This is a genomic window from Micromonospora zamorensis, assembly GCF_900090275.1.
GTDB lineage: Bacteria > Actinomycetota > Actinomycetes > Mycobacteriales > Micromonosporaceae > Micromonospora > Micromonospora zamorensis.
In genome coordinates this window covers 5,125,426-5,183,096 of sequence record NZ_LT607755.1, presented here as the reverse complement: position 1 = coordinate 5,183,096, position 57,671 = coordinate 5,125,426, and the positions used below count along the sequence as shown (strand labels likewise).

48 protein-coding genes and 1 tRNA gene (2 of these 49 only partly in view) are annotated in these 57,671 nt (G+C 71.5%); 31 read left to right on the top strand and 18 right to left on the bottom strand.

Annotated features, from left to right (window positions below; genetic code table 11):
- A protein-coding gene (locus GA0070619_RS22920) for a carboxylate-amine ligase (RefSeq protein WP_172862100.1) crosses the window boundary here: on the bottom strand, window positions 1-920 show its 5' portion. 217 nt of this gene lie to the left of the window's left edge; only the first 920 of its 1,137 coding nucleotides appear in the window; it begins with the start codon at window positions 918-920; its stop codon lies beyond the left edge, outside the window.
- Window positions 921-1,093: 173 nt separating this feature from the next.
- Between GA0070619_RS22920 and GA0070619_RS22915 the strand changes: the two genes are divergently transcribed.
- From GA0070619_RS22915 to GA0070619_RS22900, 4 genes are all read left to right on the top strand, one after another.
- Entirely contained in the window at window positions 1,094-1,387 is a 294-nt protein-coding gene (locus GA0070619_RS22915) for a DUF6412 domain-containing protein (RefSeq protein WP_231927131.1), read from the top strand.
- A 103-nt stretch (window positions 1,388-1,490) separates the two neighbouring features.
- A complete protein-coding gene (locus GA0070619_RS22910) occupies window positions 1,491-2,246 on the top strand; it encodes a YidC/Oxa1 family membrane protein insertase (RefSeq protein WP_088949959.1) in 756 nt (251 codons plus the stop codon).
- A gap of 71 nt (window positions 2,247-2,317) precedes the next feature.
- A complete protein-coding gene (locus GA0070619_RS22905; protein WP_088951989.1) occupies window positions 2,318-3,724 on the top strand; it encodes a carbohydrate-binding protein in 1,407 nt (468 codons plus the stop codon).
- A gap of 150 nt (window positions 3,725-3,874) precedes the next feature.
- Entirely contained in the window at window positions 3,875-5,275 is a 1,401-nt protein-coding gene (locus tag GA0070619_RS22900; protein WP_088949958.1) for a chitinase, read from the top strand.
- Window positions 5,276-5,326: 51 nt separating this feature from the next.
- Here GA0070619_RS22900 and GA0070619_RS22895 read toward each other — a convergent pair whose 3' ends face one another.
- Both GA0070619_RS22895 and GA0070619_RS22890 read right to left on the bottom strand, forming a co-directional pair.
- Entirely contained in the window at window positions 5,327-5,998 is a 672-nt protein-coding gene (locus tag GA0070619_RS22895) for a DedA family protein (protein WP_088949957.1), read from the bottom strand.
- A 69-nt stretch (window positions 5,999-6,067) separates the two neighbouring features.
- Complete coding sequence (locus tag GA0070619_RS22890) at window positions 6,068-6,682, bottom strand: DUF1349 domain-containing protein (RefSeq protein ID WP_088949956.1); 615 nt, start codon at window positions 6,680-6,682, stop codon at window positions 6,068-6,070.
- A gap of 80 nt (window positions 6,683-6,762) precedes the next feature.
- Between GA0070619_RS22890 and GA0070619_RS22885 the strand changes: the two genes are divergently transcribed.
- Together GA0070619_RS22885 and fabG are read left to right on the top strand one after the other, a co-directional pair.
- A complete protein-coding gene (locus GA0070619_RS22885) occupies window positions 6,763-8,415 on the top strand; it encodes an alpha-amylase family protein (RefSeq protein ID WP_088949955.1) in 1,653 nt (550 codons plus the stop codon).
- 43 nt (window positions 8,416-8,458) lie between these two features.
- Complete coding sequence (gene fabG / locus GA0070619_RS22880; protein WP_088949954.1) at window positions 8,459-9,217, top strand: 3-oxoacyl-ACP reductase FabG; 759 nt, start codon at window positions 8,459-8,461, stop codon at window positions 9,215-9,217.
- A 54-nt stretch (window positions 9,218-9,271) separates the two neighbouring features.
- On the opposite strand, the gene GA0070619_RS22875 is transcribed toward fabG, so the two are convergent.
- Together GA0070619_RS22875 and GA0070619_RS22870 are read right to left on the bottom strand one after the other, a co-directional pair.
- Entirely contained in the window at window positions 9,272-9,688 is a 417-nt protein-coding gene (locus tag GA0070619_RS22875; protein ID WP_088949953.1) for a hypothetical protein, read from the bottom strand.
- Window positions 9,681-10,073 carry a hypothetical protein gene (locus GA0070619_RS22870; protein ID WP_088949952.1) on the bottom strand — a complete coding sequence of 131 codons (393 nt, stop codon included), beginning with the start codon at window positions 10,071-10,073 and terminating at the stop codon, window positions 9,681-9,683. The genes GA0070619_RS22875 and GA0070619_RS22870 overlap by 8 nt, the downstream gene beginning before the upstream one ends.
- A 416-nt stretch (window positions 10,074-10,489) precedes the next feature.
- Here GA0070619_RS22870 and GA0070619_RS22865 point away from each other — a divergent pair, with 416 nt between their 5' ends.
- Window positions 10,490-11,392, top strand: a complete 903-nt coding sequence (locus GA0070619_RS22865) for a Gfo/Idh/MocA family protein (RefSeq protein ID WP_172862099.1) — start codon at window positions 10,490-10,492, stop codon at window positions 11,390-11,392.
- Between the two features lie 28 nt (window positions 11,393-11,420).
- Here GA0070619_RS22865 and GA0070619_RS22860 read toward each other — a convergent pair whose 3' ends face one another.
- Window positions 11,421-11,612: a DUF2795 domain-containing protein gene (locus GA0070619_RS22860; protein ID WP_088949951.1), complete on the bottom strand. Its 192-nt coding sequence runs from the start codon at window positions 11,610-11,612 to the stop codon at window positions 11,421-11,423.
- 127 nt (window positions 11,613-11,739) lie between these two features.
- On the opposite strand from GA0070619_RS22860, the gene GA0070619_RS22855 reads away from it, so the two are divergent.
- Entirely contained in the window at window positions 11,740-12,996 is a 1,257-nt protein-coding gene (locus tag GA0070619_RS22855; RefSeq protein ID WP_088951987.1) for an erythromycin esterase family protein, read from the top strand.
- Between the two features lie 97 nt (window positions 12,997-13,093).
- Here the strand turns inward: GA0070619_RS22855 and GA0070619_RS22850 are convergent, their stop codons facing one another.
- The 3 genes from GA0070619_RS22850 to GA0070619_RS22840 all read right to left on the bottom strand — a co-directional run bounded on the left by GA0070619_RS22850 (window position 13,094) and on the right by GA0070619_RS22840 (window position 16,369).
- Window positions 13,094-15,295 (bottom strand): MMPL family transporter, encoded by a 2,202-nt coding sequence (locus tag GA0070619_RS22850; RefSeq protein WP_088949950.1) that lies wholly within the window; start codon window positions 15,293-15,295, stop codon window positions 13,094-13,096.
- Window positions 15,295-15,882 (bottom strand): TetR/AcrR family transcriptional regulator, encoded by a 588-nt coding sequence (locus GA0070619_RS22845; RefSeq protein WP_088949949.1) that lies wholly within the window; start codon window positions 15,880-15,882, stop codon window positions 15,295-15,297. Before GA0070619_RS22845 ends, GA0070619_RS22850 begins: the two co-directional genes overlap by 1 nt.
- Window positions 15,883-15,982: 100 nt before the next feature.
- Window positions 15,983-16,369, bottom strand: a complete 387-nt coding sequence (locus GA0070619_RS22840) for a winged helix-turn-helix transcriptional regulator (RefSeq protein ID WP_088951986.1) — start codon at window positions 16,367-16,369, stop codon at window positions 15,983-15,985.
- 123 nt (window positions 16,370-16,492) lie between these two features.
- Between GA0070619_RS22840 and GA0070619_RS22835 the strand changes: the two genes are divergently transcribed.
- Complete coding sequence (locus tag GA0070619_RS22835; RefSeq protein WP_088949948.1) at window positions 16,493-17,977, top strand: MFS transporter; 1,485 nt, start codon at window positions 16,493-16,495, stop codon at window positions 17,975-17,977.
- Between the two features lie 166 nt (window positions 17,978-18,143).
- Here the strand turns inward: GA0070619_RS22835 and GA0070619_RS22830 are convergent, their stop codons facing one another.
- Complete coding sequence (locus GA0070619_RS22830) at window positions 18,144-19,082, bottom strand: GNAT family N-acetyltransferase (RefSeq protein ID WP_088949947.1); 939 nt, start codon at window positions 19,080-19,082, stop codon at window positions 18,144-18,146.
- 216 nt (window positions 19,083-19,298) lie between these two features.
- On the opposite strand from GA0070619_RS22830, the gene GA0070619_RS22825 reads away from it, so the two are divergent.
- From GA0070619_RS22825 to GA0070619_RS22810, 4 genes are all read left to right on the top strand, one after another.
- Window positions 19,299-20,258: a DNA polymerase domain-containing protein gene (locus GA0070619_RS22825; RefSeq protein ID WP_088949946.1), complete on the top strand. Its 960-nt coding sequence runs from the start codon at window positions 19,299-19,301 to the stop codon at window positions 20,256-20,258.
- Window positions 20,259-20,329: 71 nt separating this feature from the next.
- Window positions 20,330-20,779 carry a helix-turn-helix transcriptional regulator gene (locus GA0070619_RS22820; protein ID WP_088949945.1) on the top strand — a complete coding sequence of 150 codons (450 nt, stop codon included), beginning with the start codon at window positions 20,330-20,332 and terminating at the stop codon, window positions 20,777-20,779.
- Window positions 20,780-20,784: 5 nt separating this feature from the next.
- Window positions 20,785-21,195, top strand: a complete 411-nt coding sequence (locus GA0070619_RS22815; protein WP_088951985.1) for a VOC family protein — start codon at window positions 20,785-20,787, stop codon at window positions 21,193-21,195.
- A gap of 28 nt (window positions 21,196-21,223) precedes the next feature.
- Window positions 21,224-23,605, top strand: coding sequence for an ATP-binding cassette domain-containing protein (locus GA0070619_RS22810; RefSeq protein ID WP_088949944.1), 2,382 nt, complete (start codon window positions 21,224-21,226; stop codon window positions 23,603-23,605).
- An 8-nt stretch (window positions 23,606-23,613) separates the two neighbouring features.
- Here GA0070619_RS22810 and GA0070619_RS22805 read toward each other — a convergent pair whose 3' ends face one another.
- Complete coding sequence (locus GA0070619_RS22805; RefSeq protein WP_088949943.1) at window positions 23,614-24,240, bottom strand: TetR/AcrR family transcriptional regulator; 627 nt, start codon at window positions 24,238-24,240, stop codon at window positions 23,614-23,616.
- Between the two features lie 123 nt (window positions 24,241-24,363).
- On the opposite strand from GA0070619_RS22805, the gene GA0070619_RS22800 reads away from it, so the two are divergent.
- Window positions 24,364-26,499 carry an ABC transporter permease gene (locus tag GA0070619_RS22800; protein WP_157744073.1) on the top strand — a complete coding sequence of 712 codons (2,136 nt, stop codon included), beginning with the start codon at window positions 24,364-24,366 and terminating at the stop codon, window positions 26,497-26,499.
- A gap of 56 nt (window positions 26,500-26,555) precedes the next feature.
- On the opposite strand, the gene GA0070619_RS22795 is transcribed toward GA0070619_RS22800, so the two are convergent.
- Window positions 26,556-26,981 carry a VOC family protein gene (locus GA0070619_RS22795; RefSeq protein WP_088949942.1) on the bottom strand — a complete coding sequence of 142 codons (426 nt, stop codon included), beginning with the start codon at window positions 26,979-26,981 and terminating at the stop codon, window positions 26,556-26,558.
- A 107-nt stretch (window positions 26,982-27,088) separates the two neighbouring features.
- Here GA0070619_RS22795 and GA0070619_RS22790 point away from each other — a divergent pair, with 107 nt between their 5' ends.
- Window positions 27,089-28,057 (top strand): helix-turn-helix transcriptional regulator, encoded by a 969-nt coding sequence (locus tag GA0070619_RS22790; RefSeq protein ID WP_088949941.1) that lies wholly within the window; start codon window positions 27,089-27,091, stop codon window positions 28,055-28,057.
- Window positions 28,058-28,155: 98 nt separating this feature from the next.
- Here the strand turns inward: GA0070619_RS22790 and GA0070619_RS22785 are convergent.
- The 4 genes from GA0070619_RS22785 to GA0070619_RS22770 form a co-directional block, all read right to left on the bottom strand.
- Window positions 28,156-28,230 (bottom strand) — tRNA-Arg (locus GA0070619_RS22785).
- Between the two features lie 92 nt (window positions 28,231-28,322).
- Window positions 28,323-29,018, bottom strand: coding sequence for a winged helix-turn-helix domain-containing protein (locus GA0070619_RS22780; RefSeq protein WP_088949940.1), 696 nt, complete (start codon window positions 29,016-29,018; stop codon window positions 28,323-28,325).
- A gap of 344 nt (window positions 29,019-29,362) precedes the next feature.
- The gene (locus tag GA0070619_RS22775) at window positions 29,363-30,031 is read right to left on the bottom strand and encodes a DUF305 domain-containing protein (RefSeq protein WP_088949939.1); all 669 of its coding nucleotides are present in this window, start codon (window positions 30,029-30,031) and stop codon (window positions 29,363-29,365) included.
- Window positions 30,032-30,039: 8 nt separating this feature from the next.
- Window positions 30,040-30,837, bottom strand: coding sequence for a DUF3105 domain-containing protein (locus GA0070619_RS22770; RefSeq protein WP_088949938.1), 798 nt, complete (start codon window positions 30,835-30,837; stop codon window positions 30,040-30,042).
- 97 nt (window positions 30,838-30,934) lie between these two features.
- Between GA0070619_RS22770 and argS the strand changes: the two genes are divergently transcribed.
- The 10 genes from argS (at window position 30,935) to GA0070619_RS22720 (ending at window position 49,425) form a co-directional block, all read left to right on the top strand.
- A complete protein-coding gene (gene argS, locus GA0070619_RS22765; RefSeq protein ID WP_088949937.1) occupies window positions 30,935-32,602 on the top strand; it encodes an arginine--tRNA ligase in 1,668 nt (555 codons plus the stop codon).
- A gap of 1 nt (window position 32,603) precedes the next feature.
- Entirely contained in the window at window positions 32,604-33,989 is a 1,386-nt protein-coding gene (gene lysA, locus GA0070619_RS22760; protein WP_088949936.1) for a diaminopimelate decarboxylase, read from the top strand.
- An 8-nt stretch (window positions 33,990-33,997) separates the two neighbouring features.
- Complete coding sequence (locus GA0070619_RS22755) at window positions 33,998-35,308, top strand: homoserine dehydrogenase (RefSeq protein ID WP_172862230.1); 1,311 nt, start codon at window positions 33,998-34,000, stop codon at window positions 35,306-35,308.
- A 138-nt stretch (window positions 35,309-35,446) separates the two neighbouring features.
- Window positions 35,447-36,496, top strand: a complete 1,050-nt coding sequence (gene thrC / locus GA0070619_RS22750) for a threonine synthase (protein ID WP_088949934.1) — start codon at window positions 35,447-35,449, stop codon at window positions 36,494-36,496.
- A 142-nt stretch (window positions 36,497-36,638) separates the two neighbouring features.
- Window positions 36,639-39,914 carry an efflux RND transporter permease subunit gene (locus tag GA0070619_RS22745; protein ID WP_088949933.1) on the top strand — a complete coding sequence of 1,092 codons (3,276 nt, stop codon included), beginning with the start codon at window positions 36,639-36,641 and terminating at the stop codon, window positions 39,912-39,914.
- Window positions 39,915-40,071: 157 nt separating this feature from the next.
- A complete protein-coding gene (locus GA0070619_RS22740; RefSeq protein ID WP_088949932.1) occupies window positions 40,072-40,890 on the top strand; it encodes a polysaccharide deacetylase family protein in 819 nt (272 codons plus the stop codon).
- 11 nt (window positions 40,891-40,901) lie between these two features.
- The gene (locus tag GA0070619_RS22735; RefSeq protein WP_088949931.1) at window positions 40,902-42,134 is read left to right on the top strand and encodes an MFS transporter; all 1,233 of its coding nucleotides are present in this window, start codon (window positions 40,902-40,904) and stop codon (window positions 42,132-42,134) included.
- Between the two features lie 229 nt (window positions 42,135-42,363).
- Window positions 42,364-43,308: a homoserine kinase gene (gene thrB / locus GA0070619_RS22730; protein ID WP_088949930.1), complete on the top strand. Its 945-nt coding sequence runs from the start codon at window positions 42,364-42,366 to the stop codon at window positions 43,306-43,308.
- Between the two features lie 296 nt (window positions 43,309-43,604).
- Window positions 43,605-45,788 carry a transcription termination factor Rho gene (gene rho / locus GA0070619_RS22725; protein ID WP_088949929.1) on the top strand — a complete coding sequence of 728 codons (2,184 nt, stop codon included), beginning with the start codon at window positions 43,605-43,607 and terminating at the stop codon, window positions 45,786-45,788.
- Between the two features lie 142 nt (window positions 45,789-45,930).
- A complete protein-coding gene (locus tag GA0070619_RS22720; protein WP_088949928.1) occupies window positions 45,931-49,425 on the top strand; it encodes a phosphodiester glycosidase family protein in 3,495 nt (1,164 codons plus the stop codon).
- Window positions 49,426-49,468: 43 nt separating this feature from the next.
- Here the strand turns inward: GA0070619_RS22720 and GA0070619_RS22715 are convergent, their stop codons facing one another.
- A complete protein-coding gene (locus tag GA0070619_RS22715; protein WP_088949927.1) occupies window positions 49,469-50,365 on the bottom strand; it encodes a phosphatase domain-containing protein in 897 nt (298 codons plus the stop codon).
- A gap of 276 nt (window positions 50,366-50,641) precedes the next feature.
- On the opposite strand from GA0070619_RS22715, the gene rpmE reads away from it, so the two are divergent.
- Both rpmE and prfA read left to right on the top strand, forming a co-directional pair.
- Window positions 50,642-50,866 carry a 50S ribosomal protein L31 gene (gene rpmE / locus GA0070619_RS22710; RefSeq protein ID WP_030333150.1) on the top strand — a complete coding sequence of 75 codons (225 nt, stop codon included), beginning with the start codon at window positions 50,642-50,644 and terminating at the stop codon, window positions 50,864-50,866.
- Between the two features lie 127 nt (window positions 50,867-50,993).
- The gene (prfA, locus tag GA0070619_RS22705; RefSeq protein ID WP_088949926.1) at window positions 50,994-52,082 is read left to right on the top strand and encodes a peptide chain release factor 1; all 1,089 of its coding nucleotides are present in this window, start codon (window positions 50,994-50,996) and stop codon (window positions 52,080-52,082) included.
- Between the two features lie 117 nt (window positions 52,083-52,199).
- Here the strand turns inward: prfA and GA0070619_RS22700 are convergent, their stop codons facing one another.
- A complete protein-coding gene (locus tag GA0070619_RS22700) occupies window positions 52,200-53,747 on the bottom strand; it encodes a GGDEF domain-containing protein (RefSeq protein WP_088949925.1) in 1,548 nt (515 codons plus the stop codon).
- Between the two features lie 71 nt (window positions 53,748-53,818).
- Between GA0070619_RS22700 and prmC the strand changes: the two genes are divergently transcribed.
- From prmC to GA0070619_RS22680, 4 genes are all read left to right on the top strand, one after another.
- Window positions 53,819-54,766 carry a peptide chain release factor N(5)-glutamine methyltransferase gene (gene prmC, locus GA0070619_RS22695; RefSeq protein WP_088949924.1) on the top strand — a complete coding sequence of 316 codons (948 nt, stop codon included), beginning with the start codon at window positions 53,819-53,821 and terminating at the stop codon, window positions 54,764-54,766.
- Entirely contained in the window at window positions 54,766-55,413 is a 648-nt protein-coding gene (locus GA0070619_RS22690; RefSeq protein ID WP_088949923.1) for an L-threonylcarbamoyladenylate synthase, read from the top strand. The genes prmC and GA0070619_RS22690 overlap by 1 nt, the downstream gene beginning before the upstream one ends.
- Window positions 55,414-56,025 (top strand): arsenate reductase/protein-tyrosine-phosphatase family protein, encoded by a 612-nt coding sequence (locus tag GA0070619_RS22685; protein ID WP_088949922.1) that lies wholly within the window; start codon window positions 55,414-55,416, stop codon window positions 56,023-56,025.
- A 107-nt stretch (window positions 56,026-56,132) separates the two neighbouring features.
- A protein-coding gene (locus GA0070619_RS22680; RefSeq protein ID WP_088949921.1) for a transglycosylase domain-containing protein crosses the window boundary here: on the top strand, window positions 56,133-57,671 show its 5' portion. Its footprint extends 576 nt past the window's final position; 1,539 of the gene's 2,115 nt are visible here — the first part of the coding sequence; its start codon is at window positions 56,133-56,135; its stop codon lies beyond the right edge, outside the window.

Genomic DNA, 57,671 nt, shown 5'->3' with positions numbered 1-57,671 from the left:
GTGACGTCGACGGCCTCGCCTTCCAGGCCGTCGTGGGCCGCTCGCCAGTGGGCGCCGACCAGCAGGTGGTGGTCGGTCTGCAACGCCGGGCGGTCGGCCTCGACATCCGCCATGGCGGTGGCCACCAGGGCCCGGACCAGCGCGGCGACCAGCACCGCGTCGTCCACCGACGGGCAGACGTCGCCGATCCGCAGCTCCACCGTCGGATACTTCGCCGACAGCCGGGCGTACCAGTAGAGCATCCCCTCGTCGAGCATCACCCCACTGGAGATCAACTGGCGGATCAGCCGCTGGTAGTGCTCGTGCGACTCCAGAAACGGCGTCGGCGCGACCGACGGCCAGCGCTCCCACTCCACGGATCGCCAGCTGGCGTAGCCGGTGTCCTCGCCGCGGGCGAACGGGGAGTTGGTGGTGATCGCGTGCAGCATCGGCAGCCACGGTCGTACGTGGTTGAGCACCTGCACGCCGGTGTCCGGGTCGGGTACGCCCACGTGCACGTGCATGCCGTTGTTGCCGGGGCCGGGGACGAGCAGTCGGAACCGCTCGATCATCCGGTCGAAGCGGGGCTTGTCCACCACCGGCGGCACCGGGCCGTCCACCGGGCCGGTGCCGATGGCGAGCAGGGTCACACCGGCCCGCTCGGCGGCTTCGGCGAGCGCCCGACGCAGTACGCCGAGGGAGTGCCGGATCGACGAGAGCTCCAGGCCGGGCGGGCTGCCGATCTCGATCTGACTGGTCTGGAACTCCCGTTCCACCTGCCCGCGCAGCTCAGCCGGCACCTGTTCCATGACCAGATCGACGGCCGGGACCGCGGCTCCGGTGTGCGGATCGACGAGCAGGAACTCCTCCTCGACACCCACGGTGAGCAATCCGGTCGCCGCAGCCTCTTCGCTGAGCGCCTCCGCCACCTGACCGGTCATCGACACCACCGCCCGTTTCTGCCGAATCGCGGTCCATCCGCGTCGGTCCGTCGTCTGGTTACCCAACGTGGTGATGCCGGGAAACGTGGCGGTGGCGCGTCGTCCTCGGCGTGCCGGCACCCGGGGGTCGCGATTCGCCCGGACGGCGTGACACCGGGTCCTATGCTGAGCCCGTGCCGGTGCCGCTGGGTTTCGTCGGGTTCGCGTGGCTGTACGCGTTCGCCCAGCTCACCCTGCTCGCGGGCCGGCCGGCCGACCTGCTCGCGGGCGCCGCGCTGACCGCCCTGGTGCTGCTCGCCGTGGTGCTGGCGGCTCGGGTGCACGACCGCGCGGGTACGCCCGGCGCCGGCCCCCGGTGGGCCGGGTTGCGCGCCCGTTCCCGTGGTCGACGGGTGCCCCGGCAGATCGACCCGGACGCCGCCGGCCGACCTCGTCCCCGCGCTCCCGGACACCCCTCGGCCGCGTAGCGCCACGCCGCCGCGCGGCCGATCCCGCCGTCACCGGTCCCCCCTGTCGAGCGGACACCGCCCCGGGGGAGGGCCCCACCGGAATCGGACCGAGGGGTTTTCCATGCTTGCCTTCGCACCACTGCACGACGTCGTCGGCGCTGCCGGCACGGCACTGTCCTGGCTCACCGACCTGCTCGAACCACTGGCCGGCGGGATGGCGACCGCCGCCGCCATCGTGCTCTTCACCGTCGCCGTCCGACTGCTGATCTCGCCGCTCACCGTCGCGCAGGTCCGCGGCGAGCGGCGCCGCGCGGCGCTCGCCCCACAGGTGCGTGACCTACAGCGACGGTACGCGGACGACCCGGCGGCGCTTCAGCGCGAGGTGTTCGCGTTGTACCGGGAGGCTGGGGCGAACCCGATCGCCGGCTGCCTGCCGTTGCTGCTCCAGGCTCCCTTCCTGCTGGTCCTGTACCGGCTGTTCACCACGAGCGAGGGTGGCACCGGGCTGCTCGACGAGCGGCTCGCCGGGGTGCCGCTGGGTCACCATCTCAGCGACGGGTTGGGCGGGGCGGCCGGCCCGCTCTTCGCCGTCCTGCTGGCGGTGCTGCTGGTGGTCGCGTGGTGGTCGTCGCGGCGGGCGCGGCGGGCGTCGGCGGCGGTCGGCACGGTGGCCGGTACGCCCACCGAGGGGCCCGGGGCGGCCGTGCTCGGGCGGCTGCTGCCCCTGCTGCCGTTCACGACGGTGCTGGTGGCGCTGGTGCTGCCGCTCGCCGCGGTGATCTACCTGGTCACCACGAGTGTGTGGTCGGCGGCCGAGCAGGCGGTGCTGCGCAGACCGCAGGCACCTCCGGCGTCCGCCGAAACAGATCGACGTTGACAACTGTGTGGACGGGACGTACAACTCTGAGAGAGCGCTCTCTCGATCCGTCCCCGCAGAGAGGCATGTCCATGCCACCTCCCCTGGCGGCCACCGCCACCCCACCCGTCCGACGCCGCCTGCTGGCGTCCGTCCTGCTCGTCGCAACCACCACCGCACTGGCCGGTGTCACCATGACCGCGCAGGCCGCCGTGCCATCGCCACCCGCCGGTTGGAGCACGGTCTGGAGCGACGACTTCACCGGCGCGGCCGGCACCCTGCCGTCGGCCGCCAACTGGATCATCGACACGGGGCACAACTATCCGGGCGGCCCGGCCAACTGGGGCACCGGCGAGATCCAGAACTACACCGCCAGCACCGCCAACGTCAGCCATGACGGCGGCGGCAACCTGCGGATCACACCGCTGCGCGACGGTGGGGGAGGCTGGACCTCCGCCCGGATCGAGACCGTGCGCAGCGACTTCAAGGCCCCGGCCGGCGGCGTGCTGGCGATCGAGGGTCGGATCCAGATGCCGAACGTCACCGGTGCGGCGGCGGCCGGCTACTGGCCGGCGTTCTGGGCGCTGGGCGCGCCCTACCGGGGCAACTACCAGAACTGGCCGGGCATCGGCGAGTTCGACGTGATGGAGAACGTCAACGGCATCAACTCCGTCTGGGGTGTGCTGCACTGCGGCGTCGCACCGGGCGGGCCGTGCAACGAGTCGAACGGCCTCGGCGCGTCCCGGGCCTGCCCGGGCGCCAGCTGCCAGTCGGCGTTCCACACGTACCGGTTCGAGTGGGACGCCTCGAGCAGCCCCCAACAACTGCGCTGGTACGTCGACGGGCAGCTCTACCACACTGTCTCGGAGAGTCAGGTCGGTGCGTCCGCCTGGTCGCAGATGACCTCGCACGCCGGCTACTTCCTGCTGCTCAACGTGGCGATGGGTGGTGCCTTCCCGAACGGGGTGGCCGGCAGCGGCACACCGACCGCGGCAACCGTCCCGGGTCGTCCGATGCTGGTCGACTACGTGGCCGTGTACCGCCGGGGTGGCGAGACCACCCCGCCGCCGACCACCCCGCCGCCGAGCGGGACGAGGGACGCGTACGGGCAGCTCCAGGCCGAGTCGTTCAACGCCCAGAACGGGGTGGCCGTCGAGGCGTGCGCCGAGGGCGGACAGAACATCGCGGCGCTGCGTAACGGCGACTGGGCGCGCTACGACGGCGTCGAGTTCGGCTCCAGCGGGCCTCGCGACTTCGTGGCCCGGGTCGCGTCCGGCGCGGCGGGCGGGGTGAGCGGTCTGGTGGAGGTGCGGCTGGGCAGTCCAACCGCGACTCCCATCGGCAGCTTCGCGGTCGGCAACACCGGCGGCTGGCAGAGCTGGCGCTCAGTGCCCGGCAACGTCGGCGGGGTGACGGGCCGGCACACCGTCTATCTCACCTTCACCAGCGGCCAGCCGAACGACTTCGTCAACGTCAACTGGTTCACCTTCCGCCGCTGACGCGGAAGCTCTGCGGCCTCCCGTCGCGCCGCCCCGCGCGACGGGAGGCCGCTCATCCGAGCCACCCCTGGACAGAAACAGTTAACTGTCTTAATAATTAGCGGTGACGTTGACGTCCATGGATGCCCGTTCCCGGGCGCGGAGGGTCGCATGAAGCCTGCCAGATCCCTAGTCCTGTCCCTGGTCACCGCGCTCGCCGCGACGCTCGGCGCGGCCGGGGTGGCGCTCCCGGCGTTCGCCGCCGGACCGACCGCCAGCTTCGTCAAGACCGCCGACTGGGGCTCCGGCTGGGAGGGGAAGTACACCATCACCAACGGCGGCAGCTCGACCATCAACGGCTGGAGCCTCGCCTTCGACCTGCCGTCCGGCACCACCCTCGGCAGCTACTGGGACGCGTTGCTCACCTCCGCCGGCCAGCGGCACACCTTCACCAACCGGTCCTGGAACGGCACCATCGCCCCGGGCGCCTCGGTCTCCTTCGGCTTCCTGGCCAGCGGTTCCGGTTCGCCGGGCGGATGCCAGCTCAACGGCGCGGCCTGCGGCGGCGGCACCCCGCCCACCACGCCGCCACCCACCACGCCGCCGCCCACCACCCCACCGCCCACCACGCCGCCCCCGACGACCCCGCCGCCGACCGACCCGCCCACCGGTGACCTGCCGAAGCACCTGCTCACCGGTTACTGGCACAACTTCGACAACCCCGCCGTCGAGCTGCGGCTGCGCGACGTCCCCAACGAGTACGACCTGGTCGCGGTCGCCTTCGCCGAGGCAACCGCGACGCCCGGCGCGCTCGCCTTCGGCATCGACCTCGGCCTGGCCACCGCGCTCGGCGGCTACACCGAAGCGGACTTCACCGCCGACGTGCGCACCCTGCACAGCCGGGGCAAGCGGGTGATCCTCTCGGTCGGCGGCGAGACCGGCCGGGTCACCGTCAACAACGCGGCCTCGGCCACCGCGTTCGCCGACACGGCCGCCGCGCTGATCGCCCGCTACGGCTTCGACGGGATCGACATCGACCTGGAGAACGGGCTCAACCCGACGTACATGGCGCAGGCGCTGCGCGCGCTGCGGGCCAAGGTCGGGTCGAGTCTGATCATCGCGATGGCACCGCAGACCATCGACATGCAGAACCCGGCCGGCGGCTACTTCAAGCTGGCGCTCGACATCAAGGACATCCTCACCGTCGTCAACACCCAGTTCTACAACTCGGGGGCGATGCTCGGCTGCGACCAGAACGCCGCCTACGGGCAGGGCACAGTGAACTTCATCGTCGCGCTGGCCTGCATCCAGTTGGAAGCGGGGCTGCGCCCCGACCAGGTCGGTCTCGGCCTGCCGGCGGGGCCGGGGGCGGCTGGCGGCGGCATCGTCGCGCCCAGCGTGGTCAACGCCGCCCTGGACTGCCTGGCCCGGGGCACCAACTGCGGCAGCTTCCGGCCGCCGCGCACCTACCCCGGCATCCGGGGTGCGATGACCTGGTCGGTGAACTGGGACGTCAGCAACGGCAACGGCTTCGCCAACGCGGTGGGGCCGCACCTGGACACCCTGCCCTGACCATGCTCGCCGGCGTCCGGCCAGGAGGCCGGCGGTAAGCGATAACGCGGATCAACGACCGGCGGTCACCGACCGCCGGTCGTCGCGCTCCCGGCGGCGGCGGACCTTACGGATCACCCACATCACCACCATGACGACGAAGACCGCGACGATCGCGTAGTTGAACCAGTCGCTGTAGCGCTCGACGTTCTGCCAACGGCTCCCCAGCGCGTAGCCGGCCCCGACGATGAGACCGTTCCACACCCCGCTGCCGATGGTGGTGAGCAGGATGAACTCGCCCAGCGGCATCCGGTTGGCCCCGGCCGGCACGGAGACCAGGCTGCGGACCACCGGCACCACCCGGCCGATCAGCACCGCCCACCGGCCGTGCCGCTCGAACCAGCGGTCGGCCTTCTCCAGGTCGTCGCGGTCCACCAACGGGATGCGGTCCAGCCAACGCTTCAGCCGTTCCTCGCCGAGCGCCGCGCCGAGCCAGTAGAGCACCAACGCGCCGACCAGGGAGCCGACCGTCGCGGCCAGCACCACGAGGAAGACGTTGAACTGGCCCTCGTGGGCCAGGAAGCCGGCGAGCGCCAACACGATCTCGCTGGGAATCGGCGGGACGATGCTCTCCAGCGCCACCAGCAGCGCCACGCCCACCGGGCCCATCGCCTCGATCACCGAGGCCACCCAACCGGTCAGCCCGGTGAACTCGGACGGGTCGCCACTCTGGGCGTACGCCATGGTCGTCCTTCCGGTCGGCTTCGGGGGATCGGAGGGTCATACCCGGCAGGGGCCGCGCTACACCTGCGCTCAGTGCTCCGGGTGCAGCGCGGTGTCCGCCGGCCCCTGCCGCCACCCGGTGAACACCACGGTCAGGCCGGCGCGGGACGGCGCGCAGCAGAACGGCCCGGCCAGCGCCTCGGCCGCCGGGTCCAGCGGGGTGAGCCGGACCAGTCGCCACGGCTCCTCGTCGACCCGGGCGCGGACGGTCAGCGCGTCGCCGGCCCGACTGGCCCGCACTGTCACCTCCCGGCCCGCCCACTGCGGCACCGGCGCCACCGACCAGTCGGAGAACTCCCGGGTCACCACCGCGCCGAGCTGCGACTCGCCGTCGCTCATCTCGACGCCGGCCTTGGTCCACGTCCGTTCGTCGACGCGGACGAGCACACCGGCCTGGTCGAACTGTGCCGAGAAGTCGAGCCGGAAGCTCACCTCCATGGCCGCGCCGACGGGCAGCGGTGCCAGCAGGGCCGGGCCGTTGTCGTGGACGAAGCCGTAGCTGGTCCGCCGCCAGAAGTCGCTCTCCGCGGCCGGTTCGACGACCAGCTCACCGGCCGGGCCCTCCTCGACGCGTACCGGCGGGTGCAGCCAGCTGCCCCGGGACCAGTCCATCGGTTCGCTCGGCGGTACGAGGTCGATCTCCATGACCGGCACGGTAGCCCACCACGAGGTGCGGCCCGCCGGGCTGGTTTGCCGCGGTGATCGAACGGAGATGTTCCTCCGGCATGGGTGACCGTTGGTATTCCGAAGCCGTCGTCTACTGCCTCGACATCGACACGTACGCCGACTCCGACGGCGACGGCGTCGGTGACATTCGTGGGCTGATCGGGAGGCTGGACTACCTGGCCCGTCTCGGGGTGACCTGCCTGTGGCTGCACCCGATCCACCCGTCGCCCAACCGTGACGACGGTTACGACGTCACCGACTTCTACAACGTCGACCCGCGCTTCGGCACGCTGGGCGACTTCGCCGAGCTGCTGCACCAGGCACAGAACCGCGGCATCCGCGTGATCATCGACCTGGTGGTCAACCACACCTCCGACGAGCACCCGTGGTTCCAGTCCGCCCGCTCATCGCCGGACTCGCCGTACCGGGACTGGTTCGTCTGGTCCGACACAGAGCCGGACGACCGGCACCAGGGCATGGTCTTCCCCGGCGAGCAGAAGGAGACCTGGAGCTACGACCGCACCGCCAAGGCCTGGTTCTACCACCGGTTCTACAAGTTCCAGCCGGACCTCAACTTCGCCAACCCGGAAGTCCGGGCCGAGGTCAAAAAGATCATGTCGTTCTGGCTCCAGCTCGGCGTCTCCGGCTTCCGGATGGACGCGGTGCCGTTCATCATCGAGCTGACCGAGCCGGGCAACCCGAACTCGCCGAAGGACTTCGAGTTCCTCACCGAGATGCGCCAGCACGTGCAGTGGCGCCGCGGCGACGCCGTCCTGCTGGCCGAGGCGAACGTCGAGCCCGACGAGCTGCCGACGTTCTTCGGCGACGGCAGCGGCTCCGGCAACCGAATCCACATGCTCTTCGACTTCATGCTCAACGGTCGGCTCATGCTCGCCCTGGCCCGGCAGGACCCGGAGCCGCTGATCGACGCGTTGCACGACACCCCGAAGCTGCCGGTCGGCGGGCAGTGGGCCACCTTCCTGCGCAACCACGACGAGATCGACCTGTCCCGGCTGACCACCGAACAACGCAACCAGGTGTACGAGCAGTTCGGCCCGGACGAGAACATGCGCATCTACGACCGGGGCATCCGTCGCCGGCTCGCCCCGATGCTCGGCAACGACCGTCGTCGCCTCGAACTGGCGTACGCCCTCCAGTTCTCCATGCGCGGCACCCCGGTGCTGCGCTACGGCGAGGAGATCGGGATGGGCGAGGACCTGTCGCTGCCCGGCCGGGAGGCGATCCGTACCCCGATGCAGTGGTCGTTCCAGCCGAACGCCGGCTTCTCCACGGCGGACCCGGAGAAGCTGGTCCGCCCGGTGATCGACAAGGGTGAGTTCGGCTACCAGAACATCAACGTCACCGCCCAGCGGAGCGACGCCAAGTCGCTGCTCGCCTGGTTCGAGCGCATGATCCGTACGCTGCGGGAGGCTCCGGAGATCGGCTCCGGCTCCACCACCCACATCGACGTGGCCATGCCGGCCGGAGTGCTCGCGCACCGGGCGGACGGGCCGACCGGGACCATGGTCTTCGTGCACAACCTCGGCACCGACGACGTCGAGGTGGACCTGAGCAGCCTGGAGCCGGAGGCCGACCTCCCGATCGACGTGCTCACCGACCGCGGTTACGGCGACCTGGGCAAGCTCGGCGCGGTGAAGGTCTCCGGGTACGGATACCGGTGGATTCGCCTATGCCGAGGGTCGGCCTGTTGACGTTAAGCTCCTCCGATCGACCGCACGTTACTGGGAGGTAATCATGTCGGAGGAGCCCCGCGTCGCCATCGTCACCGGAGCCGCACGCGGTATCGGTGCGGCCACCGCCCGGCGGCTGGCCGCCGACGGGATGGCCGTCGCCGTGGTCGACATCGAGGAGTCGGCCACGAAGGAGACGGTGGACGCCATCGCCGCCGACGGTGGCCGGGCGCTCGGTGTGGGCGCCGACGTCTCCGACCGCGATCAGGTCGAGGCGGCGGTGGCCCGTGTCGCCGCCGAGCTGGGCGCGCCCACCGTCCTGGTCAACAACGCTGGCGTGCTGCGCGACAACCTGCTGTTCAAGATGACCAACGCCGACTGGGACACGGTGATGGGCGTGCACCTGCGCGGTGCGTTCCTGTTCAGCCAGGCCGCGCAGAAGCACATGGTGGACCGCAAGTGGGGGCGGATCGTCAACCTCTCCAGCACCTCCGCGCTGGGCAACCGGGGCCAGGCGAACTACGCCGCCGCCAAGGCCGGCCTCCAGGGCTTCACCAAGACGCTCGCCATCGAGCTGGGGCCGTTCGGGGTGACCGTCAACGCGGTCGCGCCCGGCTTCATCGTCACCGACATGACCGCTGCCACCGCCGCCCGCATGAAGGTCGACTTCGACGACTTCCAGAAGCACGCCGCGGCCGAGATCCCGGTCCGTCGGCCGGGGCGGCCGGAGGACGTCGCGCACACCATCTCGTTCCTGGCGAGCGAGGGTGCCGGTTTCGTCTCCGGCCAGGTCATCTACGTCGCCGGCGGCCCACGGGACTGACAGGTTCTTCCGACGAGGGCGTTCCTTCGCGCAGGGGACGCCCTCGTCGCCGGGTCAGGCGGGGTCGCGGCGGGTGCGCCAGAGCCAGATCAGGCCGAGCACCGGCAGCACCAGTGGGATGTAGCCGTACCCGCTGCCGAACTGCGACCAGACCGTCTCGTCCGGGAAGAGATTCTTGTCGACCAGGCTGAGGATGCCGACCGCGACCACCCCGACCAGTTCCACGGAGCAGCACGCCAGCGCGACCCGTCGCCCGGTGTGCCCGGCACGGGCGAGCCCCACCGCAGCCACGATGTAGATGAGCGCGGCCAGCGCGGACAGCAGGTACGCCACCGGCGCCTCGTCGAACTTGGTGGCGATCTGCAGGCCGGCCCGACTGGTCGCCGCGATCGCGAAGAGCAGGTAGACCGCGATCAGCAGCCGACCAGGCCCGGTGTTCGTGCGACGCCGGACCGGTTGTGTCTCAACCACCGAGCACCTCCCAGGTCTGCTGCAACCGGACCACCACCACCGGGGTCACCAGGCAGACTGCGCACACGATCGCCGAACCCCATCGGGTCGGCTCCATCCGGGCCAGCACCCACGCCAGCGGTGGCAGGCAGACCAGCGTGACCAGGTAACCGAAGAAGGCGCCGGGCTCGCCGGGCCGATCCCCGCCGCCGACCGCGACGAGCGCCAGCACGCCCAAGACGAGCAACGCCACTTCGAGTACGGCCAGACCGACGAACTGCGCCCGGTCCGGCGGCCGATGGCGAACCGCCCCCACCAGCGCCCACGCCGCGACGAGCAGCGACAGCACGATCGACACGGTCGCGACGATCCCGTCCACCGGTGAGTCGGCGCTCACGCTGGTCACCGGACCCGCCCGGTCGTTGCCTCGGTCACCGGCACAGCCTACTAACCGTCGTAGTAACGGGATGACCCTGCCTCGCCCTCGCCGCCGCCGACCACGGGCGGACGGCAGGGTGTCCGCCGCTCGCTGTAGAGCTGCCCCGTGAGTGGGGCGCGGCGGGTCGGCTGTCGTGGTCGGGGGTCACCCCCGCGCGTGGGGTGCGGCGGGAGACTCAATGATCGACTCGGCTTTCTGTGAAGCGGGGTGTCGCGAGCCTCCGGATGCCCCGGAATCAAGGAATGCGAGTCGATCACGCGCCCGGTGGCACAGCATGTGAGCTGCTCCGGTTGGTCGACCCGCCGCCGATGCCCCTGGTGGGGCGACTAGCGTGGATCGCGTCCGTGGCGTTGCCGCGGGGTGGGGAAACAGCGGAGGTACACGTGCTGCGGTTCGGTTTGTTCGGCACCGGTCACTGGGCGATCGAGACGCACGGGAAGGCGTTGCACGCACACCCGGACGCGGAGTTGGTCGGAGTGTGGGGGCGTAACCCGGAGCGGGCCTCCGCGCTGGCCGAGCGGTACGGGGTGCCGGCCTACGCCGACGTCGACGCCCTGATCGAGCAGTGCGAGGCGGTCGCCGTCGCGCTGCCGCCGGACGTCCAGGCCGATATCGCGGTCCGGGCCGCCTCCGCCGGACGGCACCTGCTGCTGGACAAGCCGTTGGCGCTCAGCGTGGCCGACGCCGACCGGGTGGTCGCCGCCGCCGAGGAGTCCGGCGTCGCCTCGGTGGTCTTCTTCACCCAGCGGTTCCAGCCGAACGTGACGGCGTTCCTCGCCGCCACCGCTGCCGCCGGGGGGTGGCAGCACGGCCGGACCACCGCCTTCGCCTCGATCTTCCAGGACGGCAGCCCGTACGGCGGCTCGTTGTGGCGCCGGGAGCACGGCGCGCTCTGGGACATCGCCCCGCACGCGCTCTCCATCCTCCTGCCCGTGCTGGGTCGGGTGACCCAGGTGGCGGCGATGGACGGGCCGAGCGGCATGGTGCACCTGCTGCTCACCCACGAGGGCGGTGCCACCAGCAGCGCCTCGCTCTCCCTGGATGCCCCGACCGAGTCGATGGCCCGGGAGTTCGTGTTCTACGGCGAGAACGGCATCGAGAACGTCCCGTTCGGCGAGAACGACGCCGCCACCGCGTTCGGCGTCGCGATCGACCAACTGGTCGAGCAGGTGCGGGCCGGCACCCGCGACCACCGCTGCGACGTCCGCTTCGGCCGTGAGGTCGTCGGCATCATCGCCGCCGCCGAAACCGCCCGCGCCGAATCCCGCACCGTCGCCCTCGCGTAACGCGAGGGTCGAGGCGCCGGAGGACAGCTCAGGAGAGGGTGGTCAGCGCGGCGCTCAGCTCGTCCGGTGAGTCGAACTGATCCGCCGGCAACGCCTGCAACATCTGCAACATCGCCGTGCTGGCCCCGTTCTCCTGGCCCCAGCGGACCAGATCCTCCCGGGAGACCGGGTAGTCGAGCCCGGCCAGGTACTCCTGCAACTGAACGCCGGTGACGGTCATGTCGGCCGGCTACCCGCTCGCGGTGGCCGTACACCGGCTTGGTCGGCACCCCGGCGGCCCGGCGGCCGGCGTGTCGGGCCGCGGCGCGCCCACGGTTTGCCGCAGCGGCGGCCGGGTAGCCGCTGGCATGCTGGTTCAGCGGCTCGGCGCGCCGAGCGACTTCGACCCGTTGCTGGAGCGCGTTCGCGACGCCCGGGTGGTGATGATCGGAGAGTCCACCCACGGCAGTTACGACTACTACCGGTTGCGTGAGCAGCTCACCCGCCGGTTGATCGCGGAGTGCGGGTTCTCCTTCGTGGCCGTGGAGGGTGACTGGCCGGACTGTGACCGGGTGCACCGTTCGGTGACGGCGGCGCCGGGTGGCGCACTCGAACCGCAGTTCGCCCTGGAGCAGTTCGAGCGGTGGCCGACCTGGATGTGGGCCAACGCCGAGGTGGCCCGGTTCGCCAGTTGGCTGCGGGCCTGGAACGTGGAGCGGCCGGAGGATCAACGGGCCGGGTTCCACGGGCTCGACGTGTACAGCCTCTGGGAGTCGATGCAGGCGATCTTCGACTACCTGGGGGAGGAGGATCCGACGTCGCTGGAGGCGGCGCAGGACGCCTACCGCTGCTTCGAGCCGTACGGCAAGAGGATCGAGGAGTACGGCGCGGCCAGCAGGTTCGTCTCCGCCCGTTGCGAGGAGGAGGTGGTCCGGCTGCTCGCCCGCACCCGCGAACACGCCCTCTCCGACGGTCCGGATCGCTTCTCGGCCTGGCAGAACGCGGAGGTGGTGGCCGGCGCGGAGCGGTACTACCGCGCGATGGTGGCCGGCGGGCCGGATTCGTGGAACATTCGCGACACCCACATGCAGGACACTCTGGACCGGCTGCTGGACCGGTACGGGCCGGACGCCCGGGGGATCGTCTGGGCCCACAACACGCACGTCGGGGATGCCCGGGCCACCGACATGGCCGCCGACGGGATGGTCAACATCGGTCAGCTGGCCCGGGAACGGCACGGCGATGACGCGGTGGCCCTGATCGGCTTCGGTAGCTACCGGGGCACGGTGATCGCCGCTCCCCGCTGGGGCTCGCCCGCCGAGGCGATGGTGGTGCCTACGGCGCGGGAAGGGTCGGTCGAGCGGCGGTTGCACGAGCTGATGCCGGAGCGGGCGGTCCTGATCTTCGGCGGCGACGACCAGCCGGGCTGGGTCACCGAAACTGCGGACCACCGGGCGATCGGGGTCGTCTACGACCCGTCCTTCGAGTCCTGGGGCAACTACGTGCCGACGCGACTCGGCGACCGGTACGACGCCTTCATCTGGTGTGACGAGACGACCGCCCTGCACCCGCTGCCGGTCCCGGCCGCCCCCGGCGAGATGGAAACGTACCCGGCCGGGGTCTGACCGGCCCGGTCGCGCCGATCATGGAATTGTGGTGCCCGACCAACGCCCCGGACCGGGGCGCGGCGGACACCACAACTCCATGATCGACCAGGTGGGCTCAGACCCTCGTGGGGGTCCGGTCCTCCAGGTGCTCGCGCAGACCCTCGCCCTCGATGTCCACGTTGGGCAGGGCGCGGTTGAGCCAGCGGGGGAGCCACCAGGCGCGGTCGCCGAGCAGGGACATCACCGCCGGCACGATGGTCATCCGGACCACGAACGCGTCGATGGCCACGCCGATGGCGAGCGCGAAGCCCATCGACTTGATGATCGGGTCTTCGAGGAAAACGAAGCCGCCGAAGACGGACATCATGATCAGCGCGGCGGCGGTGACCACCCGGGCACCGTGGCCCATGCCGCTGATCGTGGCCTCACGCGCGGTGTCGCCGTGCACGAAGTCCTCCCGCATCCGGGAGACCAGGAACACCTCGTAGTCCATGGCCAGCCCGAACAGGATGCCGATCAGCAGGATGGGCAGGAAGCTGACCAGCGGGGCCGGGGTGTCCAGGCCGACCAGGTTGGCGAGGTGGCCCTGCTGGAAGATCGCCACCGTGATGCCGAACGTGGCGGCCACGGTGAGCAGGAAGCCCAGCGCCGCCTTGAGCGGCACCAGCAGCGAGCGGAACACCAGCATCAGCAGCAGCACCGAGAGCCCGACGACCAGCAGCAGGTAGATCGGCAGCGCGTCGGAGAGCTTCTCCGAGACGTCGATCCCGACCGCGGTGGCGCCGGTGAGCAGCACCTCGACGCCCTGGACCCCGCCGACCGCGTCGCGGACGTTGTGCACCAGGGTCTCGGTGGCCTCGTCGGTCGGGCCGGTCTTCGGCACCACGCCGAGCAGCGCGGTCCGCCCGTCCGGGCTCAGCTGCGGCGGTGCCACCGCGAGGACGTTCTCGGTGCGCTGGATCATCGCGGTCACCTGCGGCACTGCGGCCGCGGTCGCCTGCGCGTCGTCGCCCGCCACGACCACCGCGAGTCGGCCGGTGAAGCCCGGACCGAAGCCCTCGGTGGTCAGGTCGCTCGCCACCCGGGCCGGTGAGCCCACCGTCGCCGTGCTGGCGTCCGGCAGGGCCAGCCGCATGTCCGGCGTGGGCAGCGCGAGCAGGCCCAGGCCGAGCAGCGAGACCAGGATGACCGGCACCCGGAAGCGGATGACGAACCGCGCCCAGCGGAAGCCGAACCCGGAGCGGTCCTCGGCCGGCACCGTCTCTTCGCCCACCGGCTCACCAGGCGCCGCGGCGTCAACCGTGGAACGCAGGCGGCGCGGCAGCACCCGGTTGCCGGCGAAGCCGAGCAGTGCGGGCTGGAGGGTGATCGCCACGAGCACGGCGATGGTGACAGTGCCGGCGGCGGCGAGACCCATCACGGTGAGGAACGGAATGTTCACCACGGCCAGGCCGGCGAGGGCGATGACCACCGTGGCGCCCGCGAAGACCACGGCGGAACCGGCGGTGCCCACCGCGCGGCCGACCGCCTCCTCCGGGGACAGGCCTTCGAGCAGGTTCTGTCGGTGCCGGGAGGTGATGAACAACGAGTAGTCGATGCCGACGGCGAGGCCGAGCATCAGCGCCAGGATCGGCGCGGTGCTGGTCAACTCGATGACGCCGCTCAGCGCGAACAGACCGGCCATGCCGACGCCGACGCCGATCAGCGCGTTGAGCATGGTCATTCCAGCGGCGACCAGTGAACCGAACGTGATGATCAGGACGATCGCGGCGACCAGTACGCCGAGCGCCTCGGTGGAGCCGATCTCCGGCTCACCACCCAGCACCTCGCCGCCCGGGGCGACCTGCCAACCCTTCGCCTCGACGGCGGCGCCGACCTCCTCGTACGCGGTGCGCTGCTCGTCGGTCACCTCGTCGCCGCCGGTGGCGAACTGGACCTGGACCAGCGCGTACCGGCCGTTGGGTGAGACCGCGCCGACCTGGAACGGGTTGACCGCGCCGACCACGCCGGGCAGTGTCGAGGCCTCCTGGACCAGCTCCTGCACCACGGCCTGACCCTCGGGGGTGGCCAGTTGACCGTCGGCCGGCGCCTTGATCGCGATGGTGCCGGTGGCGCCGCTGGCCGCGGGGAACTGCTCGCTGAGCAGGTCGAGCGCGCGCTGGCTCTCGGTGCCGGGCATGGTGAAGTTGCTCGCCGTCGGGCCGCGCAGGGTCGCCGCGGCCAGGCCGGCGACGACGAGTACGACGAGCCAGAGCGCGACGACTAGCCGTCGCCGGCGCAACGCGCCCCGGCCGAGCCGGTAGAGCAGGGTGGCCATCAGGAGTCCTTGTCCTCGGTCGTGGGTTGTTGGGGCAGGGCTGCGTCGACGGGTTCGACGGCCCGCCGGACGAGGGTGAGCAGGGCGGAGCGCAGGTCGTCGTCGGGAATGTCGACGAATTCGGCGCACGCCTCGGGGATGCCGGCCAGTAGCACCAGTGCCGTCACCCGGGCTACCGGCCGGTCCGAGTGGCCGGCCAACGCGTCCCGAAGGCGTTCCGAGATCTGCTGGATGTGTGCGAAGGCCGGCTGGCAGAGCAGTTCTGCGAACTCGCCGCGGAGCAGCGCGATCTCACCCCGGAACCGGACCGCGAGGTCGACGAAGCCGACGGCGGCGGCTTGCTGGGCGACCGCTCCGGTCAGCCCGGTGAGCTGGTCGTCGAGGTCTCGCAGCACCGCGATCGCCGGGGCCATCAGCTCGGCGAGCAGGGCTTCCTTGCTGGCGAAGTGGTAGAGCACGGTCGCCTTGGAACAGCCGACCTCGCGGGCGATGTCCTGGAGCGAGGTGCCCCGGTAACCGGTCACCGCGAACTGCCGCGCCGCCGCGGCGAGGATCTCGCCGTGCGTCTCGGACACTGCTCTGGCCATCACTGGTCCACCTCCGCAGACCAGCATGCCTGACCGATCGGTCAGACCCTGACCGATCGGTCAGATTGGCGTGGTGGCGTTCCCCACACCGGTGCGCGGTTTAACCGGCGTGCTCGGCGTCGTACCTGGTCCGCGCCTCGGCGATGGCCCGGCGGTGCCGCTCGGCCCAGCTCGTGAGTGCCACCAGCGACTCGTAGAGCTCCAAGGCCATCGGGGTCGCCGTGTACTCGACCTTGGGTGGGACGGTCGGATAGACCGTGCGGTGCAGCAGGCCGTCCCGTTCCAGGTTGCGCAGCGTCAGCGTGAGCATCCGCCGACTGATCCCCTCGACGTTCCGCTCCAGCTCGGTGAAGCGCACCGGGCCGTGCGAGGCGGACACCAGGATGCTGATGCTCCATTTGCCGCCGACCCGGTCGAGCACCTCGCGGACGGTGCAGGCCCGGGCCTGACCCGGGGTGAACGGCACGTTCTCGGCCGCGCAGGTCAACTCGGCCTTCACCTGCGCGGACACATCGCTGTTCCTCTGGGACACAACAGTGCCTCCTTCCGCTCCGGCTCATGGTCACAGACGATGACCTCGGTAACAAACCGTGCACCAAGGAGGGGTTCCATGGACCGTGTCGTCGCGTCCCGCTGGCCAGCGCTGCTGGTGCTCTGCGCCGGCAGCCTGATGATCATCCTGGACGGCAGCGTGGTCGCCGTGGCACTGCCCGCCGTACAACGCGACCTGGGCTTCACCGCCGCCGGCCTGGCGTGGGTGGTCAACGCCTACCTGGTCGCGTTCGGCGGGCTGCTGCTGCTCGCCGGCCGCCTCGGCGACCTGCTCGGCCGACGGCGGGTCTTCCTGGCCGGCATCACACTGTTCACAATGGCCTCGCTGGCCTGCGCGGTCGCCACCGGGCCGGCGCTGCTGGTCGCCGCGCGCTTCGGGCAGGGCGTCGGCGGCGCGCTCGCCATGGCGGTCAGTCTCGGCATGATCGTCCGGCTCTACCCCGAGGCGGCCGAGCGGGCCCGTGCGATCGCCGTGTTCAGCTTCACCGGAGCGGCCGGCGCGTCGATCGGCACGGTCGCCGGTGGGGTGCTCACCGAGGCTGCCGGATGGCGGTCGATCTTCCTGGTCAACCTGCCGATCGGGGCGGTCATCCTGCTCGCCGCCGTCCGCCGGCTCCCCGCCGAACGGGGCATCGGCCTGCGGTCCGGCCTGGACGTGCCCGGCGCGCTGCTCGCCACCGCCGGCCTCATGGTCGCCGTGCTGGGCATCGTGGGCACCGCCGAGCACGGCTGGACCAGCCCACGCACCCTCGGTACGGCGGTGCTCGCGGTGCTGCTGCTCGGCGGGTTCGCCGTACGTCAGCGAGTGGCGGCCGTCCCGCTGCTGCCGGCCCGGGTGCTGCGCGTACCGGGCCTGGTCGCGGCGAACACCGTGCAGTTCCTCATGGTCGCCGCGTACTTCGGCTTCCAGTTCCTGCTCGCCGTGGAGCTGCAACTGGTGCTCGGGCTGGACGCGTCGGCCACCGGCTGGGCTTTCCTGCCCACCCCGGTGGTGATCGCGGTGGTGTCGCTCGGCTTCGCCGGTCGGCTGATCGCCCGCTGGGGTGCCCGGAGCGTGCTCCTGGCCGGGCTCGGCCTGGCGACCGTCGGGTTCCTGCTGCTCGCCCGGCTGCCCGCCGACGGTGGCTACGCCGTGGACGTACTCCCTGCCATGCTCGTCTTCGGGGTGGCCGGCGGCCTGACGCTGCCGGCGGTCACCACCCTCGCGATGGCCGGCGCGACCGACACGGACGCCGGGCTCGCCTCCGGCCTCGCCAACACCACCCAGCAGGTCGGCGGCGCGGTCGGCCTGGCCGTGCTGGCCACCCTGGCCGCCGCTCGCAGCGACGCTCTGCGGGCTTCCGGCTGGGCCGAGACGGCAGCGCTCGCCAGCGGCTACCGGACCGCGTTCGCCGTGGCCGCCGCCCTGGTGGTCACCGCGTCACTTGTCGCCGTGACGGCACTGCCCCGACGCCCAGTCCACCCCGGGCCGGACACTGATCCGTCGGGGCCGGCCACGGTGGGCGCCGAAACCGATCCGTACCCGAGCGCCGCGTCCGGTTGACCGACGGCGCCGCCGCGAGTTGAACACGTCCAGCAACGCCTCGGCTGCCGCCTGGGACGACCCAGGCAGGGGGACGACACCGGCGGCGTCATCCCCTGTCCTGCCGCTGACGGGGCTAATGACGAATTGCGGCTCGTGGTGGTGGAACGCCGTTCCCGTCGGCACGTCATGCGGCCCCCGAAGCCTCCAGAACCATACGGATCTCCGTCACCTCGTAGTTGGCGCGGTCGAAGGCGGCGGCCATCGGGATGTTCGTAGTGTCCGTGGTCGCGGTGATGCGCTCGGCGCGTTCGGTCGCGTGGAAGCGGGTGATCTCGGCGAGGATCTCGTCGATCAGTCCCTTGCCGCGCTGCTCGGGTACGACACCGAGATACCCGACGTTGCGGTTGTACGGGGTCGCTGACGGGACGGCCAGGCCGGCGAGAGTGCCATCGGGCAGCTCCGCAAGCCTCCACCAGGAGCGCTCACCCGGGCAGTCGAGGTAGAACTTCATGTCCTCCTCGGCCAGCTGCCTGGCGCTCTTTCTGCGCAGCTCGTCACGGGTGGCCTCGTCGAGGCTGTCGCCCGACACCCGCACGAAGGCCTCCAGGAACTCCTCGTCGCTGCCCTCGCGGAACGTCAGCCGACCGCCGGCCCCGGGCAGTCCCGCCGCCGGAGTCCACTCGTAGTGCAGGCGCTGAATCTCCCGGCTCAGCCCTGCGCGCAGGCCCGCCTCGCGACGCCAGGCCACTGCCTCGCTCAGTTCCGGTCGGCTGCTCCAGTCCGTTGGGAGGGAGAGGTTGTACAGCGGCCGCGCGCCGAAGGCGGCATGCGCGGCGTCAAGGAGCCTGGTGGCGACGGCGACCGGATCGCCAACGGTGGAACGGACCTGGAGGCAATCGAGCGCTATGGGGCGCTCGCTGTCGGCACGACCCCACCAGAGTGCACGGCCAAGGATGTACCCGTTCTCGTCCTCGGCAAGCCAGACCCATTCCGGGCGGAACTGGTTGGCACCGAGCTCCTCGCGGATCTTCTCAGCGGTCAGGGCGGTGATGGGACCGTCGGCCGGGTACGCGGCGGCACGGTCCAGGGCGGTGGAGTCCGCAGTAGCGGGAAAGAATTTCATCGGGCACATGATCACAAATCGAAATGGCAGAGCAAGGCATTTCTTGCTGGCTGCCCACCGACGGCGCCTACCTCGTCGACGTGTTCCCGGCGATGCTGGTCTTCGGGATGGCCGGCGGTTGCTGGTGGCGCTGAGCAGGTTGCCTGGTACCCGGCCCGCCGAAACCGATCGGCACGTCCGGTTGACCGACGGCACTCAGGCCGGGAGGGTGGTCGGGTGAGCGAGGCTGACGAGACCCGGGACGGCGTGGCCCTGACCAACCTGGACCAGCCGTTGTCCGACCGCGACGACGCGACAAAGCGCGACCTGGTCGACTACCTCGACGCGGTCCACGACCCGATCCTCGCGCAACTGCGGGGCCGCCCGCTGTCGGTGATCAGGGTCCGCCCCGGCCAGCCACCGTTCATGCAGAAGAACCTTCCCCGCTACACGCCGGACTGGGTCCGCCGGGTGCCGGTCTGGGCGGAGGCGTCGCACCGGGAGATCTCGTACGCCCTCTGCGACGACCGCCGTACCCTGCTCTGGTTCGCCAACCAGCGGGCGGTGGAGTACCACCCGACGCTGGCCACCGCGGCGGACCCGCACCGCCCGACCCACCTGGTGCTCGACCTGGACCCGCCGGAGGGCGACGGGTTCCGCGCGGCGGTCGCCGCCGCCCTGCTGGTCCGCCAAGCGCTGGCCGACTCCGGCCTCGCCGGCGCCGTCAAGACCAGCGGGGCCAAGGGCGTGCACGTGTTCGTCCCGGTGGCCGACGAACCCACGGCGGAGGAGTTGGCCGCCGCCACCCGGGCGCTCGCCGTCCGCGCCGAGCGGCTCGACCCGGCGCTGGCGACCACGGCGTACATCAAGGAGGACCGGGGTGGCCGGGTCTTCGTGGACGCCACCCGCGCGGGCGGGGCCACCGTGGCCGCCGCGTACAGCCCTCGACTGCGCCCCGGGATGCCGGTCTCCTTCCCTGTCGACTGGGCCGACCTGACCGAGGTGACCCCCGCCGACTTCACCATCCGGACGGTGCCGTCGCTGGTCGCCGACGGCGATCCCTGGGCCGCGCTGATGCCGGCCCCGCAGCCGCTCCCCGCCGACCTGGTCGCCGAGGGCCGGACCATCCCGGTGGCCCGGGTGCAGGCCATGCACGAGGGGAAGCGCCGGGCCCGTGCCCGCCGCGAGGCCGGCTGACCAGGCTCGCCGGCCCTCGCTCGCGCCCGGCGACCGGCTGAATGTCGGTGGGTTGTGGCACGATTTTCCAGGTGAGCAGCAAACCCGACGCGACCCAGCGACTGGGCGACCTGGCGCGGCTGCGCCGGGTCCGCGACCGGATCGACCGGGAGTACGCGCAACCGCTGGACGTCGAGGCGCTCGCGCGTGGCGCGCACATGTCGGCGGGGCACCTCAGCCGCGAGTTCCGGCTCGCCTATGGCGAGTCCCCATACAGCTACCTCATGACACGACGGATCGAGCGGGCCATGGCGCTGCTGCGTCGTGGCGACCTGAGCGTCACCGATGTCTGTTTCGCGGTGGGCTGTTCGTCGCTGGGCACCTTCAGCACCCGTTTCACCGAGCTGGTCGGCGTGCCGCCCAGCGTCTACCGCCGTCAGGCGGCGCAGGCGACGGCGGGGATGCCGTCGTGCGTGGCGAAGCAGGTGACCAGACCGATCAGGAATCGAGAAGCGCGGGTCGCGGAGCCGCAACTAGCGTGACGGCCATGGACATCACCATTCACTCCAGCTTCCTCCCGCACACCGATCCGGACGCCTCCCTGGCCTTCTACCGCGACATCCTCGGCTTCGAGGTCCGCCTCGACGTCGGTTACGAGGGGATGCGCTGGATCACGGTCGGGCCGGTCGGCCAGCCCAGCACAGCCATCGTCCTGCACCCTCCGACCGCCAACCCGGGCATCACCGACGCCGAGCGGCAGACCATCCTTGAGCTGATGGCCAAGGGCAGCTACTTCGGTGTCAACCTCGCCACCACCGATCTGGACGCCACGTTCGCGAAGCTGGAGGCAAGCGACGCCGAGGTCGTCCAGGAGCCGACCGAGCAGCCGTACGGCGTACGCGACTGCGCCTTCCGGGACCCCGCCGGCAATATGATCCGCATCCAGGAAGTGCGCTGAGTCGTCCCGCCCGACAGATGGAGACACGATGAGCACGGCCACCCAGCCCTCCGCTCCGCACGTTGCCGACAGCCACGACCTGATCCGGGTGCAGGGCGCGCGCGTCAACAACCTCAGGGACGTCAGCGTCGAGATCCCGAAGCGGCGGCTGACGGTGTTCACGGGTGTCTCCGGCTCCGGCAAGAGCTCGTTGGTGTTCGGCACCATCGCCGCCGAGTCGCAGCGGATGATCAACGAGACGTACAGCGCGTTCGTGCAGGGTTTCATGCCGACGTTGGCGCGGCCCGAGGTCGACCTGCTGGACGGCCTGACCACGGCGATCATCGTGGACCAGGAGCGGATGGGCGCCAACTCCCGATCCACCGTCGGCACCGCCACCGACGCCAACGCGATGCTGCGCATCCTGTTCAGTCGGCTCGGGCAGCCGCAGATCGGCTCGCCCAACGCATACTCCTTCAATGTCCCCTCGGTGAAGGCGACCGGTGCGATCACCGTCGACCGTGGCGCTGGCAGGACGAAGACCGAGAAGGCGACCTTCACCCGTCTCGGCGGCATGTGTCCGCGGTGCGAGGGCATGGGCGCGGTCACCGACATCGACCTGTCGGCGCTGTACGACGACAGCCTCTCGCTCAACGAGGGCGCGATCACGATCCCGGGTTACAGCATGGAGGGCTGGTACGGGCGGATCTTCCGTGGCTGCGGCTACTTCGACCCGGACAAGCCGATCGGCAAGTTCACCAAGCGGGAGCAGCACGACCTGCTCCACCGGGAGCCGACCAAGATCAAGATCGACGGCATCAACCTGACGTACGCGGGCCTGATCCCGTCGATCCAGAAGTCCTTCCTCTCCAAGGACATCGACGCGTTGCAGCCACACATCCGCGCCTTCGTGGAGCGGGCGGTGACCTTCACGACCTGTCCCGACTGCGCCGGCACCCGGCTCAGCAAGGAGGCCCTGTCGTCGAAGATCAAGGGAAAGAACATCGCCGACGCCTGCGCGATGCAGATCAGTGACCTGGCCGCCTGGGTGCGCGGGATCAAGGAGCCGTCGGTGACCCCGTTGCTGGCGGGGCTGCAACACCTCCTCGACTCGTTCGAGGAGATCGGCCTGGGTTACCTGTCCCTCGACCGGCCGTCGGGCACCCTCTCCGGTGGCGAGGCACAGCGCACCAAGATGATCCGCCACCTGGGCTCCTCGCTCACCGACGTCACCTACGTCTTCGACGAGCCGACGATCGGGCTGCACCCGCACGACATCCAGCGGATGAACGAGCTGCTGCTCCAACTGCGCGACAAGGGCAACACCGTGCTGGTCGTGGAGCACAAGCCGGAGGCCATCGCCATCGCCGACCACGTCGTCGATCTCGGTCCCGGCGCCGGCACGGACGGCGGGACCGTCTGCTACGAGGGCACCCTGGAGGGTCTGCGCGCCAGCGGCACCATCACCGGGCGCCACCTGGACGACCGGGCGACGCTCAAGGAGACGGTCCGCACGCCCACCGGCAAGCTGGAGATCCGTGGCGCGTCGGCCAACAACCTGCGCGACGTCGACGTCGACGTGCCGCTCGGCGTGCTCGTCGTCGTGACCGGCGTCGCCGGCTCCGGCAAGAGCTCCCTGGTGCACGCGTCGATTCCCGCCGGAGCGGGCGTGGTGTCGATCGACCAGGGCGCGATCCGGGGCTCACGGCGGAGCAACCCGGCCACGTACACCGGGCTGTTGGACCCGATCCGTAAGGCGTTCGCGAAGGCCAACGGTGTGAAGCCGGCGCTGTTCAGCGCCAACTCCGAGGGTGCCTGCCCGAGTTGCAACGGTGCCGGTGTCATCTACACCGACCTGGGGATGATGGCCGGCGTCGCCGCTCCCTGCGAGGACTGCGAGGGCAAGCGGTTCCAGGCGTCGGTGCTGGAATACCGTTTCGGCGGTCGTGACATCAGCGAGGTGCTGGCGATGTCGGTGACCGAGGCCGAGAAGTTCTTCGGTGCCGGCGAGGCGCGTACGCCCGCCGCGCACGCCATCCTCGACCGGCTCGCCGAGGTCGGGCTCGGCTACCTCAGCCTGGGGCAGCCGCTCACGACCCTGTCCGGCGGCGAGCGGCAGCGGCTCAAGCTGGCCACCCACATGGCCGAGAAGGGCGGCGTCTACGTCCTCGACGAGCCGACCACCGGCCTGCACCTGGCCGACGTCGAGCAGTTGCTCGGCCTGCTCGACCGCCTCGTCGACTCCGGCAAGTCGGTGATCGTCATCGAGCACCATCAGGCGGTCATGGCGCACGCCGACTGGATCATCGACCTCGGTCCCGGCGCCGGTCACGACGGAGGCCGGATCGTCTTCGAGGGCACCCCGGCCGACCTCGTCGCTGGTCGCTCCACCCTCACCGGCGAGCACCTGGCAGCGTACGTCGGCAGGTAAGCCGGCGATCAGCTCTCCGCTCGGCGTGGCCGGCTGATGGGGGCGCTGAGCATTCCGGTGATGGCGTCGACGAGGAAGTCGCCGACCTCGGGCCATCGGGGGTCTTCGCCGTTGCGTTCGGCGCGTGCCTCGACCTCGGCCGTCGCGGTGCTGACGATGCGGGTGATCAGGAGCGCCCGGCCGGCGACCACCTCCGGGTCGAGGTGCCGTAGCCGCGCGGCCAGTGACTCGCGCAGCTCCAGTGCCTGTGGCGTGGTGTCCTGGGCTTCCCGCACGATCGGCAAGGTGGCGGGGTTGTGCAGCATGTGTTCCAGGAACCGGGCCCGCCAGCTCGGGCGCGGTAGCTGGTCGAGGACCCGCATGCTCGGCTCCACGAGACCGCGGATGTCGCCGAGGACGGAGTCGTCGATCGGGGGCATGCCGACGCGTGCCTGCGCCACCTCGTGCACGTGGCGGGCCATCAGCGCCTTGAGCAGGCCCTCGCGCCCGCCGAAGTAGTAGCGCACCGCCGAGTGGTTGGTGTTGCCAGCCGCCTCGGCCACCCTGCGGTCGGAGACCTCGGCGACTCCCGACTCGGCGAACAGCCGCTCCGCCGCGTTCAGCAGCGCGGTGCGGGCCGCCTCGGACCGCCTCATGACCGGCCCCCTCGTGTCCTCGCCCGCATGTGACTCAGGTCAACCTAGCCGGATTCCCGGTCCCGGCATCCGCCGCCTACAGTTTGTAAGTCAACTGGCGTACAAACATGAGCTGGAGCGTGCATGGATACCGAAGCCGTGATCGAGGCTGCCGACGTGGTGGACGGCCGCCCGCCCGGCGCGGACCGCAAGGAACAGATCATCCGAATGGTCGCACTGTTCGTGATGCCGTTCCTCATGGTCACCATGATGTTCGCGACCTACATGTCGACCATGCACTCACCGCACCCCCGGGACATGCCGGTCGCGGTCGTCGGCAGCGGCGCCACGGCGCAGGCCGTCGTCGACGGGCTCAACGCCTCTGACAGCACCGAGGCCACCCTGGTGGCCACCCGCGACGACGCGGTCGACCTGCTGCACGACCAGGAAGCCACCGGCGCGCTCATCCTGCCCACCGCGGGCGGCGCCAACGCCACCATCCTCACCGCCTCGGCGGCCGGAGCCTCACAGAACGCCACCGTCCAGCAGTTGCTTGCGCCCGTGGCCTTCCAGAACAGCTGGCAGACCACCACCGAGGACGTCGCACCGCTACCCGCCGGTGACTCTGCCGGCATCGCGGTCCTGTTCGCCGCGATGGGCATGATGCTGGCCGGTTACGTGCCACTGAGCATCATGGTGATGGGCGTCCCTCACCTGCTGCGGCTGCGACGGTTCCTGCCCGTGCTGGCCGGCTGGTCCGCGCTCACCAGCTCGATCATCTGGCTCATCCTCGGGCCCGTCGTGGGTGCCGTCGAGGGTCACTACCTCACCTTCCTCGGCGTCGGCATGCTCGCCACCGCGGCCGTCGGCCTGGCCCAGCTGCTGCTCTCCAAGGTGGTCGGGCCCCTCGCGGTGCTGCCCGGCATGCTGCTCTGGGTCGTGTTCGGCATGCCCGCGTCGAACCTGGCCCTGTCGGTGCACAACATGCCCGGGTTCTTCCAGTTCCTGCATGGCGTGCTGCCGCTCCCGGCGGCCGGTGAGGCACTGCGCTCGGTCCTGTACTTCGACGGCAACGGTCTGGGCACCCACCTGATCGTCCTGGCCGTGTGGATCGTGGCCGCCCTCGCGCTCTGTCTGCTCAAGGAGCGCAGCGCGAGCGGGAAGATGATCCCCGGCGTCCCCCCGATCAGCGACCCCGACTCGAAGGCCCCCGCTCTGGCCGGCGGGCCGCCGCGCTCCAAGCGGTTCCGGTACGTGGCCGCGGCCGGCTTCCCGCTGGCCATCCTCGTGGTCGTCGTGGGCGCCATGGGGTTCTCCATGCACAAACCGCAACCGCACGACATCCCGGTCGTCGTGGTCGCCGCCGCCCCGGGGCAGGCTCAGCAGACCGCTGCCGGTCTCAACGCACAGCTTGACGGCATCCTCGACGTCACCGTCGCCGGCACCGTGGATGAGGCCACCGAGCAGATCCGCTCCCGCGAGGTGGTCGCCGCCTTCGTCCTGCCGTCGGCACCGGACACCCCGGCGACGCTGTACTCGGCGTCCGCCGCGAACGCCAGCCAGCAGTCCGCGATCCGCGCGATCTTCCAGCCGATCACCGCGGCCCAGGGCCTCCCGCTCACGCTCACCGACGTGCAACCCCTGAGCGAGACCGACACCGGCGGCAGCAACAGCATGTACGTCGGCATGTCCTGGATCATGGCCGGCTTCCTGTTCCTGGCCGTCCTGCGTGGCGGTGCCCCGCACGTGCGCCGCCTGCGCCAGTTCCTGCCGCTGCTGGGCGGCTGGGCGATCGGCATGTCCGTCTGGCTGTGGTTCCTCTTCGACGTCCTCATCGGCGCGATCAGCGGCAACGCCCTGGAGACGATCGCCTACGGCACCCTGACCATCTTCTCGGTCTCCCTGGCCACCGGAGTGCTCACCCGCACCGTCGGCCTGGCGGGAATCATCCCGATGATGGTGGTGCTCATGATGGCCGGCGTACCCGCCTCCGGAGGTGGCATGTCGGTGTACCTGGTCCCCGAGGTGTTCCGCCCTCTCCAGGACGTGCTGCCGCTGCCCGCGGCGGTCGACATCGCCCGATCGCTGCGGTACTTCGACGGCGTCGGCGTCGGACAGAACCTGCTGGTCATCGCCATCTGGGGCGCTGTCGGGCTCGTCGGAAACCTCGTGATCGACCGGTGGCTCAAACGCCGCGAGCGCCGCTCGGACTCCGGCGGCCCGGACGCGGGTACGGCATCCGAGGCGCACCTGAGGCTGGTGCCGGCCGAAGCGCACTGAGCGGCACCGGGCCCACCGCCGATCTCCCCGGATCGGCGGTGGGCCGCTCCTTCTGGTCAGGCGGGGTTGTGCTCGACGGCGACGTCGAGCACCCAGGTGACGCCGAACGGGTCGGTGAGCATGCCGTAGAGGGGAGCCCAACCGGCGGGCGCGAGGTCGACCAGGACGGTCGAGCCCTCGCTGAGCTTCTTCCAGTAGCCGGTGATCTCGTCGGCGTCGCTGCCCCGGACCGAGACGAAGAACGGGCTCTCGCCCTGGCTCCACGGCCGCGCCGACGGCACGTCGTACGCCATGATCTGGAAGCCCTCGGCGGACGTGACCTGACCCCACATGACCTGGTCGGCCTCGTCCGGGTTCTGCACGTTGTGGGCGTCGGCGTAGGTCACCGCGACGAGGTCCCCGCCGAAGACGGCCCGGTAGAAATCGAGGGCGGCCCGCGCGTTGCCCCGAAGGTTGATGTGCGCGACGGTGTTGATGCTCATTGCTGCTCCTCGTGTGACATGACCCGTGGCTGGTGCCCAGGTGCAACGCCGACGATGGCAGGGGTAGCGGTCAGGTTGTGGCCGCTATCCGGGGCAGACTCGGATGCATGGCCACGACCTCCGCGAGACTGCTGTCGCTGCTCTCGCTCCTCCAGGCCCGGCGTGACTGGCCGGGGGGCCTCCTGGCCGAGAGGCTGGACGTGAGCCCGCGAACGGTGCGACGCGACGTCGACCGGCTGCGCGAGCTCGGCTACCCGATCAGAGCCTTCAAGGGGCCGGACGGCGGGTACCGGCTCGACGCCGGCGCCCAACTGCCACCCCTGCTGTTCGACGACGATCAGGCCGTCGCCATCGCCGTCGCACTCCAGGTGGCAGCCCTCTCCGGGGCGGACATCCAGGAGGGCGCGGCGCGAGCGCTGAACACCATGCGGCAGGTCATGCCCAGCCGACTGCGGCACCGCATCGACGCCCTCCAGGTCACCGCCGTCGGACAACCCGCCACCGGGCCGGACACCCCGGTCGACAGCACAGTGCTGACAGCCATCGGTGCGGCCGTCCACGCCCACGAGGTTCTGCGCTTCGACTACGCCTCGACGAGCGCCGCCACCGACGCACCGCCCCGCCGCGTGGAGCCCCACCACCTCGTCACCTGGAAGGGTCGCTGGTATCTCGTCGCCTGGGACCTCGACCGGGACGACTGGCGGACCTTCCGCTGCGACCGGGTCAGCCCGCGTACCCCGACCGGACCACGCTTCACCCCACGACAACTGCCCATGGGAGACGTGGCCACGTACGTCGCGGGCCGCTTCCGAGGTTCCACCGACACCTCGGCGTGGCCCTGCGTGGGGGAGGTCATCCTCGGCCTTCCCGCCGCCGTCGTCGCCACGTACACCCGCGACGGGCTTGTCGAAGAACTCGGCCCCGACCGCTGCAAGCTCGTGCAGGGCTCCTGGTCCTGGATCGGCCTCGCAGCCGCGCTCGGCAGATTCGACGCCGACATCGAGGTGATCGGGCCCGCCGAGCTCAAGGCCGCCTTCGCGGGGCTCGCCCGCCGCTACGCCGAAGCAGCAGGATGACGGCCGGGTCGCGGCGGCGGAAGGGCCGCCGGAAACGCAAAACGGGCGCGGGAGCCAAACTCGCTCCTGCGCCCGGCACTGTCGGGTGAAATCTTTCTTGGTGCCCCCGGCAGGATTCGAACCTGCGCCCCCGCCTCCGGAGGGCGGTGCTCTATCCCCTGAGCTACGGGGGCTCAGCGACTGGAGAAGACTAGCAAACCCTCCCCCCGTACGCCGAATCGGTATCGGGTGAGCCGATCGTGTCGGTAACCGGCCCACCCGGTGCTCAGGCCGCCGCGATCGCCCGCCCGCAACTGGGCAGCGGGTGCAGGACGATTCGCCGGGGGAGCCGACGTGGCCACTCGTTGCGCGGCCAGGAGCCGTCCACGATCAGGTGCACGGTGCGCTGCTCCTCGCCGCTGAGCCGCAGCACGAAGTCACGGGGGAGCGGCGGGTCCACCGTCGGCGTGGTGATCATGAAGCGCACCCGACCACGGGACGAGACCGCGGAGATCACGTCCGCCGCCGGCATGGTGCCGCGCAGTCGGACCCGGCCGATCCAGTAGACCTCCGCGAGGTGCTCCTGGGCGGCCCGGGTGATCGCCGGGTACTCACTGCGGACCCAGCGCTCGACCGCGCTGACGCAGAGCCCGCAGGCGCGCTCGCGCGGCTCGCGCGGACCCAACCCCCAGGCCCGCAGGTACGCCCCGACCGCGCCAGGGTCCAACGGCAGGTCGAAGCGCCGTTGGATGAGCGTGGTGAGGCTCTGCCGCGTCCACAGCTCCTCGTCCAAGCCGAACTCGTCGGGGTGGACGCCCCGCAGTGTGTCGATCAGTTCGAGTTCCTGTTCGCGGCTGAGCATTCCCGGCTCGCCCTGCCGCTGTCCGCGACGGACGGCTGCCACCGCCCCGTCACCGCCAATGGTGTGGCGTCGGCACCAACTGGTGACCGAACGCCGTGCGTCTCTGAGTGCAACCCCCACGTCTTGGGCAACGAGCCCGAATCGCAACTGGTCACGATATGTGCGGAGAAAACTCTCTAAGCAACGTAATCGCCCGTGCCTCGCCATTGCCCCACAACGGACAAAGACCATCTTTCAGGGCACAAGCCAACGTGCTTCGCCTTGATCGACTCGGGTTCCTGGAAGTCGGGGTGTCCCGGTCGCCTTGACACCCCGGTTTCCTGAAACCCGAGTCGATCACGGGCGGTGCCGGGCATGGGCTGCACGTGGGCGTGGGCCGGGGGCATGGCTGGGGGCCGTAGGGAGCGGGCCCGCGTCCCACCATCGTGTGGCGGTGACGCGGGCCCGGTGTGCCCGTGGGTCGGTCAGCCCTTGGCCTGCGCCTGGAGCTGCCGGAGGTTGTTCAGCTCGGTCTGCTGGGTGGCCTTCATCGTCCGAGCCACCCGCAGCACCTCGTCGTTGTCGGTTTCGCCGAGGGCCGCGTCGATCATGTGGATGCCGCCGAGGTGGTGGTCGTACATCAGGGCTAGGAACTGTCGGTCGACCTCGATGCCCTTGGCGTCGCGCAGGGCGGCCATCTGCTGCGGGGTGGCCATCCCCGGCATCAGCCCGTTCTTGACCGTGGCTCCGTCGGACATCCACGACATGGGTGGCTGTGACCCGGTGGGGCTCAGGTCCCATTCGCGCAGCCAGGTCTGCATGGCGCCGATCTCGCCCTGCTGCCCGGTGGCGATGTCGACGGCGATCTGTCGCACCTCGGGGAGGGTGGCCGACCGGTACGCGATCAGGCTCATCTCCACCGCCTGCGCGTGGTGGGACGTCATGTCCCGGGCGAAGCCCGCCTCGACCGACGCGTCACCGGGTCGGGTGAGGCGTGGGGTGAGCAGACCGCCCGCGTACCCGAGGAGCAACCCCACCACCACCATGACGGCGAGCGCCAGCACGCCGTAGCGCGACGCCGGGGCCCGGCCGTCCTCGTCCGGGACGGCCGGGGTGTCGTCGTACTCGCTGTCGGTGGTGGCGGGGGCAGTCATCGCCGTCCTTACTGAGTGGGCTGCTGCTGGAGCTCACGCGGCGTGGTGCCGGTGGCGGTGATTCCCGTGTTGCAGAGCGCCGTCGGGCCCTCGACGGAGGCGTTGACCCGCAGGTCCTTGATGAACTCGTCGATCCGCGAGTCGTCGGCGTTGTCGACCTTGAGCTGGTAGCCCCAGGCCTGCAGCGAGATCGGCTTGTCCAGGCCCTCGTACGGGCTCATCAGCGTCTTCTCGACGCCGCGCACCTTGCCGGCGAGCTTGTCGACCTGGTCCTTGGGGAGGTCGGGCCGGTAGGTGATCCACACGGCGCCGTGCTCCAGGCTGTGCACCGCGTGCTCGTTGGCGATCGGGGCGTCGTAGACGTCGCCCATGCAGTTCTGCCAGGCGGCGTTGTGCACCCCACCCACGGGCGGCGAGTAGTTCCAGGTCAGCGGACCCGACTTGTGCGACTCGTACTTCAGGCTGTCCGGGTCGGACTTGCGGATGTTGGCGATGCCGTCGATGGCGTTGGCCCGCTTGTCCCACGGCTTGGAGCCCTGGAACGACGCCCAGGCACCGTAGCCGATGATGCCGGCCGCGAGGACGCCCACCGCGACGAAGAGCGCGATGGGGCCCCAGGCGCGGCCCTGGCTCACCTTGACCGGGGTGACCGGCTTACGAGGGCCCTTGCCACCTGCCCGGGGGGAGCCCGCCGGCTTGCCGGAACCGGCCTTGGCGCCGGCGGCGGGCCGGCCGGCGGCCGGCTTCTTGCCGGTGCTGACCACGGTCGGGCGGCGCTCAGGGCCACCCGGGGTGCTGATGCTCATCGTGCCTCGTCAAGTCGGTCGGTCAGGGGAGTGGCGGGCCGGTAGACGCGCAGGGGAGCCGCCGAGTGCCCGAGTCTACCCCCGATAACATGGTTGGGTGACTCCTGCAGAACTAGCCTCGGTCGTCCTCGCCGCCGCCCACGCCGTCTTCGAGCAGCGTGGGCTCGACCGCGCCGCGCTGCCGGCGAGCACGGTGGTGGAGCGACCGCGCAACCCCGAGCACGGCGACTACGCCTCGACGCTCGCGCTGCAGTTGAGCAAGAAGGTGGGCGTCCCGCCTCGGGAGCTGGCAGCGGCCCTGGCCGACGAGCTGGGCCGGGCATCGGGCGTCAAATCGGTCGAAATCGCCGGGCCGGGCTTCCTGAACATCCGGCTCGACGCGGCTGCGGCCGGTCAGCTCGCCCGGGTGATCGTCGAGGCCGGCGCGGAGTACGGCCGCAGCGACCGGCTGGCCGGCGAGAAGATCAACCTGGAGTTCGTCTCGGCCAACCCGACCGGGCCGGTGCACATCGGCGGGGTCCGCTGGGCGGCCGTCGGTGACGCGCTGAGCCGGCTGCTGCGGGCCACCGGCGCCGACGTCGGCACTGAGTATTACTTCAACGACGCGGGTTCGCAGATCGACCGGTTCGCCAGGTCGCTGCTCGCCGCCGCCAAGGGTGAGCCGGCGCCGGAGGACGGCTACGGCGGGGCGTACATCGCCGAGATCGCCACCGAGGTGCAGGCCCGCCGGCCGGAGGTGCGGACCCTCGACGACGACGCCGCCCAGGAGGTCTTCCGGGTCGAGGGCGTCGCGCTGATGTTCGACGAGATCCGCTCCTCGCTGCGTGACTTCGGGGTGGAGTTCGACACCTACTTCAACGAGAAGGACCTGCACGACCGCGGTGAGCTGGACCTCGCGCTGAACCGGCTGCGTCAGCAGGGGCACCTCTACGAGTCCGAGGGCGCGACCTGGCTGCGCACCACCGACTTCGGTGACGACAAGGACCGGGTGCTGCGCAAGTCCAACGGCGAGTGGACGTACTTCGCCGCGGACTGCGCCTACTACCTGGACAAGCGCGAGCGCGGCTTCGAGCGGGTCGTGATCATGCTGGGCGCCGACCACCACGGCTACATCGGCCGGATGAAGGCGATGGCCGCCTGCTTCGGCGACGACCCGGAGCGCAACCTGGAGATCCTCATCGGGCAGCTGGTCAACCTGCTGCGCGACGGCGCCCCGATGCGGATGAGCAAGCGGGCCGGCACCGTGATCACCCTGGAGGACCTGGTCGAGGCGATCGGCGTGGACGCCTCCCGGTACGCGTTGGCCCGCTACTCCAGCGACTCCCCGATCGACATCGACATCGAGCTGTGGACCCGGGCGACCCGCGACAACCCGGTCTACTACGTGCAGTACGTGGCGGCCCGGACCGCGGGCGTGGCCCGCAACGCCGCCGAGGTGGGGCTGGTCCCGGGCGACGGGGAAGCGTTCCGTCCCGAACTGCTCGACCACGAGAAGGAGAACGAGCTGCTCAAGGCGCTCGCCGAGTTCCCCGCCGTGGTGGCCACGGCCGCCGAGCTGCGGGAACCGCACCGGGTGGCCCGTTACCTGGAGGAGAGCGTCGCCGCCTCCTACCACCGGTTCTACGACAACTGCCGGGTGCTGCCGCTGGGCGACGAGGAGGTCACCGACCTGCACCGCGCCCGGCTGTGGCTCAACAACGCCACCCGCACGGTGATCGCCAACGGCCTGCACCTGCTCGGCGTCTCCGCTCCCGAGAGGATGTGACATGCGGGCTCATGAGGCTGGTGCGCTGCACGCGGACATCAGCAAGCAGGGGCCGGCCTGGCTGCGTACCCCCGAGGACGTCAACGCCCTGATGCCGACGCTGTGGCCGCGCAGCGTGACGCGGGGGGCCGACGGCGCGGTCGCCGTCGCGGGCCTGAGCGTCCGCGACATCGCGGCCGAGTTCGGCACCCCGGTGTACGTCCTGGACGAGGCTGACCTGCGCTCGCGCTGCCGCGACTTCCGGGCGGCCTTCCCGACCGAGGACATCTTCTACGCGGGCAAGGCGTTCCTGTGCCGAGCGGTGGTCCGGATGATCGCCGAGGAGGGCCTGCACCTGGACGTCTGCACCGGGGGTGAGCTGGCCACCGCGTTGTCGGCCGGGATGCCGCCGGAGCGGATCGGCTTCCACGGCAACAACAAGTCGGTCTCCGAGCTGTCCCGGGCGCTGGACGCCGGGGTGGGGCGGATCATCGTCGACTCGTTCACCGAGATCGACCGCCTGACCGCGCTGGCCCGCGAGCGGGGGGTTCGGCCTCGGGTGCTGGTGCGGGTCACTGTCGGCGTGGAGGCGCACACCCACGAGTTCATCGCCACCGCCCACGAGGACCAGAAGTTCGGCTTCTCGCTGGCCGGCGGTGCCGCCGCGAACGCCGCGTTCAAGATCCTCGACGAGGGTGTGCTGGAGCTGCGTGGTCTGCACTCGCACATCGGCTCGCAGATCTTCGATGCCAGCGGCTTCGAGGTCTCGGCCCGCCGGGTGCTCGCCCTCCAGGCCCAGATCCGCGACGCGCGCGGGGTGGAGCTGCCCGAGCTGGACCTGGGCGGCGGCTTCGGCATCGCGTACACCTCCCAGGACGACCCGGCGACACCACAGGACCTGGCCAAGCGCCTCCGCAAGATCGTCGACTCGGAGTGCGCGGCGGAGAACCTGGCCGTGCCGCATCTGTCGATCGAGCCGGGGCGGGCCATCGTCGGGCCGGCCGTGTTCACCCTCTACGAGGTCGGCACGGTCAAGGAGCTCGACGGCATCCGGACGTTCGTCAGCGTCGACGGCGGGATGAGCGACAACATCCGCACCGCCCTGTACGACGCGTCCTACTCGGCGACGCTGGCCTCGCGGGCCTCGACCGCGCAGCCGTTGCTCGCCCGCGTGGTGGGAAAGCACTGTGAGTCCGGGGACATCGTGGTGAAGGATGAATTCCTGCCCGCCGACGTGCAGGCCGGAGATCTTGTCGCGGTGCCCGGCACCGGTGCCTACTGCCGGAGCATGGCCAGCAACTACAACCACGTACCCCGGCCACCGGTGGTCGCGGTACGCGACGGCCAGGCGCGCCTGATCGTCCGGCGGGAAACCGAAGAGGACCTGCTCGCTTTGGATGTGGGATGACGTCACCTGTGCGCTTGGCGCTGCTCGGCTGCGGCACTGTCGGCCAGGAGGTGGTCCGTCTGCTGCACGAGCAGTCGGCCGACCTGGCCGCGCGGATCGGCGCTCCGCTGGAGATCGCCGGCATCGCCGTCCGTCGGCTCGGCCGTGACCGGGGTGACCTGCCGGTCGACGAGGACCTGTTCACCACCGACGCGCTCGGCCTGATCAAGCGTGACGACGTGGACGTGGTGATCGAGGTGGTCGGCGGCATCGAGCCGGCCCGAGGCTGGCTGGTCGAGGCGCTGCGCGCCGGCAAGAGCGTGGTCACCGCCAACAAGGCGCTGCTCGCCGAGGACGGCGTCGCTCTGCACGAGGCGGCGGCCGAGGGTGGCGGCGACCTCTACTACGAGGCGTCCGTGGCGGGGGCCATCCCGCTGCTGCGCCCGTTGCGGGAGTCGCTGCACGGTGACCGGATCAACCGGGTCACCGGCATCGTCAACGGCACCACCAACTTCATCCTCTCCGCCATGGACGCGACCGGCGCCGGCTTCGCCGAGGCGCTCGAAGAGGCCACCGCACTGGGGTACGCGGAGGCCGACCCGACCGCCGACGTCGAGGGCTTCGACGCGGCGGCGAAGGCGGCGATCCTCGCCTCGCTGGCGTTCCACACCCGGGTCGGCGCGGCCGACGTGCACCGCGAGGGCATAACCGAGGTGACCGCCGCGGACATGGCCAGCGCCCAGGCGATGGGCTGCACGATCAAGTTGCTCTGCATCGCCGCCCGGGGCGTCGACGCCAGCGGTCGGGAGACCGTCAGCGTCCGGGTGCACCCGGCGATGATCCCGCGCAGCCACCCGCTGGCCAGCGTGGGCGACGCGTTCAACGCGGTCTTCGTGGAGGCCGACGCGGCCGGGCAGCTGATGTTCTACGGCCGGGGCGCCGGGGGCGCGCCGACAGCCAGCGCCGTGCTCGGTGACGTGGTCGCGGTGTCCCGCAACCGGCTCGCCGGGGTGCGCGCGGCCAGCGAGAGCGCATACGCGGACCTGTCGGTACGGCCGATGGGCGAGGCGTTGACCCGCTACCACGTCAGCCTCGACGTGGCCGACCGCCCGGGTGTGCTGGCCTCGGTGGCGAGCGTGTTCGCCCGGCACGACGTGTCGATCGCGACCGTACGGCAGGGCTCGGCGGGCGGGTCCCCGGGCCGGGACGGCGACGCCGAGCTGGTCATCGTCACGCACGTCGCGCCGGACGCCGCGCTCGCCGCGACCGTCGGTGAGCTGCGTGGTCTGGACATCGTCCGGTCGGTGACCAGCGTGCTGCGGGTCGAGGGCGGCGCCTGACTCGTTGGACCATCGACGGGACGGCTCGCGCGTCCCGCCAGGTGGGTAAGCCGGGGTGTGCGACAGACGGCTCGGGCAGGCTGGTCCAAGGTGACCCTGATGCCGGGTCGGCGCGGCGGTAGAGGCGAGGAGAACGACATGTGGCGGGGTCTGATCGAGGCGTACCGGGATCGGCTGCCGGTCACCGCGGCCACGCCGGTCGTCACGCTGCACGAGGGGAACACCCCGCTGTTGCCGGCGCCGGTGCTGTCCGCCCGGACCGGTTGTGACGTGCACCTCAAGGTGGAGGGCGCCAACCCGACCGGCTCGTTCAAGGACCGGGGGATGACCCTCGCGGTGTCCAAGGCGGTCGAGGCCGGCAACAAGGCCATCATCTGCGCCTCCACCGGCAACACCAGCGCCTCCGCCGCGGCGTACGCGGCCCGGGCCGGGTTGACCTGCGCGGTGCTGGTGCCGCAGGGCAAGATCGCGCTGGGCAAGCTGGCCCAGGCGTTGGTGCACGGCGCCAAGCTCCTCCAGGTGAGTGGCAACTTCGACGACTGCCTGTCGCTCGCCGCGAAGCTGGCCCAGGACCACCCGGTCGCGTTGGTCAACTCGGTCAACATCGATCGGCTGCACGGTCAGAAGACCGCCGCCTTCGAGATCGTCGAGGCGCTCGGTGACGCCCCCGACATCCACTGCCTGCCGGTCGGCAACGCCGGCAACATCTCCGCCTACTGGATGGGCTACGCGGAGGAACGGGACGCCGGCACCACCACTCGGACGCCGAAGATGTACGGCTTCCAGGCCGCCGGGGCGGCCCCGATCGTGACCGGCCAGGTCGTGCCGGAGCCGTCGACCATCGCCACGGCGATCCGGATCGGCAACCCGGCGAGCTGGACCAAGGCGTTGGACGCCCGGGACACCTCCGGTGGCCTGATCGCCGCGGTGACCGACCGGGAGATCCTTTCCGCGTACCGGCTGCTCGCCCGCGAGGTGGGGGTCTTCGTCGAGTTGGGCAGCGCGGCCAGCGTGGCCGGTCTGCTCCAGCAGGCCGCGGCGGGCGCGGTGCCGGCCGGATCGACGGTGGTCTGCACGGTGACCGGCCACGGTCTGAAGGACCCGGAGTGGGCGATCTCCACCGCGCCGGCGCCGTTGACCATCGCGAACGACCCGATGGCCGCGGCCCGCGCCCTCGACCTGGCCTGAACGCGCCACCGCCCGGTCGGTGACCGGCGGAGGCCGGCCGGTTTGCGGGACGGGCGTGGGGGCGGCGGGGGTTCTGGTGATCGTGTCGGGCACACTTTCACGTATCCCCGCCCGCATTCTCGTTCAGGAGTGAACCAGGCCGATGTCGCTGCTCGCCAGATTCAGCCTCGCCAACCGAGGGCTTGTCGCCCTCATCGCGGTGGTGATTACGGCGTTCGGAGCGTTCGCCGTGCCGTCGCTGAAGCAGCAACTGCTGCCGTCGCTCGAGTTCCCGGCCGCGTTCATCGTGGCCCCCTACCCCGGTGCCGGCCCCGAGATCGTCGAGTCGCAGGTCACCGAGCCGATCGAGAACGCCCTCCAGGGCATTCCGGGGCTGGACCAGGTCACCTCCACGTCCCGCGAGGGCTCGGCCACCGTCCAGGTGATGTACGAGTTCGGCACCGACCTGGACGACGTGGTCAACAAGATGCAGACCGCGCTGAGCCGGATCGACTCCCAACTGCCGGAGGGCGTCGACCCGCAGGTCATCGCCGGTAGCACCGACGATCTTCCGGCGGTCGTGCTGGCCGCGACCGGCACGGGGGACGAGCGGGCGCTGGCCGAGAAGCTGCGTACGGCGGTGGTGCCGGAGCTGGAGGGCGTCGAGGGGGTTCGCACGGTCGAGGTGACCGGCACCCGCGACGACGTCGTGCTGGTCACCCCGGACCCGGCGAAGCTGGCCGCGGCGCAGGTCCAGCCGACGGCGATCGGCGCGGCGCTGAAGACCAACGGCGTGGCGGTTCCCGCCGGCGCGGTGACCGACGGGGCCCTGTCCCTTCCGGTGCAGGTCGGCACGCCGATCGCCACCCTGGACGACCTGCGCGGCATCGTGGTTTCCCCGGGCGCGAGGCCCGTGCGTCTCGCTGATGTGGCGAGCGTCGAGCAGCAACTGGCTCCGGCCACCGCGATCACCCGGACCAACGGCAAGGACAGCCTCGGCATCGCGGTCACCGCCGCGCCGGACGGCAACGCGGTGCAGATCTCGCACGATATCCGCGACCGGCTCGACGACCTGAAGGACGCCTCCGGCGCGGAGTTGACAGTGGTCTTCGACCAGGCGCCGTTCGTCGAGAAGTCGATCGAGTCGCTGACCACCGAGGGCCTGCTGGGCCTGGTGATGGCGGTCATCGTCATTCTGGTCTTCCTGCTGTCGGTGCGCTCGACGGTGGTCACCGCCGTCTCCATCCCGCTCTCCGTGCTGGTGGCGTTGATCGCCCTGTGGATCGGCGACTACTCGCTCAACCTGCTCACCCTCGGCGCGCTGACAATCGCGGTCGGCCGGGTGGTGGACGACTCGATTGTCGTGTTGGAGAACATCAAACGACATCTGGAGTACGGCGAGGAGAAGCGGCACGCCATCATCACCGGCGTCCGCGAGGTGGCCGGCGCGGTGACCGCGTCCACCCTCACCACCGTGGCGGTGTTCGCGCCGATCGCGTTGGTCGGCGGGTTCGTGGGCCAGCTCTTCGCGCCGTTCGCGATCACCGTGACGGTGGCCCTGCTCGCCTCGCTGCTGGTGTCGCTGACCGTGATCCCGGTCCTCGCGTACTGGTTCCTCAAGCCGCGCGGCGGCACCGCGGACGACGAGGCGGTGCGGCGCGGCGCGGAGGAGAAGGAGCTGCGCAGCCCGTTGCAGCGGGCCTACCTGCCGGTGATCGGGTTCGCCACCCGCAAGCGGTCGACCCGCTGGATCACCGTCGGGCTCGGTCTGCTGGTGCTCTTCGGCACCTTCGGCCTCGCCCAGAAGCTGGAGACCAACTTCCTGGACGACTCCGGCCAGGACACCCTCAACATGAGCCAGGAACTGCCGGCCGGCAGTGGCCTGGCGGCCACCGACGCGGCGGCCAAGCAGGTCGAGTCGGTGCTGTCCCGTACCGAGGGCGTAACGACGTACCAGGTGACCGCCGGCGGCGGGGACAACCCGTTCGGGGGCGGCGGCAACAACATCGCGACCTGGTCGCTGGCGCTCGACGGCGACACCGACGCGAAGCAGATGCGTGAGGTGCTGCGCGAGGAGTTCGACAAGCTCGGCAGCGGACTGGGCGAGATCAGCTTCGGCGGCGGGCAGGAGGCGTCGACCAGCCAGCTGGAGGTCATCGTCCAGGCCAGTGACCCGGAGGTGCTGACCCGGGCCGCCGAGGAGGCCCGTACGGCGATGGCCGGCGTGCCGGACGTCGAGGATGTCACCACCAGCCTTGCCGCGCAGGTGCCGCGTGTCGACGTGACAGTCGACCGGGTCGCGGCCGGTCGGGCCGGGCTCACCGAGGCCGCCGTGGGGCAGCTCGTGTCGCAGGCGTTCCGGGGAGCGCCGCTGGGTCAGGTCACGCTCGACGGCAAGCAGCAGAACGTGGTGCTGCGGTTGGGTACGCAGCCGCCGATGTCGGTGGAGCAGTTGCGGGCACTGCCGGTCGGGCCGGTCAAGCTGGGTGACATCGCGCAGGTCACGCAGGGCGAGGGGCCGCAACAGGTCAGTCGAATCGACGGTGAGCGCAGTGTGTCGGTGACCGGCGCCGCGACCGGCTCGAACCTGGGTGCGACGAGCCAGGAGCTGCAGAAGCGGCTGGACGGCATCAACGTACCCGGAGCGACCTTCACCATCGGTGGGGTCAGCGCGGACCAGGCGGACGCGTTCGGTGATCTGGGTCTGGCGGTGCTGGCCGCGATCGCGATCGTGTTCCTGATCATGGTGGCCACGTTCCGCAGCCTCACCCAGGCGCTGATTCTGCTGATCTCCATCCCGTTCGCGGCGACCGGCGCGATCGGCCTGCTGCTGGTCACCGGGACGCCGCTCGGCGTGCCGGCGCTGATCGGCGTGCTGATGCTGGTCGGCATCGTGGTGACCAACGCCATCGTGCTGCTCGATCTCATCAACCAGTACCGTGCGCAGGGCATGGGGGTCCAGGAGGCGGTGGTCGAGGGTGGCCGGCGCCGGTTGCGTCCGATCCTGATGACCGCGGTGGCGACCATCTTCGCGCTGCTGCCGATGGCGCTCGGGTTGACCGGTGAGGGCGGCTTCATCTCTCAGCCGCTGGCGGTCGTGGTGATCGGTGGCCTGCTCAGCTCAACGCTGCTCACGCTGATCCTGGTGCCGACGCTGTACACGATGGTGGAGAACACCAAGGAGTCGCTGCGGGCTCGGCGTAGTCGGCGGCGCTCCGGTGACCCGGCGGTGCCCACGGCGGACACCGACGAGGCGGCTGCCCCGAATCAGGTAGCGGTGCCGAGCGCCGCGCCTGTCCCGGCGGCGGCCGGGGGTGCGCAGCCGGCCGGGCGTCCCGCCCCGTCGGGTGCGTTGGTGGAGGGCACGGACCAGTTCGAGGTGCTGCGGCTGCCCCGTAGCCGCACCTCGCCGCTGCCTCCGTCCGAGCCGACCGAGTAGGTCGGACCGCATCGCGGAACGCCCCCGGCAGGGTTCTGCCGGGGGCGTTTCCACGTTGATCGGTCGAGACACTCCGATCCGCCGCGCTCGGCACTGCGCGTCACGTCTTGCATACTCCAGGTAAGTGCTTGGGGGTGGGGTGACGCAGGACGGGCGGATGGCCGAGGGTGCGCGCGGGTGGGCGCGGCGCGAACTCCTGCGCCGCGGCATCCTGATCGTCGGCGGTGTGGCCATCGGTACGGCGACGTCCGAGCTGTGGTGGGGCACCCATCGCCGGACGCCGCTCGCCGGCGGCCCCGCCGGCGCCACCTTTGACGACGGGAACCAGGGCGTCGGCGGCGGGGCGTTGGAGGTCGTCTGGTCGGTGCCGACCGGGCAGCGACTGGTGGCCCTCACCTTCGACGACGGCCCCGCGCCACAGTGGACTCCGATGGTGCTCGAGGCCCTGGCCGAGCATCGGGTCCCGGCCACCTTCTTCCTGGTCGGGACGCAGGTCCGGCGGCACGCCGGCGTCATCCGTGACCGGCTCTCCGGGCACGAGGTGGGCAACCACAGCTGGGCACACCGGGACCTTGCCGAACTGGACGCCACCGAGGCGTACGACGATCTTCGTCGCAGCCACGACGCGATCGCCGACGTGACGGGGGTGCCGCCCCGGCTGCTTCGCCCGCCGTACGGCCACCTGGGCGGGGCGGTGCTGCACGCGGCGGCCCGGCTGGACTACCGACTCGTGCTCTGGTCGTTGCAGATGGTGGAGCGTGAGTTCCCCGGCGACCCGGCCGGCCACGCCCAACGGATCGTGGCCAACGTCCGACCGGGAACGATCGTGCTCGGCCACGACGTGGGAGCGCGTCGGCGGCTGGTCGCGTTGCGCGGACTGACCGATATGATCAACGGACTTCGGTCGCGCGGCTACACATTCGTCACCGTCTCCGCGCTGCTGGCAGCAGGTGTGACCCCCGTACCGAACAGGTAGGGTCGCGCTCCGTGGCGTCCACCCTCTCGGTTCTGACCGGCAATCGGAGCTTCCGCAACCTCTTCCTCGCCGAGTTGGTGGTCTTCGGCGCTGACTGGTTCGTCATGGTGCCCCTGCTGGTGCTGCTGCCCCACCTGACCGGCAGCGGAGTCTGGGGCGCACTGGTGTTGGCCGTGGACACCGGCATCGTGGCGCTGCTGCTGCCGTACACGGGCACGATCGCCGACCGTTTCGACCGGCGCAAGATCATGATCGCCGCGAACGTGGCCGCGCTCGCGGGCGTGTTGCTGCTGCTCGGGGTCCGGGGCGCGGGTACGGCGTGGTTGGCGCTGGTCGCGATCGGCGTGGTGGCGGTCGCCAAGGCGTTCTACTCACCGGCCGCCCAGGCTGCGCTGCCCAACGTGCTGGAGCCCCACGAGCTGGCCGCCGGCAACGCCGTGGCCGGCTCCGCCTGGGGCACCATGACCGTGGTCGGCGCCTCGCTCGGCGGCGTCCTCAGCACCGTCGCCGGCCCGTACGTCTGCTTCTGGGTGGCGGCGGTGGGCCTGGCGCTGGCCGCGGGCCTGGCGACCCGGATCCGCCGGCCCCTGCAGGCGCCCCGGGACACCACCCGACCGGCCCAGCGGACCTGGGCGGCGGTCCGTGAGGCGCTCGGCTACATCGGGCACCGGCCCCGGGTGCTCGCGCTGGTCACTGTCAAGTCGGCGGTCGGCCTGGGCAACGGCGTGCTGACCGTGTTCCCCTTGCTGGCCGGCGTGTACGGCGTCGGCCCGCTCGGTGCCGGCCTGCTCTTCGCGGTGCGGGGCGCCGGGGCGTTGGTGGGGCCGATCCTGATGCGTCGGGTGCTGACCAACCGAGCCTGGCTGCTGCCCGCGCTCGCGCTGTCCATGTCGCTCTACGGCCTGTCCTACCTGGGCGCATCGGTGGTCCGTTGGTTTCCGCTGGTGCTGCTGCTGGTCTTCCTGGCGCACTTCGCGGGCGGTAGCAACTGGGTGATATCGAACTTCGCCCTCCAGGGTGAGGTCCCGGACCACCTGCGGGGGCGCGTCTTCGCCACCGACATGATGCTCGCCACGCTGGCCATCTCGGTGAGCCAACTGGCGGTGGCCATGGTGGTGGACGTGGTGGACGAACGGGTCGTGCTCGCCGGCTGCGGGCTGATCACCCTTGTGTACGCGGTGGGCTGGCGGATCGCCACCCGTCGGCTCTCGCTCACCGACGCGACCCCCGAGCCGGTCGGCTGAACCGGGCGGTCCCAGGCTGCGGACGGGGGACCGGATCGTCGGTCCCTGGCCCCAGGGCCTGTTTCACAAGGACGGGCCGGCCTGCGGCGGGCCCGGACGACGACCGGCGGCGTTGCGGTCTCGTCCAGATACAACACCGGTATCCGGACGAAACCGCGCCTTGCCGGCTCGCCGCCCGGACTCCGCCTCGGCTCGACCGCCCTTATGAAACAGGCCCTACCATGAGCGCGTGCCGACGAACTTCACCGCCGGGCCGGTTCGCGTCCGGGTCCCCGCCACCAGCGCCAACCTGGGCCCTGGCTTCGACGCGTTGGGTCTCGCCCTGGGGCTCCACGACGACCTGGCCGCCGAGGTCACGTCAGCCGGGGTCCGCGTGACGGTGACCGGGCAGGGTGCCGGCGAGCTGCCCGACGATGACCGGCACCTCGTGGTGCGGGCCATGCGCGCCGCCTTCGACGTGCTCGGCGCCCACCCCGGGGGGTTGAGCGTGGAGTGTGTCAACCGGATCCCCCAGGCGCGGGGGCTCGGCTCCTCGTCCGCCGCGATCGTCGCCGGGTTGTTGCTGGCCCGCGCCCTGGTCACCGACGGGGAGCACCGGCTGGACGAGGCGGGCGTGCTCCGGTTGGCCGCCGAGATCGAGGGCCATCCGGACAACGTCGCGCCCTGCCTGCTCGGCGGCTTCACGGTGGCCTGGTCTGAGCCGGCCGGTGCCCGGGCGGTGTCCCTGCCGGTCGCCGACGGGGTGCGGCCCATTGTTTTCGTGCCGGCCGAACGCGGATTGACCGCCGCCGCCCGGGCCGCGTTGCCGGCCACCGTGCCGCACGGCGACGCTGCGTTGACCGCCGGGCGGGCTGCTCTGCTGGTGCACGCGCTCACCGCCGACCCGAGCCTGCTGCTGCCGGCCACGGTCGACCGGCTCCACCAGGATTACCGCTCAGCCGGGATGCCAGCGACATCTGCCCTGGTCAGCGCGTTACGAGCGGCCGGTGTGGCGGCTGTGGTCAGTGGGGCGGGGCCGACTGTGCTGGCGCTCAGCGAGCCTCCGGCGAGCTTCCCAGCGGGAACAGACTGGCAGATCTGGCAGTTACCGATAGACGTCAGCGGCGCACGGGTTGCCCGGGGTAGACTTGGACACGCCGAGCGGGACCCTGTTGCCGCAGGTCGGAAGAGTTGATTACGCTCTAGACCTAGCACAGCCGCGAAGCACGCGATCTCCTGCGGGGCGGCGCACCCCCGAAGCTCTCGGCGGTCAGCCCGTCTACCCCTGCCAAGGCCCACGCCGCACCGCAGTTTCCACAGGTCGCCGCAGACGGCGAGACCTGCTCACCGACGTTGGTGAGTCGGGATACCGACCGGCTGCTGTGTCACAGACTCCCGCGACGCGTCCTTGCGAGGCGGGTGCACCGAGGCCGCCCGGCCACCTGAGTTCCGACTCCGGGCAGCCACGGCCTTATCGAGGGAAGGAATCCATTGAGCGACACCACCGACGTGACGTCGGATGTTTCCAACGTCGCTGGCGATGCCACCGCAGCCGCTCCCGCCCGTCGTCGGCGTAGCGGCACCGGTCTGTCGGCGATGCTGCTGCCAGAGCTGCAGAGCCTGGCTGCGTCGCTCGGCATCTCCGGCACGGCTCGCATGCGCAAGGGCGAGCTGATCGCCGCGATTTCCGAGCGGCAGGGCGGCAACGCCGCCGGGACCCCTCGACCACGGGCCGAGGTCGCGGCCGCGGCCGCTCCGACCCGTGAGGGGGTGCGCGCCGAGGTGCGGGAAACCGCCGACCGGCCGGCAGCCGAGGGGCGCAGTGCCGATCAGGCGCCCGCCGAGCCGGCCGCCGAGACCGAAGGTCGCACTCGCACCCGGCGGAGCCGGACCGCAGCAGCGGAGACCCGTCCGACCGAGACCCGTCCGACCGAGGCGCGTCCCGCTGAGGCGCGTCCGACCGAGGTCCGCGCCGAGGAGGCGCGTACCGAAGAGGCTGGCGCCGGCGAGCGGACCGACCGCGGCGAGAATCGCCGGGACCGGGCCGAGCGTCCGGAGCGCGCCGAGCGCGCCGAGCGCTCCGACCGGGGCGAGCGCTCCGACCGGGGCGACCGCGCGGAGCGTTCCGACCGGGGCGACCGTGCCGAGCGGGGCGAGCGTGCTGACCGGGGCGACCGTGCCGATCGGAGCGAGCGTTCCGACCGGGGCGAGCGTGCTGACCGGGGCGACCGTGCCGACCGGGGCGACCGTGCCGACCGGGGCGAGCGCAACGACCGCGCGGAGCGTTCCGACCGGGGCGAGCGTGCCGAGCGCAACGACCGTCCGGAGCGGGCCGACCGCAACGACCGCGGTGACCGCAACGACCGTGGTCAGCGTGTCGAGCGTGTCGAGCGGGACAGCGACGACGACGACGGCGAGGGTGGCGGCCGGCGCGGCCGGCGCAGCCGTTTCCGGGACCGTCGTCGCGGGCGGGGCGAGCGCACCGAGACCGGTGCCGACACCGGTGGGCGTGAGCCGCAGGTCAGCGAGGACGACGTTCTCGTCCCCGTGGCCGGCATCATCGACGTGCTCGACAACTACGCGTTCGTGCGGACCACCGGCTACCTGGCCGGCCCGAACGACGTCTACGTCTCGATGTCCCAGATCAAGAAGTACGGCCTGCGCCGCGGTGACGCGATCACCGGTGCGGTGCGGGCGGCCCGCGAGGGCGGCAACAGCGGTGACCAGCGGCGCGACAAGTACAACCCGCTGATGCGGCTGGACACGATCAACGGGATGGAGCCGGAGGAGGCCCGGCGTCGACCGGAGTTCTACAAGCTCACTCCGCTCTACCCGCAGGAGCGCCTGCGCCTGGAGACCGAGCCGCACATCCTGACCACCCGGGTCATCGACCTGGTCATGCCGATCGGCAAGGGCCAGCGGGCACTCATCCAGTCACCGCCGAAGGCGGGTAAGACGATGGTGCTGCAGGCGATCGCGAACGCGATCACGCACAACAACCCGGAGTGCCACCTGATGGTGGTGCTGGTGGACGAGCGGCCCGAAGAGGTCACCGACATGCAGCGGTCGATCAAGGGCGAGGTCGTCGCGGCCACGTTCGACCGTCCGCCGCAGGACCACACGACGGTGGCCGAGCTGGCCATCGAGCGGGCCAAGCGCCTGGTTGAGCTGGGGCACGACGTGGTCGTGCTGCTCGACTCGGTGACCCGGCTCGGTCGGTCGTACAACCTGGCTGCTCCGGCCAGCGGCCGGATCATGTCGGGTGGTATCGACTCCACCGCTCTCTACCCGCCGAAGCGCTTCCTCGGCGCGGCTCGCAACATCGAGAACGGCGGGTCGTTGACCATCATCGCCACGGCGCTGGTGGAGACCGGATCCATGGCGGACACGGTCATCTTCGAGGAGTTCAAGGGCACCGGCAACGCGGAGCTGAAGCTGGACCGGAAGATCGCCGACAAGCGCACCTTCCCGGCCATCGACGTCAACCCGTCCGGTACCCGTAAGGAAGAGGTCCTGCTCGCGCCGGAGGAGTTGGCCATCCTCCACAAGCTGCGCAAGGTCCTGCACTCGCTGGACTCGCAGGCGGCGATGGACCTGCTGCTCGACAAGCTCAAGAAGACACGCACCAACATCGAGTTCCTGATGCAGATCGCGAAGTCGACGCCGGGGGAGTAACCATCCCCGGGTGAGACGAAGGGGCACGGCCACACCGGTCGTGCCCCTTCGTCATGTCTCCGGACGGCACGTGATGGAATTTTCCTTCGGTTCAGTCGATAGGTATTGAAACTTCTATTCATTGCCGGGTTGACTGTCGTCCATGCGTACCCGCAGACGAACCGCCCGCCGCACCGGCGTCCTGCTGCTGACGCCGCTGCTCGCCCTGGCCCTGTCGCCACCGGCGACTGCCGCACCCACCATCGCCCCGTCCACCGTCGCCCCACCGTCCCTGGCCTCACCCACGATCGCGGAGGACGCGCCGCCCGCGTCCTCCCGAGCGGCCGGCTCGGTCAGCCTGGCCGCCGCCCCGACAGCCGCGACCGCCCCGACCGCCGTCGCTGGTGGTCTGGAGCCGGCCGGCGGGCTGGAGACCACGAAGGCCACCCGGCCGGTCGCCCCGGGCGTGCAGTTGACGTCCTTCGACAGGTACGACGCCGAGGGCTGGCTGCGCGCCGACGCGCTCACCACCGATCTGGCCGGTGGCTCCACCGTCGACTACGTCAACTCCGGCGCGGTCAGCCGGGCCGAGCCGCTGCGACAGGCGGTGGACCAGTCGCGCGCGGTCGCCGCGGTCAACGGCGACTTCTTCGACATCAACAACTCGGGTGCCGCCCAGGGCGTCGGCGTCCGGGACGGCGAGCTGATCCAGTCCGGGGTCAGCGGTCACCGCAACGCGGTGGCGGTCACCACGAACGGCCTCGGCCGGGTGATCGAGGTGAACTTCGACGGCACCGCAACCCTGCCCACCGGGCCGGTCCCGCTGACCCAGTTCAACAACATGGTCCAGGCCGACGGCATCGGGGCGTTCACCGAGCTGTGGGGGACGTACACCCGGCAGCGTGCCGTGGAGGGCGCGGCCCGGGTGGTCGAGGTCACCGTGACCAACGGTCGGGTGGCCTCGGTGGGAAGCGTGGCCGGCAGCGGCCCGATCGCCGCAGGCAGCACCGTGCTGCTCGGCCGCGACCTCGGCGCGGACGCGCTGGCCGGCCTGCGCGCCGGTGACCCGGTGGCGGTTGCCTGGCGGCCGAAGCCCTCCGACGGCAGCACCCTGCACGCGGCGGTCGGGGGCGGCAACGTCCTGGTCCGCGACGGCGTCGTGCAGAGCATCGCCGATCCGACCCTCGCCCCCCGCACCGCTGTCGGGTTCAGCGCCGACGGTCGAAAGATGATCATGCTGACGGTGGACGGTCGTCAGGTCGACAGCCGCGGCGTGACGCAGACCGAGATGGGCCGGATGATGGCCGAGCTGGGCGCCCACCACGCGCTCAACCTGGATGGCGGCGGATCGTCCACGCTGCTGGCCCGGGAGCCGGGCGCGCCCGCCGTGCAGGTGGAGAACGGCCCCTCCGACGGCAGCGAGCGGGCCGTGCCCAACGGCCTGGCCATCTACGCGCCGAAGGGCAGCGGGCGACTCACCGGCTACTGGGTCGAGACGGCCAGCGACCCCACCGCCGCCCCGGGTGTCTCACCGGTGCGAGGTGGACGGCCCGACCGGGTCTTCCCGGGGCTGACCCGCACCCTCACCGCATCCGGCTACGACGAGACGTACGGCCCGGCGGCCGGCGCTCCCACCTGGCGGGCGACCCCGGCGGTACGCGGCCGGATCGACCGTGACGGCGTGTTTCACGCCGGCGCGCCGGGGGCCAGCACGGTCACCGCCGCACGGGGACGGGTCACCGGCTCCCTGAACCTCACAGTGCTCGGCCCGCTGGCCCGGATCGGCACCACCACGCCGCGGGTCGGGCTGACCGGGCGGGACGGCAACGCCCTGGTCGGCGTGGTCGGGTACGACGCCGAAGGCAACACCGCGCCGATCGAGCCGGCCGACCTCACCCTCGACTACGACCGGGACCTGCTGCGGATCACCCCCACCGGAGACGGCAACCTGTCCGTCGCCGCGTTGGGGGACACCGGCTCCGGCCTGGTGACCGTTCGCGTCGGCCGCACGAGCGTGGTCCTGCCGGTCACCGTCGGCCTGACCGACGTGCCGGTCGCCGGGTTCGACGACGCCGCTTCCTGGCGGTTCAGCCAGGCCCGCGCCAGCGGGTCGGTCGCGCCCGCGCCGGGGCACACCGGCACCGGCCTGCGCATGTCGTACGACTTCGGCCAGTCCACCGGCACGCGGGCCGCGTACGCCGACCCGCCCGCCTGGATCGAGGTGCCCGGTCAGCCGCAGGCCTTCGGGATGTGGATCCACGGCAACGGCACCGGGGAGTGGCCCAGCCTGCACCTGCACGACGCCCAGGACACCCAGCACGTGCTGCGTGGCCCACTGATCACCTGGACCGGCTGGCGGTACGTGGAGTTCGCGGTGCCGGCCGGGGTGCAGTACCCGGTGCGGGTACGCCGCTTCTACGTGGCCGAGACGAACGCCGCCGCGCAGTACACCAGCGAGGTGATCATCGACGACCTGGTGGCGAAGGTGCCCCCGACGGTCGACGTGCCGGAGGTGGCCCCGCGTACCGATCGGGTGGTGGTCCGCGACGGCACTGTGGACGGCGCGCCGTGGCGGTTCGCGGTGCTCTCCGACGCCCAGTTCGTCGCCGCCGACCCGGACAGCGACCTGGTCGCCCAGGCCCGGCGGACGTTGCGCGAGGTGCGGGCTGCCCGGCCGGACTTCCTCCTGATCAACGGCGACTTCGTGGACACCGCCTACCCGGCCGACTTCGCGCTGGCCCGGCGGATCCTCGACGAGGAGTTGGGCGACGCGCTGCCCTGGTACTACGTGCCCGGCAACCACGAGATCATGGGCGCCCCGATCAGCAACTTCGCTGCCGCGTTCGGTGCCACCTCCCGGGTGTTCGACCACAACGGCACCCGGTTCGTCACGCTGAACTCGTCCTCCGGGACGCTGCGCGGCGGCGGCTTCGACCAGGTACGGATGCTCCGCGAGACGCTGGACGCGGCGGCCACCGACCGACGTGTGGGTTCGGTCGTCGTCCTGCACCACCACCCGCCGCGCGACCCCAGCCCGGCGCAGGCCAGCCAGCTCGGCGACCGCAAGGAGGCGGCGCTGCTGGAGCAGTGGCTGGCCGACTTCCAGCACCGCACCGGCAAGGGAGCGCTGTTCGTGGGCGGGCACGTCGGCACCTTCCACGCCGACCGGGTCGACGGTGTGCCGTACGTGATCAACGGCAATGCGGGCAAGACGCCGTCCACCCCTGCCGACCAGGGAGGCTTCACCGGCTGGACGGAGTTCGGCGTGGACCCGGTGACCCCGACCGAGGCGGACCGGGCCCGCCGTGACCCGCTCGCCGAGGGCCCACGCTGGGTGGACGCGGAGTTCCACGCGCACGTCGACCGGCTCACGGTGGCCGCCCCGGCCAGCGTCGCGGTCGGCACCCCCGCGACGGTCACCGCCACACTGGCCCAGCCCAGCGGGCGTACGGTCCCGGTGGCCGCACCGGTCAGCGCCGACTGGTCGGCCTCGCCCGGAGTGCACATCGGCTCGGCGGCCGGGGTGCGCCCATGGCACACCGCCCGATTCGACCCGGCCACCGGCACCCTGACGGCACTGCGGCCCGCCGCGCCGGTACGCCTGACGGTCGAGGTCAACGGCGCCCGTGCCGAGGCCACCATCACCGTCACCAGGTGAACTGTCCGGACGGGCCCCCACGCGCGGGGCCCGTCCGGACACCTCAGAAGTCGCCGTCGGCTACCTGGAAGACGGTCAGGCCGAGGGCCCGCCACATCTGGACCACCTGGACACGGTCGTCGAAGACGCCGGCCACCCGGTAACGGTCCTTGATCTCCCGGTCGTAGATCTCCCGCTTCACGATCGAGTCCTTCCGGGAGTCGCCGACGGCACGCAGGTGCAGGCCGAGGTAGGGGACCCGGACGTGCCGGGCCAGCCACGCCTCGGTGGCCGCTCGGGCGGAGGCGTCCCTCCCGGAGCAGAAGACCACCCCGTACCCGGCCGCGTGCATCGCCCGGACCGCCGCGATCACCGCCGTGTTCGGCTCGTCCTCGCCCACCCGGGTCATGTCGTACGGGCTGCGGGACACGGCCAGCGCGACGGTGCCGTCGATGTCCACCAGCACGATCTCGGGTGGCTCGGTCGACGGCGGGTGCACGACGGCGGGGCGCCCGGTGCGGGCCTGCGGCACCGGCAGCGGCAGGGTCCGCCCCTCCAGGTACCGCTCGTGCAGCCGACGGATCGCCTCGGCGCCGACCTGTTCGGCGACCGGGCGCGCGGCGTCGCGGCGCAGACACTCGGCCAGCGGCACGTCGGTGAAGTCGTGCACCTCGAAGTCCGCGCCGTGGCGAGCGGCCAGCTCAGCCCAGTCCCGCAACGTTCGTGAGCGCAGGTTGGTGTCGTCCACGCAGACGTCCGCGCGGGCCCTCAGCAATGCCTCGACCTGGGCCCGCTGGACGACTGTCACCTGGGCCTCGGCCCACTGGGTGAACAGCCGCTCGCCGTGCAGCATCCGGCGCAGGTCGTCCCGGTTGACCCGGACCACGGAGGGTTGGAGCGTGCGGGCGAACGTCGTCTTGCCCGAGGCGGGCAGTCCCCGGGTGGCGATCAGGCGGGTCATCGACGTCGCACCTCCGGCTCGGCGTGCGTACCCCCTGCGGGGTACCTGGCGGCGGTCCGCCGGGTGGGCGAATGCCCCGTCGGGCGGTGGGAATGCGGACGGGGAGGCACGTGTTGACGATGCCGGACGAGGTGTGCGGCCCGATTACCGGGTCGGCTCAGGCCCATGGCACACTGGTCAATCGGCCACCGGTTCCGGTTCACGCCCGAGCCCGTCGCGTACGGCGCGACGAGCGATGACGGCGACCCGGCGACCACCAACGAGAGGACCGAGGCGATGAAGGCAAACATCCACCCGGAGTACGTGACCACCGAGGTCAGCTGCTCCTGTGGCAACACGTTCACGACCCGCAGCACCGCCAAGGGCGGGGCGATCCACGCCGAGACCTGCAGCGCCTGCCACCCGTTCTACACCGGTAAGCAGCGCGTTCTCGACACCGCCGGCCGGGTCGCGAAGTTCCAGCAGAAGTACGCCAAGGTTCAGGCCAAGAAGGCCAAGTAGTTCCACGTTCGGCGCCCGCGTCCGGTTTTTCGCCGGACGCGGGCGCCGTCCGCATTTCCCCCAGTTTCCGCCCGGCCGCCGGCCTTCCGGCTCTCCCGGCTCGCACCGTCGAAGGAGCATCCGCAGCATGAGCAGCGAGCGTCTGGCCGGCCTCCTCGACGAGTACGCGGAGCTGGAGAAGCGGCTGGCCGATCCGGCCATCCACGCCGACCAGGCGACCGCGCGCAGGGTGGGCCGCCGCTACGCCGAGCTGGTGCCGCTGCACAAGGCCGCCGACGAGCTGGAACAGGCCCGCGCCGACCTGGTGGCGGCCCGCGAGCTTGCCGCGGAGGACCCGTCCTTCGCGAGCGAGGCGGAGTCGCTCGCCGCGACCCTGCCCGTGCTGGAGGAACGCCTCGCCGAGCTGCTCATCCCGCGCGACCCGCACGACGCCAAGGACGTGATCGTCGAGATCAAGGCGGGCGAGGGTGGCGAGGAGTCGGCGCTGTTCGCCGGCGACCTGCTGCGGATGTACACCCGCTATGCCGAGCGCCACGGCTGGGTCACCGAGGTGATCGACGCGCAGGATTCCGACCTCGGCGGGGTCAAGGACGTCTCGCTCGCCATCAAGACCAAGGGTGTGCCGGAGGGCGGCAGCGGCGTCTGGTCCCGACTCAAGTGGGAGGGCGGCGTGCACCGCGTGCAGCGTGTCCCGGTCACCGAGTCGCAGGGCCGGATCCACACCTCCGCCGCCGGGGTGCTGGTGCTGCCCGAGGCCGAGGACGTCGACGTCACCATCGACGCGAACGACCTGCGCATCGACGTGTTCCGCTCGTCCGGCCCGGGCGGCCAGTCGGTCAACACCACCGACTCGGCGGTGCGGATCACCCACCTGCCGACCGGCATCGTCGTCTCCTGCCAGAACGAGAAGTCCCAGTTGCAGAACCGGGAGCAGGCAATGCGGATCATGCGGGCCCGGCTGCTGGCCGCCGCCCAGGAGCAGGCCGACGCCGCCGCCTCGGACGCCCGGAAGGCCCAGGTGCGCACGGTGGACCGCTCGGAGCGGATCCGCACCTACAACTACCCGCAGAACCGGATCACCGACCACCGGATCGGCTACACGGCGTACAACCTCGACCTGGCGCTCGCCGGCGAGCTGGACGGGGTGCTGGACGCCCTGACGGAGGCGGACCGCGCCGCCCGGCTGGCCGGCGACACCGAGCTGACCCGCCGCTGAGCAGCCCGGCCGCGCGCGGCCCGTCGCCGTCGATCATGGGATTGTGGTGGGTGGTTTGTCGCGTCGTGGGCCTTTGGTGAGGCACCACAAGTCCTTGATCGACGCGAGCCCTGGCGGTCAGCTCGCGCGGGGACGGGACTTGGCGCGCAGCATTTCCCGGTCGGCCAGCTCGAAGGCGACGCTGAGCGCGTCGCGCAGCCCACTGCCGCCGGAGACCTCCGCGAAGCCGATGCTCACCCCGACCGGCGTGCCCGGCACCAGCGACTCCCAGTCCTCAAGTCGGACGGCGGCCTCGATCCGGCGGGCCACCTCGGCGGCCTCGGTCATGCCGGTGTCCGGCAGCACCACGACGAACTCGTCACCGCCGTAGCGGGCCACGAAGTCGCCCCGGCGCATCACCCGGTTGATCACCCCGGCGATGCGTTGGAGCACCAGGTCGCCGGAGTGGTGGCCGTGCCGGGTGTTGACCGCCTTGAAGCCGTCCAGGTCGCAGACGCCGATCACCACCCGCTCGCCCCGGGTGACCACTGCCGTGATGTACCGCTCCAGCCGGCGTCGGTTGGGCAGCCCGGTGAGCGGGTCGGTCAACGCCTCGCCCTCGAACCGCGCCGCCTCGCGGCGCATCTCCTCGTGGTCGATGCGGGCGGCGATGCCGTCGATGTAGACGTCCCGCAGCCGGTCGTTGCGTTGGGCGGCGAGCCGGAACGCCAGGCGGTCGGCCCGGTGCGCCGCCGGGTGGTCTCCGGCGCGGGTCAGCGCGATGCTGCGCAGCCGGGCCGGCTCGGCCGCTCCGAGCGTCTCGGTGGACACGTGGACGGTGTCCAACCGGGTGACCGCCTCGATCGGCCGCCCGGCGGCCACGGCGAGGCACACCTGCCCGAGCTGCCGCATGTCGCGGGCGCGGGCGCTGTCTCCGCCGTGGCTGATCAACCGGGCCGGCTCGGCCTCCCCGGTGGTCGCCACCTGGTCGCCGAGCGCCGCCTGCCGAGCCGCCGCGTAGCCGTACGCGGCGAGGCTGCTCGGGCGGAGCTGGCCGGCCCGCCCGGTGCGGACGAAGCGGGCCAGGTCGGCGGCCACGTCCCGAAGCACCCGCAGACACCCGTCGCTGTCGCCGTTGTGGTCCAGTGCCACCGCGTTGCGCAGCCGGATGCCCGGCGCGGCGAACGTCTCCTCGGGGATGCCGGCGGTCAGCCCGAGCTGCCGGGCCCGCTCGATGGCGCCGAGGGCGTAACCGTGGAAGCTGAGGTAGCTGTAGGCCATCGCCAGGTCGTGCCAGCCCCAGGCGGTGTCCCGGTCCGGGTCCTCCACCGCGCCCAGGGCGCGGGCGGCTCGGACGAGGTGCATGACGCAGCGGTCCAGTGCGCCCTGGTGGTGGGCGGCGAGCGCGGCCAGCGCGTTGAGGTGCCCGTGCAGGTACGGCTCGGCGAGGTCGCGAACCGCCGCCGACGCCTCCTCGATGGCCCGGGTGAACTCCGCGGTCCGACCGAGATTGATCAGTGCGGAGAGGCGCTGCACCAGCGCGTCCGCTCGCGCGGCCGGGTCGGCCGTGGTGCGGATCACACGCTCCAGCAGGACGTACGACTCCGCGGAACGGCTGGCCTCCTGCAGTGCACGGGCATGCGTGAGGACATCAACCTGGTCATCGACCCGGTCGAGCCAGCCCACCCGCCAACCTCCTGCCGTGCGCCTGGGCGCACCTGTTCGTCGCGTCGCCCGCGACGCTTCATGATTATGTCGTGAGTACTCTGCCGCAACACCCCCTCGGAGGGACAGGCCCCATCCGTCCGTCCGCCGCAGTGGCCCGATCGGCCCGGGTGCTCGCCGCCGCCGGGGTCGGCTCGGCCCGGGTGGAGGCCGAGTTGCTGGCCGCGTACGTGCTCGGGGTGCCCCGGGGTCGGCTGGCGCTCGCCGACGACCTCAGCGACGACCAGTTGGCGCGGCTCGACGACCTGACGCGTCGTCGCGCCGGGCGGGAGCCGTTGCAGTATCTGACCGGTCGCGCCGGGTTCCGGCACCTTGAGTTGCTGGTCGGCCCGGGTGTCTTCGTGCCCCGGCCGGAGACCGAGTTGCTGGCCGGGTGGGGCGTCGAGCAGGCCCAGGGCCGGCCCGACCCGGTGGTGGTCGACCTGTGCAGCGGCTCGGGCGCCATCGCGCTGGCGGTCGCCCAGGAGCTGCCGGGGGCGCGGGTGATCGCGGTGGAGCGGTCTCCGGCGGCGTTGGCCTGGCTGCGGCGCAACGCGGCGGAGCGGGCCGCGGCGGGGGACCGGCCGATCGAGGTGGTCGAGGCCGACGTGACCGCGCCGGATCTGCTGGCGGACCTGGTGGGCAGGGTGGACGTGCTGCTCTGCAACCCGCCGTACGTGCCGGATGACGTGGTGGTCCCGCCGGAGGTAGCCGGGCACGACCCGGCGGAGGCGGTCTTCGGCGGCGCGGACGGTCTGGCGGTGATCCGGCCGGTCGTCACCCGGGCGGCGGCGTTGCTGCGCCCCGGTGGCGCGTTCGGGGTCGAGCACGACGACACACACGGCGCGGCGGTGCCCGGGCTGCTCGCCGGGCACGGCGGGTTCAGCGCTGTCACGGAGCATCGGGACCTCACCGGACGGCCCCGCTTCGCCACCGCGTCCCGACGGGCGGACGGCCAGCACGCCCCGATCGGGGCGGCGTGGCAGACTGACTCCCCGTGATGCTCTACGACTGCCGGTCGCCCGCCGATCGGGACCGCGGCATCGCTGCGGCGATCGAGGCGGTCAAGAACGGCGAGCTGGTCGTCCTTCCGACGGACACCGTGTACGGGATCGGCGCGGACGCGTTCACCCCGTACGCGGTCAAGGCGCTGCTCGATGCCAAGGGCCGGGGTCGGCAGATGCCGCCGCCGGTGCTGATCGGCTCGCGGCACACCCTGGACGGGTTGGTCTTCTCGCTGCCCACCGCCGCACGGGATCTCGTGGAGGCGTTCTGGCCGGGTGCCCTGACGATCGTCGTCGAGCACTCGCCGAGCCTCCAGTGGGATCTGGGCGACAAGACGGGCACGGTGGCGGTGCGGATGCCGCTGCACCCGGTGGCGCTGGAGGTGCTGCGCGAGACCGGCCCGATGGCGGTCTCGTCGGCCAACAAGACCGGCCAGCCCGCCGCGGTGACCGCCGAGGAGGCGCGTGACCAGCTCAGCTACTCGGTGCGGGCCTACCTGGAGGCCGGTCCCTGCCCGGACCCGGTGCCCAGCACGATCGTGGATCTGACCGGTGAGGTGCCGCAACTGCTGCGGGCGGGGGCTATCCCCTTGGAGAAGCTGCGCGACGTCGTACCGGACCTCATCGACGGTCGGGCGGTCTGAGTGCCCCCGTTCACGGTGCTGCACGTGTGCATGGGCAACATCTGCCGTTCGCCGATGGCAGAGCGGCTGCTCGCCCTGGCGGTGCGGGAGCGGTTGACGCGGCGTGCGGAGGACCCGGCCCGCGCCGAGGAGCTGGTGCACAGCCACAGCGCCGGGACGGGTGGTTGGCACGCGGGCGAGGAGATGAACCCGCCGGCGGCGCGGCAGGTGACCGGCCGGGGTGGGGACGTCGAGGGGTTCGCCGCCCGCAAGTTGCGCTCGGACCACATCGACGCCGCCGACCTGGTCCTGACCGCCACGGCGGACCAGCAGGAGTACGTGGTGGCGCTGCGGCCGGACGCGGCGGCTCGCACGTTCGTGCTGGGGGAGTTCGGCCGGCTGCTGGCCGCGGTGGACGCCACCGCGTTGCCGCCGGGTGACGCGACCCCGGAGGCCGTGTACGCCCGGGGCGTGGCTCTGGTGGCGGCGGCCCATGACGTCCGGTTGGGCGCCTCGGCGTTGCCGACCGATGATCTGGACGACCCGTGGGGTCGCGGTGACCAGTGTTTCAGCCGGGTCGCCGACGAGATCGAGGAGACGGTGCACCCGCTGGCCGGCGCACTGCTGCCCTGAGCCTTGGTGCGAGTTTCCTCCGGGTTTGGGGAAAACCAGGGGCGAAAGGGGCGTTTCGGGTCATCCTGAACGGGTCCTAGCGTGACCGGCTCCTGCGGGGAGAGCTGATGATCCGGGCCCATCTCGACAAACTGCTGACCGTGGTGATCGCCGGAGTGCTGGCCGGGTTGGTGCTGGCCGCAGCCGCCCTGCCGGCGGCCCTGGCCTTCGGGATCGGGTTCAGTAACCTGTCCACGCCGTACTCGGAGCTGCCGAACACACTCCGTACGCCGCCGACCGCCCAGCGCTCCAACCTCTACGCCAACGACGGCACCACCCTGATCACCTCCTTCTACCAGGAGGACCGGGTGGACGTGCCGCTGCACGAGGTGGCCCCGGTGATGCGCCAGGCGATAGTGGCCGCCGAGGACGTCCGGTTCTACCAGCACAGCGGCGTGGACCTGCGCGGCGTGGTGCGCGCGTTCACCGTCAACAAGCGGGACGGGCGGACGCGGCAGGGCGCCTCCACGCTGACCATGCAGTACGTCCGCAACGTGCTCAGCAGCGACCCCCGGCTGACCGAGGCGCAGCGGGTGGCCGCCACCGAGGTCACCACGGTGCGCAAGCTCCAGGAGATGCGCTACGCGCTCGCGCTGGAACGGGAGCTCGACAAGGAGCAGATCCTCACCCGCTACCTCAACATCGCCTACTTCGGCGCCGGGGCGTACGGCATCGCGGCGGCCAGCAAGCGCTACTTCTCCCGGTCTCCGGCCGACCTGACCCTGTCCCAGGCGGCGCTGCTGGCCGGTCTGGTCCGGTCACCGGACAGCGACGACCCGATCAACGGCGACGCCGACGCCGCGCTGGCCCGACGGTCGTACGTGTTGGAGCGGCTTGTGGAGTCGGGTCAGGTGCCGGCGGACGCGGCGGCGGCGGCCCGGGCCGAACCGTTGCAGCTTCAGCCGAATGAGACCCCGAACGACTGCACCGGGGTGCCCGAGGCGCACAACGACTGGGGCTTCTTCTGCGACTGGTTCACCCGCTGGTGGAGCAGCCAGTCCGCGTTCGGCGCGACGGCCGACGAGCGGCAGCGCGCGCTGCGCCGGGGCGGGTTCTCCATCGTGTCGTCGCTGGACCCGGGGGTGCAGCGGGCCACCACCGAGCAGGTGCTGAAGATCTACCGGCCGACGGACGCCGAGGCGGTGCCGACCGCCGTGGTGCAGCCGGGCACCGGGCGGGTGCTGGCGATGTCGGTGAACCGTGCCTACAGCGTGCAGGACAACCCGGTCGGGCAGAAGAACCGCCCCAACACCGTCAACCAGCTGGTCGCCGGCGGCGGGGCGATCGAGGGGTACCAGGGTGGCTCGACGTTCAAGCTCTTCACCATGCTGGCCGCGCTGGAGTCCGGCCTGCCGCTGTCGACCGACTTCGTGGCGCCGACCCAGTTGCTCACCCGCTTCCCGGTCACCGGGGAGGCGAGCTGTGACGGTCACTGGTGCCCGACGAACGCCAGCCCCTCGTCGATGGACGGCCCCCGCACCATGTGGAGCGCGTTCGGCCGTTCGGTGAACACGTACTTCGCCTGGCTCACCGAAAAGGTGGGCGCCGACCGGGTGGTGGAGATGGCCGAGCGGCTCGGCATCGTGCTGCGGGCCGACTCCGACGCC

Excerpts from the sequence above, each read along its gene's own strand:
- GA0070619_RS22910 (WP_088949959.1), top strand. The coding sequence starts at position 1,491 with ATGCTTGCCTTCGCACCACTGCACGACGTCGTCGGCGCTGCCGGCACG.
- GA0070619_RS22905 (WP_088951989.1), top strand. The coding sequence starts at position 2,318 with ATGCCACCTCCCCTGGCGGCCACCGCCACCCCACCCGTCCGACGCCGC.
- GA0070619_RS22900 (WP_088949958.1), top strand. The coding sequence starts at position 3,875 with ATGAAGCCTGCCAGATCCCTAGTCCTGTCCCTGGTCACCGCGCTCGCC.
- GA0070619_RS22895 (WP_088949957.1), bottom strand. The coding sequence starts at position 5,998 with ATGGCGTACGCCCAGAGTGGCGACCCGTCCGAGTTCACCGGGCTGACC.
- GA0070619_RS22890 (WP_088949956.1), bottom strand. The coding sequence starts at position 6,682 with ATGGAGATCGACCTCGTACCGCCGAGCGAACCGATGGACTGGTCCCGG.
- GA0070619_RS22885 (WP_088949955.1), top strand. The coding sequence starts at position 6,763 with ATGGGTGACCGTTGGTATTCCGAAGCCGTCGTCTACTGCCTCGACATC.
- fabG (WP_088949954.1), top strand. The coding sequence starts at position 8,459 with ATGTCGGAGGAGCCCCGCGTCGCCATCGTCACCGGAGCCGCACGCGGT.
- GA0070619_RS22860 (WP_088949951.1), bottom strand. The coding sequence starts at position 11,612 with ATGACCGTCACCGGCGTTCAGTTGCAGGAGTACCTGGCCGGGCTCGAC.
- GA0070619_RS22855 (WP_088951987.1), top strand. The coding sequence starts at position 11,740 with ATGCTGGTTCAGCGGCTCGGCGCGCCGAGCGACTTCGACCCGTTGCTG.
- GA0070619_RS22850 (WP_088949950.1), bottom strand. The coding sequence starts at position 15,295 with ATGGCCACCCTGCTCTACCGGCTCGGCCGGGGCGCGTTGCGCCGGCGA.
- GA0070619_RS22845 (WP_088949949.1), bottom strand. The coding sequence starts at position 15,882 with ATGGCCAGAGCAGTGTCCGAGACGCACGGCGAGATCCTCGCCGCGGCG.
- GA0070619_RS22835 (WP_088949948.1), top strand. The coding sequence starts at position 16,493 with ATGGACCGTGTCGTCGCGTCCCGCTGGCCAGCGCTGCTGGTGCTCTGC.
- GA0070619_RS22830 (WP_088949947.1), bottom strand. The coding sequence starts at position 19,082 with ATGAAATTCTTTCCCGCTACTGCGGACTCCACCGCCCTGGACCGTGCC.
- GA0070619_RS22815 (WP_088951985.1), top strand. The coding sequence starts at position 20,785 with ATGGACATCACCATTCACTCCAGCTTCCTCCCGCACACCGATCCGGAC.
- GA0070619_RS22810 (WP_088949944.1), top strand. The coding sequence starts at position 21,224 with ATGAGCACGGCCACCCAGCCCTCCGCTCCGCACGTTGCCGACAGCCAC.
- GA0070619_RS22805 (WP_088949943.1), bottom strand. The coding sequence starts at position 24,240 with ATGAGGCGGTCCGAGGCGGCCCGCACCGCGCTGCTGAACGCGGCGGAG.
- GA0070619_RS22800 (WP_157744073.1), top strand. The coding sequence starts at position 24,364 with ATGGATACCGAAGCCGTGATCGAGGCTGCCGACGTGGTGGACGGCCGC.
- GA0070619_RS22795 (WP_088949942.1), bottom strand. The coding sequence starts at position 26,981 with ATGAGCATCAACACCGTCGCGCACATCAACCTTCGGGGCAACGCGCGG.
- GA0070619_RS22790 (WP_088949941.1), top strand. The coding sequence starts at position 27,089 with ATGGCCACGACCTCCGCGAGACTGCTGTCGCTGCTCTCGCTCCTCCAG.
- GA0070619_RS22775 (WP_088949939.1), bottom strand. The coding sequence starts at position 30,031 with ATGACTGCCCCCGCCACCACCGACAGCGAGTACGACGACACCCCGGCC.
- GA0070619_RS22770 (WP_088949938.1), bottom strand. The coding sequence starts at position 30,837 with ATGAGCATCAGCACCCCGGGTGGCCCTGAGCGCCGCCCGACCGTGGTC.
- lysA (WP_088949936.1), top strand. The coding sequence starts at position 32,604 with ATGCGGGCTCATGAGGCTGGTGCGCTGCACGCGGACATCAGCAAGCAG.
- thrC (WP_088949934.1), top strand. The coding sequence starts at position 35,447 with ATGTGGCGGGGTCTGATCGAGGCGTACCGGGATCGGCTGCCGGTCACC.
- GA0070619_RS22745 (WP_088949933.1), top strand. The coding sequence starts at position 36,639 with ATGTCGCTGCTCGCCAGATTCAGCCTCGCCAACCGAGGGCTTGTCGCC.
- GA0070619_RS22740 (WP_088949932.1), top strand. The coding sequence starts at position 40,072 with ATGGCCGAGGGTGCGCGCGGGTGGGCGCGGCGCGAACTCCTGCGCCGC.
- GA0070619_RS22720 (WP_088949928.1), top strand. The coding sequence starts at position 45,931 with ATGCGTACCCGCAGACGAACCGCCCGCCGCACCGGCGTCCTGCTGCTG.
- GA0070619_RS22715 (WP_088949927.1), bottom strand. The coding sequence starts at position 50,365 with ATGACCCGCCTGATCGCCACCCGGGGACTGCCCGCCTCGGGCAAGACG.
- rpmE (WP_030333150.1), top strand. The coding sequence starts at position 50,642 with ATGAAGGCAAACATCCACCCGGAGTACGTGACCACCGAGGTCAGCTGC.
- prfA (WP_088949926.1), top strand. The coding sequence starts at position 50,994 with ATGAGCAGCGAGCGTCTGGCCGGCCTCCTCGACGAGTACGCGGAGCTG.
- GA0070619_RS22690 (WP_088949923.1), top strand. The coding sequence starts at position 54,766 with ATGCTCTACGACTGCCGGTCGCCCGCCGATCGGGACCGCGGCATCGCT.